Source organism: bacterium (assembly GCA_009926305.1).
GTDB lineage: Bacteria > Bdellovibrionota_C > UBA2361 > UBA2361 > RFPC01 > RFPC01.
Genome location: RFPC01000006.1, coordinates 1 through 57671, shown reverse-complemented (window position 1 = coordinate 57671; position 57671 = coordinate 1). Strand labels below are relative to the sequence as shown.

Annotated in this window: 53 protein-coding genes, 1 tRNA gene and 1 other RNA gene (1 of these 55 running past the window's edge); 36 read left to right on the top strand and 19 right to left on the bottom strand. The window is 45.2% G+C overall.

Going from position 1 to position 57671, the window contains the following annotated elements; genetic code table 11:
* The 3 genes in view from EBR25_02350 to EBR25_02340 are tightly spaced (each overlapping or abutting the next) and all read left to right on the top strand, a layout consistent with a single transcriptional unit that may run on beyond the window.
* On the top strand, nt 1–1597 hold the 3' portion of the coding sequence (locus EBR25_02350; GenBank protein NBW39823.1) for a VWA domain-containing protein. The gene continues 743 nt to the left of window position 1, outside the view; the window shows 1597 of its 2340 coding nt (coding positions 744–2340); its start codon lies off the left edge, out of view; it ends in the stop codon at nt 1595–1597.
* Complete coding sequence (locus EBR25_02345) at nt 1597–2271, top strand: hypothetical protein (GenBank protein NBW39822.1); 675 nt, start codon at nt 1597–1599, stop codon at nt 2269–2271. The genes EBR25_02350 and EBR25_02345 overlap by 1 nt, the downstream gene beginning before the upstream one ends.
* A complete protein-coding gene (locus tag EBR25_02340; GenBank protein NBW39821.1) occupies nt 2222–3799 on the top strand; it encodes a hypothetical protein in 1578 nt (525 codons plus the stop codon). The genes EBR25_02345 and EBR25_02340 overlap by 50 nt, the downstream gene beginning before the upstream one ends.
* Before the next feature lie 26 nt (nt 3800–3825).
* Here EBR25_02340 and priA read toward each other — a convergent pair whose 3' ends face one another.
* On the bottom strand, nt 3826–6087 hold the full coding sequence (priA, locus tag EBR25_02335) for a primosomal protein N' (protein ID NBW39820.1): 2262 nt from the start codon (nt 6085–6087) through the stop codon (nt 3826–3828).
* Between the two features lie 269 nt (nt 6088–6356).
* On the opposite strand from priA, the gene pilM reads away from it, so the two are divergent.
* The 11 genes from pilM (at nt 6357) to EBR25_02280 (ending at nt 19055) form a co-directional block, all read left to right on the top strand.
* Nucleotides 6357–7442: a type IV pilus assembly protein PilM gene (pilM, locus tag EBR25_02330; GenBank protein ID NBW39819.1), complete on the top strand. Its 1086-nt coding sequence runs from the start codon at nt 6357–6359 to the stop codon at nt 7440–7442.
* A gap of 49 nt (nt 7443–7491) precedes the next feature.
* Nucleotides 7492–8100 (top strand): hypothetical protein, encoded by a 609-nt coding sequence (locus EBR25_02325; GenBank protein NBW39818.1) that lies wholly within the window; start codon nt 7492–7494, stop codon nt 8098–8100.
* Nucleotides 8090–8782, top strand: a complete 693-nt coding sequence (locus tag EBR25_02320; protein NBW39817.1) for a hypothetical protein — start codon at nt 8090–8092, stop codon at nt 8780–8782. The genes EBR25_02325 and EBR25_02320 overlap by 11 nt, the downstream gene beginning before the upstream one ends.
* Before the next feature lie 362 nt (nt 8783–9144).
* Nucleotides 9145–11676, top strand: coding sequence for a type IV pilus secretin PilQ (gene pilQ, locus EBR25_02315; GenBank protein NBW39816.1), 2532 nt, complete (start codon nt 9145–9147; stop codon nt 11674–11676).
* Between the two features lie 42 nt (nt 11677–11718).
* The gene (locus EBR25_02310; protein ID NBW39815.1) at nt 11719–12420 is read left to right on the top strand and encodes a hypothetical protein; all 702 of its coding nucleotides are present in this window, start codon (nt 11719–11721) and stop codon (nt 12418–12420) included.
* A gap of 108 nt (nt 12421–12528) precedes the next feature.
* On the top strand, nt 12529–13608 hold the full coding sequence (locus tag EBR25_02305; GenBank protein ID NBW39814.1) for a hypothetical protein: 1080 nt from the start codon (nt 12529–12531) through the stop codon (nt 13606–13608).
* Nucleotides 13605–14000: a hypothetical protein gene (locus tag EBR25_02300; protein ID NBW39813.1), complete on the top strand. Its 396-nt coding sequence runs from the start codon at nt 13605–13607 to the stop codon at nt 13998–14000. The genes EBR25_02305 and EBR25_02300 overlap by 4 nt, the downstream gene beginning before the upstream one ends.
* A gap of 239 nt (nt 14001–14239) precedes the next feature.
* Complete coding sequence (accB, locus tag EBR25_02295) at nt 14240–14716, top strand: acetyl-CoA carboxylase biotin carboxyl carrier protein (protein NBW39812.1); 477 nt, start codon at nt 14240–14242, stop codon at nt 14714–14716.
* A gap of 46 nt (nt 14717–14762) precedes the next feature.
* Nucleotides 14763–16163 (top strand): acetyl-CoA carboxylase biotin carboxylase subunit, encoded by a 1401-nt coding sequence (gene accC / locus EBR25_02290; GenBank protein NBW39811.1) that lies wholly within the window; start codon nt 14763–14765, stop codon nt 16161–16163.
* The gene (locus EBR25_02285) at nt 16150–17241 is read left to right on the top strand and encodes a DUF1573 domain-containing protein (protein NBW39810.1); all 1092 of its coding nucleotides are present in this window, start codon (nt 16150–16152) and stop codon (nt 17239–17241) included. Before accC ends, EBR25_02285 begins: the two co-directional genes overlap by 14 nt.
* Before the next feature lie 98 nt (nt 17242–17339).
* A complete protein-coding gene (locus EBR25_02280) occupies nt 17340–19055 on the top strand; it encodes a hypothetical protein (protein NBW39809.1) in 1716 nt (571 codons plus the stop codon).
* Between the two features lie 9 nt (nt 19056–19064).
* Here EBR25_02280 and EBR25_02275 read toward each other — a convergent pair whose 3' ends face one another.
* On the bottom strand, nt 19065–19442 hold the full coding sequence (locus EBR25_02275) for a hypothetical protein (protein NBW39808.1): 378 nt from the start codon (nt 19440–19442) through the stop codon (nt 19065–19067).
* 213 nt (nt 19443–19655) lie between these two features.
* Here EBR25_02275 and ffs point away from each other — a divergent pair.
* From ffs to EBR25_02250, 5 genes are all read left to right on the top strand, one after another.
* An RNA gene (gene ffs / locus EBR25_02270) (signal recognition particle sRNA small type) lies at nt 19656–19746 on the top strand.
* A gap of 40 nt (nt 19747–19786) precedes the next feature.
* Nucleotides 19787–21562: a DNA polymerase III subunit gamma/tau gene (dnaX, locus tag EBR25_02265; GenBank protein ID NBW39807.1), complete on the top strand. Its 1776-nt coding sequence runs from the start codon at nt 19787–19789 to the stop codon at nt 21560–21562.
* Between the two features lie 38 nt (nt 21563–21600).
* Entirely contained in the window at nt 21601–21939 is a 339-nt protein-coding gene (locus tag EBR25_02260) for a YbaB/EbfC family nucleoid-associated protein (GenBank protein ID NBW39806.1), read from the top strand.
* A 24-nt stretch (nt 21940–21963) separates the two neighbouring features.
* Nucleotides 21964–22572: a recombination protein RecR gene (gene recR / locus EBR25_02255; GenBank protein ID NBW39805.1), complete on the top strand. Its 609-nt coding sequence runs from the start codon at nt 21964–21966 to the stop codon at nt 22570–22572.
* Between the two features lie 77 nt (nt 22573–22649).
* The gene (locus tag EBR25_02250; protein ID NBW39804.1) at nt 22650–23255 is read left to right on the top strand and encodes a nitroreductase family protein; all 606 of its coding nucleotides are present in this window, start codon (nt 22650–22652) and stop codon (nt 23253–23255) included.
* Nucleotides 23256–23275: 20 nt separating this feature from the next.
* Here the strand turns inward: EBR25_02250 and EBR25_02245 are convergent, their stop codons facing one another.
* Entirely contained in the window at nt 23276–24874 is a 1599-nt protein-coding gene (locus tag EBR25_02245; GenBank protein ID NBW39803.1) for an ATP-dependent DNA ligase, read from the bottom strand.
* Nucleotide 24875: 1 nt separating this feature from the next.
* Nucleotides 24876–25883: a ligase-associated DNA damage response exonuclease gene (locus EBR25_02240; protein NBW39802.1), complete on the bottom strand. Its 1008-nt coding sequence runs from the start codon at nt 25881–25883 to the stop codon at nt 24876–24878.
* Nucleotides 25884–26052: 169 nt separating this feature from the next.
* On the opposite strand from EBR25_02240, the gene EBR25_02235 reads away from it, so the two are divergent.
* The 3 genes from EBR25_02235 to EBR25_02225 all read left to right on the top strand — a co-directional run bounded on the left by EBR25_02235 (nt 26053) and on the right by EBR25_02225 (nt 27654).
* Complete coding sequence (locus tag EBR25_02235; protein NBW39801.1) at nt 26053–26397, top strand: tRNA-binding protein; 345 nt, start codon at nt 26053–26055, stop codon at nt 26395–26397.
* Nucleotides 26398–26477: 80 nt separating this feature from the next.
* Complete coding sequence (locus EBR25_02230) at nt 26478–26744, top strand: hypothetical protein (protein NBW39800.1); 267 nt, start codon at nt 26478–26480, stop codon at nt 26742–26744.
* Nucleotides 26745–27054: 310 nt separating this feature from the next.
* Nucleotides 27055–27654, top strand: coding sequence for a hypothetical protein (locus EBR25_02225; GenBank protein ID NBW39799.1), 600 nt, complete (start codon nt 27055–27057; stop codon nt 27652–27654).
* Nucleotides 27655–27785: 131 nt separating this feature from the next.
* Here the strand turns inward: EBR25_02225 and EBR25_02220 are convergent.
* Nucleotides 27786–27861 (bottom strand) — tRNA-Asn (locus tag EBR25_02220).
* A 335-nt stretch (nt 27862–28196) separates the two neighbouring features.
* Here EBR25_02220 and EBR25_02215 point away from each other — a divergent pair.
* The 3 genes from EBR25_02215 to EBR25_02205 all read left to right on the top strand — a co-directional run bounded on the left by EBR25_02215 (nt 28197) and on the right by EBR25_02205 (nt 32588).
* Nucleotides 28197–29012: a transporter gene (locus EBR25_02215; protein ID NBW39798.1), complete on the top strand. Its 816-nt coding sequence runs from the start codon at nt 28197–28199 to the stop codon at nt 29010–29012.
* 154 nt (nt 29013–29166) lie between these two features.
* The gene (locus tag EBR25_02210) at nt 29167–31233 is read left to right on the top strand and encodes a hypothetical protein (protein NBW39797.1); all 2067 of its coding nucleotides are present in this window, start codon (nt 29167–29169) and stop codon (nt 31231–31233) included.
* 314 nt (nt 31234–31547) lie between these two features.
* Complete coding sequence (locus tag EBR25_02205) at nt 31548–32588, top strand: hypothetical protein (protein NBW39796.1); 1041 nt, start codon at nt 31548–31550, stop codon at nt 32586–32588.
* Here the strand turns inward: EBR25_02205 and EBR25_02200 are convergent.
* Nucleotides 32553–33233, bottom strand: a complete 681-nt coding sequence (locus tag EBR25_02200) for a class I SAM-dependent methyltransferase (protein NBW39795.1) — start codon at nt 33231–33233, stop codon at nt 32553–32555. The genes EBR25_02205 and EBR25_02200 overlap by 36 nt on opposite strands.
* A gap of 219 nt (nt 33234–33452) precedes the next feature.
* A complete protein-coding gene (asnB, locus tag EBR25_02195) occupies nt 33453–35441 on the bottom strand; it encodes an asparagine synthase (glutamine-hydrolyzing) (protein ID NBW39794.1) in 1989 nt (662 codons plus the stop codon).
* A gap of 148 nt (nt 35442–35589) precedes the next feature.
* Between asnB and EBR25_02190 the strand changes: the two genes are divergently transcribed.
* A complete protein-coding gene (locus EBR25_02190; GenBank protein NBW39793.1) occupies nt 35590–36336 on the top strand; it encodes a hypothetical protein in 747 nt (248 codons plus the stop codon).
* Nucleotides 36337–36344: 8 nt separating this feature from the next.
* Here EBR25_02190 and rsmG read toward each other — a convergent pair whose 3' ends face one another.
* Entirely contained in the window at nt 36345–37112 is a 768-nt protein-coding gene (rsmG, locus tag EBR25_02185) for a 16S rRNA (guanine(527)-N(7))-methyltransferase RsmG (GenBank protein NBW39792.1), read from the bottom strand.
* Nucleotides 37113–37180: 68 nt separating this feature from the next.
* Nucleotides 37181–37423, bottom strand: a complete 243-nt coding sequence (locus EBR25_02180; protein ID NBW39791.1) for a hypothetical protein — start codon at nt 37421–37423, stop codon at nt 37181–37183.
* Between the two features lie 124 nt (nt 37424–37547).
* Between EBR25_02180 and EBR25_02175 the strand changes: the two genes are divergently transcribed.
* The 3 genes from EBR25_02175 (at nt 37548) to EBR25_02165 (ending at nt 40258) form a co-directional block, all read left to right on the top strand.
* Entirely contained in the window at nt 37548–38549 is a 1002-nt protein-coding gene (locus EBR25_02175) for a tRNA-dihydrouridine synthase (GenBank protein ID NBW39790.1), read from the top strand.
* 141 nt (nt 38550–38690) lie between these two features.
* A complete protein-coding gene (locus EBR25_02170) occupies nt 38691–38873 on the top strand; it encodes a flagellar biosynthesis anti-sigma factor FlgM (protein ID NBW39789.1) in 183 nt (60 codons plus the stop codon).
* Between the two features lie 32 nt (nt 38874–38905).
* Complete coding sequence (locus EBR25_02165) at nt 38906–40258, top strand: response regulator (protein NBW39788.1); 1353 nt, start codon at nt 38906–38908, stop codon at nt 40256–40258.
* Here the strand turns inward: EBR25_02165 and EBR25_02160 are convergent, their stop codons facing one another.
* The 8 genes from EBR25_02160 to EBR25_02125 form a co-directional block, all read right to left on the bottom strand.
* Nucleotides 40259–41113 (bottom strand): DMT family transporter, encoded by an 855-nt coding sequence (locus tag EBR25_02160; GenBank protein NBW39787.1) that lies wholly within the window; start codon nt 41111–41113, stop codon nt 40259–40261.
* A gap of 40 nt (nt 41114–41153) precedes the next feature.
* Nucleotides 41154–41471, bottom strand: a complete 318-nt coding sequence (locus EBR25_02155) for a hypothetical protein (GenBank protein ID NBW39786.1) — start codon at nt 41469–41471, stop codon at nt 41154–41156.
* A gap of 235 nt (nt 41472–41706) precedes the next feature.
* Nucleotides 41707–42021, bottom strand: a complete 315-nt coding sequence (locus tag EBR25_02150) for a hypothetical protein (GenBank protein ID NBW39785.1) — start codon at nt 42019–42021, stop codon at nt 41707–41709.
* 169 nt (nt 42022–42190) lie between these two features.
* Complete coding sequence (locus tag EBR25_02145; protein NBW39784.1) at nt 42191–42844, bottom strand: hypothetical protein; 654 nt, start codon at nt 42842–42844, stop codon at nt 42191–42193.
* Nucleotides 42845–42972: 128 nt separating this feature from the next.
* A complete protein-coding gene (locus EBR25_02140; protein NBW39783.1) occupies nt 42973–44172 on the bottom strand; it encodes an AAA family ATPase in 1200 nt (399 codons plus the stop codon).
* Between the two features lie 127 nt (nt 44173–44299).
* The gene (locus tag EBR25_02135) at nt 44300–45259 is read right to left on the bottom strand and encodes an acyl-CoA desaturase (protein NBW39782.1); all 960 of its coding nucleotides are present in this window, start codon (nt 45257–45259) and stop codon (nt 44300–44302) included.
* A gap of 266 nt (nt 45260–45525) precedes the next feature.
* Complete coding sequence (locus EBR25_02130; GenBank protein ID NBW39781.1) at nt 45526–47073, bottom strand: auxin-regulated protein; 1548 nt, start codon at nt 47071–47073, stop codon at nt 45526–45528.
* A gap of 23 nt (nt 47074–47096) precedes the next feature.
* Nucleotides 47097–47771, bottom strand: a complete 675-nt coding sequence (locus EBR25_02125) for a histidine phosphatase family protein (GenBank protein ID NBW39780.1) — start codon at nt 47769–47771, stop codon at nt 47097–47099.
* 77 nt (nt 47772–47848) lie between these two features.
* Between EBR25_02125 and EBR25_02120 the strand changes: the two genes are divergently transcribed.
* From EBR25_02120 to EBR25_02110, 3 genes are all read left to right on the top strand, one after another.
* A complete protein-coding gene (locus tag EBR25_02120; GenBank protein ID NBW39779.1) occupies nt 47849–49687 on the top strand; it encodes a hypothetical protein in 1839 nt (612 codons plus the stop codon).
* 61 nt (nt 49688–49748) lie between these two features.
* Nucleotides 49749–51062: a histidine--tRNA ligase gene (hisS, locus tag EBR25_02115; protein NBW39778.1), complete on the top strand. Its 1314-nt coding sequence runs from the start codon at nt 49749–49751 to the stop codon at nt 51060–51062.
* Between the two features lie 53 nt (nt 51063–51115).
* On the top strand, nt 51116–51535 hold the full coding sequence (locus EBR25_02110) for a YjbQ family protein (protein NBW39777.1): 420 nt from the start codon (nt 51116–51118) through the stop codon (nt 51533–51535).
* A gap of 19 nt (nt 51536–51554) precedes the next feature.
* On the opposite strand, the gene EBR25_02105 is transcribed toward EBR25_02110, so the two are convergent.
* Together EBR25_02105 and EBR25_02100 are read right to left on the bottom strand one after the other, a co-directional pair.
* The gene (locus tag EBR25_02105) at nt 51555–52607 is read right to left on the bottom strand and encodes a DNA photolyase (GenBank protein NBW39776.1); all 1053 of its coding nucleotides are present in this window, start codon (nt 52605–52607) and stop codon (nt 51555–51557) included.
* A complete protein-coding gene (locus tag EBR25_02100; GenBank protein NBW39775.1) occupies nt 52591–53469 on the bottom strand; it encodes a hypothetical protein in 879 nt (292 codons plus the stop codon). The genes EBR25_02105 and EBR25_02100 overlap by 17 nt, the downstream gene beginning before the upstream one ends.
* Before the next feature lie 55 nt (nt 53470–53524).
* Between EBR25_02100 and EBR25_02095 the strand changes: the two genes are divergently transcribed.
* From EBR25_02095 to EBR25_02080, 4 genes are all read left to right on the top strand, one after another.
* A complete protein-coding gene (locus EBR25_02095) occupies nt 53525–54400 on the top strand; it encodes a glycosyltransferase family 2 protein (GenBank protein NBW39774.1) in 876 nt (291 codons plus the stop codon).
* A gap of 94 nt (nt 54401–54494) precedes the next feature.
* Complete coding sequence (gene hslV, locus EBR25_02090; GenBank protein NBW39773.1) at nt 54495–55064, top strand: ATP-dependent protease subunit HslV; 570 nt, start codon at nt 54495–54497, stop codon at nt 55062–55064.
* Nucleotides 55057–56499: an ATP-dependent protease ATPase subunit HslU gene (gene hslU / locus EBR25_02085; protein NBW39772.1), complete on the top strand. Its 1443-nt coding sequence runs from the start codon at nt 55057–55059 to the stop codon at nt 56497–56499. Before hslV ends, hslU begins: the two co-directional genes overlap by 8 nt.
* Before the next feature lie 73 nt (nt 56500–56572).
* The gene (locus tag EBR25_02080; protein ID NBW39771.1) at nt 56573–57646 is read left to right on the top strand and encodes a PDZ domain-containing protein; all 1074 of its coding nucleotides are present in this window, start codon (nt 56573–56575) and stop codon (nt 57644–57646) included.
* Nucleotides 57647–57671: the final 25 nt, after the last annotated feature.

Here is a 57671-nt window from a genome sequence, read left to right as displayed (position 1 = left end):
CGAGGCATTTACCGAGCTTTTTCTCGTTGTCAAAAAGCCGCAGATTGTTCCCATGACGACAAAGGGTTTTGCGATTGATGCTGATGTTCAGCAAGCAACCTTTTATGTCAATTTAGAGCAGGGACACAATCCAGCAGAGGCACTCTCAGTTCGTACTCCATCGGGCTATGTCTATTCAGCAGAAAACCTGGGCTCTGGGATGAAGTGGTTTGCTACCAAGCAGTTTGAGGTGATTACGGTAGACAAGCCAGAGGTTGGAAAATGGCAGATTATCGGTCTTGAGGAAGATGAGGGATTTGCAACGGTATTAACAGACTTGAAGTTGATTACCGATTGGCCTTCTAGTCTCCTAGCTGGAACCAAGAGAGTGCTAAAAGCGCGCCTCTATGATCGTGATAAGCCTGTGGTACTGCCAGAGATGACCAGTGTCACTACATACGCTTTTCAGATTACTCCAACTGATAGAGTCTCCCAGCCAATTATTAGCGAACTTCTTAAGGATGATGGAGAGGGTGAAGATGAGCGGCCTGATGATGGTGTTTTTTCAGCACTTGTTGAGCTTGATACCCCTGGTGATTATCAACTGAAGCTTTTGGCAAAAAGTCCAACTTTTGAAAGGCAGCAAACCATACCGTTTCGTTTGAAGCCAAGGCTTATTAATCTCTCGGTAGTTCCGATTGAGCAAGTTGCTGACGTGTCAGTGGGAAGAGTTGGTGGGCTCATGATTGATCACTTCAGAGTCACCTTAAATCCTGAGGTTTCAGCTCTTAGTAATATAACCATTCGTTTAATAGCCGTTGATGAGCAACAAGAGCTTATTGAACTCCCCATTCAACGGCATCCAGATGGTGGATTGCGATATGAGGTATCTTCATCCGAGTTGCTTGTCCCAGGCACGTATCAGATCCAAGCAAGTATCACGGGAGAGACCCGTAAGGGCATAGTAAGAGGGACAAGCCAAGTTGTTCGGTATGAGCGAACACGCATCGATGTTGAGCGAGATAAACCACCTTTAGCAGAGTCAAAGGAAGATGCGGTTGAAGAATCGAGTGCTCCTTCGCTCTTACTCTCGCTCCTTGTTGGGCTTGTCTGCCTCGGAACTGCGGGAGGATGCTATTTCGTCTTAAAGAACAAAAAACAGCCAGAAGAAGATGATGTGCCGTCTTTTGAGGTTGACTCGGAGATCACGAAGGCCATGTTAGAGCTGCAAGCAGCAGCCGAGGTAAGCGAGCTGGATGCAAATGACCCTGCTCTCGAGGGAATGGAAAGCGAGCCAATAGAGGCAGAGACTTCCGTAAAAGAGGTAGCCGAAGAAGCTTCAGGAGAAGTAAGTCAAGAAACCTCTACCGAAGAGGATGCAGAATCTTCAGAAGCGGTTGAGGAGTCTTCAGCAGAAGAAGCTGAGAGCGAGGAAGAAACATCGGAGCAGGATATACCAGAGACCGCTCAGGATGAGCCAACTCAAGGGAGTGAGGAGAGTGATGGCGTGCAGTCTGATCAGTCTCCTGAATCATCGGAAGAGGATGATGTATCCCAAGAGGAAGAGATTGAAGAGGTTGCTGATAACCCGGAAGAAGAGAGCAAAGAAACCCCGTAATGGACTATGTAGTCGTCATTGTAGTTGGCATTATCTCGAGTGTCGTGGGCTCATTGTTTGTGTACCGCTTGAAAACTGGAGCATCCGCTAGTTCAGAGAATAAGTGGGAACGCCTTACCTCCCATATAGAGGTGCAAAAGCAGTTAATAGAAAAAATTGATGCCATGTATTCTACAATGGTTTCGATAGATGACCTGAGAAACAACGTACAAGAGTGGAAAAGGCTTCGAGAAGAGCTGCGGATGCTTCAGAGTAGACGGGCGGTATCGGATGCGGAATTAGAAACCGTAGAAGCGAGACTACGAGAGCTTGAGGAGATAGAGCGCGAATTAGAAGCAAGTAGTATAGAGACAAAAGAAGAGCTGCGGGTTCTTCAGCGAAAAGAAACGGAGCTTCGTGGGAAGAATGAAGAGCTCAAGGGAAAAATTGCAGAGACGACGGCAGACCTTGAGAAGCTCGTTCAGGAAGTAGAGATGACTTCTCAGTTACAGGACCAAATTTTTGGAATGAAGACAGAGCTGTATGAAATCGAAGAGAAGTCTGAAAAACTCATTTCACAGATCGAAGAAGGCAACGCTCGATACTTTACTCTGAAACAGCGCTATGATGCATTAGACATTGAGTATGCACAGCTATACGAAAGGCTTGGTGAGGCTGAGACCTCACAGCAATGAAGCCACTGCAGATGAGAATAAACTACAGCCAGAGGTCAGAATGAACGCATCACACCTGAATCTCTCGACTTGCGAAGATCTTTCCCAGGTAGCATCTGGTGGTCATATACACCTGATTGGAGTATGTGGAATTGCTATGGGAGCACTTGCCATTGCGCTTGCTGAAATGGGGTACGCCGTTTCAGGGAGTGATAAAGAATTCTATCCTCCAATGTCGAGTTTGCTCAATCAATCTCAGGTAAAGATCTTCAAGGGATTTAGTAAAGATAATATTCCAGATGATGTCGAGTTATGTATTATTGGTAATGCAGTTCCTGCAACGAACGAAGAAGTGCGAACAGTAGAAGAGAAAAAACTCCCGCACACATTTTTTGCAAAGATTGCAGGCGAGCTTATTCAAGGAGACAAAACCGGTATCGTTGTAGCGGGAACACACGGGAAGACGACAACGACGGCTCTCTTGGCATATGCCTTTACCCAATTACAGCGAGATCCCTCGTATTTTATCGGCGGAGATATTCCACAGCTCAGCTCTTCATTTGTCTATGGAAGAGGAGGAGAGGGAATTATTGAGGGTGATGAATATGACAGTGTGTTCTATGTAAAGAGACCAAAGTTTTTATTTTATAAGCCGGATATTTTAATTCTCAATTCGCTAGAGTTTGATCACGCTGATATATATGAGTCTTTAGATCAGATAGAAGAAGAGTTTATTGAACTCATAAGGCGAGTGCCCTTGAGTGGATATATAATTGCTTGCACCGATTACTCGCGAATAAAAGAGATCATTAAATCTGTTCCTCGTGAAAGGCTTATTACCTTCGGTCGATCCATCGGAGCGGATTACAGGCTCAGTAAATGTAGCTATGATGGGGATCTGCAAGTCGGTACGATTGAAGGCCCAGAATCATCTTTTGAACTGCGGACGCCGCTTGTCGGTCAGATGAACATGCTGAACTGCCTTGCTGGATTTTTAGCGACGAAGCCCCTCGGAATTACCTTGAAAGATTGGCAGGTATCGATAAAAGATTTCATTGGGGTGACTCGGCGCTTACAGCAACACTATTGTAGTTCTTCAGCTATTCTCCTAGAAGATTTTGCTCATCATCCAACCGCGGTGCGAGAGGTAATTCAAGCGGTAAAAGCGCGTTATCCCGATTCACCTCTATGGGTGGCCTTTGAGCCGAGATCGAATACGAGTCGTCGAGCTATCTTTCAGAAAGAGTATGAAGAGAGTTTTTCCGGCGTAGCAAGGCTTTTTCTCCGAGAAATTCAAAGTCGATATACAGATCAGAATGAGGCCATGCTTGACCTTTTAAAGGTCAAGTCCTCGATAGAACAGGAGGGAGGCATATGTGAAATGTATGCCGATGGTCACACAATTCAAGAGGCAATTTTACAACATCTACAAGTGTATCATCGTCAACATGCCGGTAATTCCGCTCCAGTAGTAATCGTGGTTATGTCCAATGGTTCTTTTGATGGATTGTCAGGTAATTTGACGCGATTATTGAAAGATTCAGAATAAGATTTTGATATTTCACGAGAGTTGCTCTAGAGCATATCTTGAGGATCCATGTCATAGGTCACGCGAATATTTACCGGGACTTTTATATGCTTTTTCATAATAGAAACGAGCTTTCTGAGTTCGCTCGACTTCTCGCTTCTCAAAAGTAAATGGGCACGAAAAAGAGCTTTGACTTTCTCAATCGGAGCAGGCGAGGGGCCGAGACATTCAATGGATATCGCATGAGCTTCGCACCACTGCTGGATCATTAAGCGCATAGTGCGCAGTTGTTCAATAGGAAGTTGTTCTTCTGCGGCCGAACACACTACACGGACGAGCTTACGAAATGGAGGATAGAGTAGCTTCTTTCTCAGGCTGAGTTCTCGTTTTGCAAAAGAGTGGTAGTCCTCTTCGGTAGTCAGCGCAATGCTGAAGTGATTTGGTAGCCGTGTTTGAAGAATGACTCGCCCGGGGATTTCACGTCTTCCGGCGCGCCCGCCTGCTTGGGTAAGAAGTTGGAAGACACGCTCTGCTGCTCTAAAATCGGGCATATGTAAGCCTACGTCACAGTCAATGACACCAACTAAAGTCACTCCAGGCAGATCGTGCCCTTTTGCAATCATTTGTGTGCCTGCGAGAATTTGGATACTGCCATCTCGTACTCCGTGTAAAATAGATTCAAGCTCCGAAAGTGAGTCGGCACTATCACGGTCGAGTCGTGCTATCGAGACATTTGGAAACAGCTCTTCGAGTTCTTCAAAAAGTTTTTGTGTTCCAGAACCGCGTAGTTCCAAAAGGGGAGTGCTCTCAAGGTCGGTTCTCTCCATACAACTTTTGCAGTCTTGGGGCGGTTCCATAGTAAAAGAGCAGTAGTGACAAAGAAGTTTTTGGCCATATTGGTGATAGGTAAGAGGCACAGAGCAGTTAGGACAGAATACGGACTCTCCACATGTATTACATTGCAGATAGCGAGCAAAACCTCTCCGATTATACAGGAGAAAAACTTGCTCCCCTCGAATCAGTGTTTCTTGAATTGCTGAAAATAGTTGTGGAGAGATGCTTTCTGATACCATTTCTCCCTTTTTTATCCGGCCAAGATTTACGATTTCATATGAATGTTGTTTGGTCTGGTAGGGACGCTCTTTTAATCTGAGATATCCAATTTTCTTTTGAGATGCATTATAGAACGATTCAACAGAAGGAGTTGCGCTTCCGAGAATAGTAGTAGCACCACAGAGTTTTGCGCGAACTAAGGCTAAGTCTCGCGCATTATATCTGAATCCGTCTCCTTGTTTGTAAGAAGAGTCATGTTCTTCGTCCACGATGATAAGTGAGAGATTATGGAGGGGAGCAAAAATGCTTGATCGGACACCCAGTGCAATCCGACATTGTCCCTCAGCGATTGCACGCCAGCATTCCCAACGCTTTCGTTTCGGCAGGCTGCTGTGCATTACTGCAAGGGGCAGCTCCAGGCGAGCACGAAAACGATCAACAAGCTGAGGAGTAAGTGCAATTTCAGGGACTAAAACCAGAATAGAGCCACCCTGTGCGAGGACGTGCTGAGCTGCTTCAATATATACCTCAGTTTTTCCGCTACCAGTTATCCCATGGAGCAAAAAGCCATTATATGACTTTTGGTTGAGAGATGCCGAGATGGCTCCTAGAGCAGATGCCTGCTGTTCATTGAGGGTAATAGAGGGCAAGCAATCTTCTGCGAGGTGGGGATGGGTAAGAAACGAAGATGCGTCTTCCTTTTTCTCTTCTCGGATGGCGAGTTCAAGTTCTTGAAGTCGATTTAAGATGGCTGAAGATTTCGGAAAGAGCTGTTGAAGCTCAAAATGAGAGATGCCAGCCACATCTCGCTCGCGAAGAATACGGAGAATCTCTTTCTGTTTAATTCCCCTAACCTCATCGCGCGAAGCAGTTGCAAACCAATGTTTTTGAATTTTAATCGGCAATGGATCTGGGACTGCGGTTTCAAGAACTTTACTGAGTGGTACGCAGTAGTAATGAGCAATCCATTTGTAGAATTCGAGAGCTTCAGGCGTGAAGCAGGGAGCGGGATGCACAATACGATGAATATTTTTTACTTGAAACTTTTCTTGTAGCTCTCTCTCGGATAGCACCCCCGTAATAAATCCCACCGCAATTCGTCGACCAAGAGGGACTTCTACCCGCACGCCAATTTCTATTTCCGATTGATGAGTCTCTGGCACGGAATATGTGTAAGCCTCTGAAAGAGGCGATAGGGTGACTTCTACAAGCAATTCTTCTCTCGATGCTGCCATTGGTCTCACAAATTTCCGCATGGATAGCGTTTTTCTAATCTCGCTAGTTTCGCATAGTCAGAATCTATCTCATACTAAGATCCTAGGATTTTAAAGTTTGATTTTGAAGTGGAGAGAGGCAGATTTTTGGTGCAAATGAATAGTCGCTGAGCCTATATTTCGCTCATGCGAGGAAACATCTGTCATTGAATGCAAAGTGAAGGGACATACGCCAGGCTGATGATGGTTTTGAGGGAATAAGAATAAGAGTTTTTTGATGAATTCGTGCTAGGAAAAACGGAGAATAATTAATGGTATTCAAGAGTTTTTTGAAAGGAGGGGAGGCTTTAATTAGCCTCGATATTGGAGCCCGAAGTGTTAAATGCATGCAGAGTGCCAAGCACGGTGGTCGTCTGACTATTGAAAAAACAGGCTTTGCCAGGCTACGTGAAAATCCATTCGCGAATCATGTTGTTACCAATACAGAACTTCTGGCAAATGCTATAGAGCAGTGTGTCATGCAGGATGTCTTGCAAGACTGGGAAGGCGAATTGCCGAGAGTAGTGCTCTCCGTTCCCGGACCTGCTGTCTTTACCAAAAAATTAAAAATGCAGCAGCTACCATATAAAGAGCTTGGAGAAAATGTGCGTATGGAAGCTGCTAACTTTATTCCCCATGATATTGAGGCAGTAAAGTTAGATTTTCATGTTCTTGGCGAAGCTGGGAAAAATCAATATGAGATTCTTGTTGTTGCGGTAAAAAATGAATTGATTGAAGCGCTTCTCACCACGCTTGAGAGGGTTGGGCTTCAACCTGCGATTATTGACGTTGATTATTTTGCTCTCCAGAATATCTTTGAGTATTCCTATCCTGAGCTCAGAGGATCAACAGTAGCTCTCGTTGATCTTGGTTCACGGTATTCAATTGTGAATATTGTGAGCGGCGGAAAGTCTTTGTTCGTTGGTGATATTGGCACTGGTTCAGAGACAATCGCAGATACTCTTGAGGAGCTTCATGGGACTACAATCTCGCGAGAAACCGACTGGCTTGATGATCTTGAGAAGACAGAGTCAGTCCAGAGTGCTCTGACGGATGAGTCAGAGAAGCTCGCTCGTGAATTCAATCGACAGCTCAGTTTTTTTTGGAGTGCTGCCGGAGCAGAGCAACGAATTGAGAAGATTGTTTTAAGTGGTGAAGCAGGAAGGTTGCCAGGCTTCTTGGCTGCGCTTGAAAAAATTACAGATATTTCATGTGAGGTTATTAATCCATTTCGAGAGATGGATTTTCATTCGGCTATCAATAGAGAGCAAATAGAGAAGATGGGTGCGCAGCTGAGTATTGCCTGTGGTCTTTCGTTGCGAGAGGTTGGAGATCGGATGCTTCCAGGAAGTTTGTAGTCAGTAACTCATTAAGAGCGGTAGCAGAGACGATATTAGGAGAGGGAAAATGATTAAAATTAACTTGCTCGGTGAAGATACGAGACATGATTCATCCGTCTTTGTTTGGCTGGCGGGAACTGGCATTTCTTGTCTCTTTGTCGCTGTGGTTGGAGTTTTTCTCTGTCTCGATGTGCACTCAGAAGTAGATAGCCGTACGATGGAATATGATCTGCTATCGCAGGAACTTGCCCTTTTAAAAGAGAGAACGAAGGAAGTTCAGCAGTTAGAAGAGAAGCGGGAGGAATTGGAGCAAAAATTGAATGTAATACAAGAGCTTCGCTTGAATAAGTTAGGTCCTGTAAAGGTGCTCGATCAATTGAACATTAGTGTTCCAGAGCGAGCGTGGTTAACCGAAGTATCTGAGCGTTCCTCGATGATAGAAATTACAGGATTCGCAATTGATGGCCAGACAGTCGCGAGCTTTATGAAGCAGCTTGAACGGTCTGATTATTTTGCCGACTTGAGCGTAGACACACGAGCAGAGATGCGTGATGGAGTGAAACTTCAGTTTTTTACTTTGCGCTCTCGACTCAGTTATTCGGGAGCTTTGAAAAGTGAGCCTGAATCTCTTCTGAGTGCAAGAGCGCAGGCAGATGACTTAACGGATGCTCAGTAGCAGTCTATCTGAGGAGAGAGGAAAAGAGCATTGGGCGAGGAGATTAAGAGTAATGAATAGATTTCTAGAGAGTTTCGGAGAGTGGTCGTTCTATCAAAAGTTGGGTCTTTGTGTCGGTAGTGTGCTCTTTTTGTCGTATGTCTTCTGGCAATACTGGTATAAGACTCCTGCCGAAGAGCTGAGACGACTGAACGAAAAGGTTGAGTCGATGGAGATTCAAGTTAGACGAGAACAGATGTTAGTTCGAAATCTACCTCATGTCCGAAGAGAGGTCGTTGAATTAGATCAGCAGCTCTTGACGGCCTTACGAGAGTTGCCAAACAAGCAAGAGACCTCGAGACTGCTCGATTCGATTTCAGATCTGGCTCGGGATGCTGGTTTAACTATCGAGGCATTCAAGGAAATGGGAAGCACGGCAAGGGAGTTCTACGGACAAAAGTCTGTTTCCTTGGTGGTAGGTGGCACCTTTCATCAGGTAGCGACTTTTTTCGATGAAGTGGGCGGACTTGCGAGAATTGTAAATATTAATGATGTCCAAATGACGAGTCCGACTTCTGGGGACGAAGGGATGAATCTTCAAACAGCGTGTACGGCGACAACCTTCTGGTATCTCTCCGAAGAAGAGCGAGCTGAACAGAAGCGAGCGGAGGAACAGGCGAAGAAGAGGAGCCGAAGAAGGTAGCAGATAAAACAGCGTTTGCGCACTTTGAGTATGATGTCCATCAGTGAGCATCTATCCTTTCGAGTAGTGGGATGGAGATAGATCGAGAATTTTGCAATATTTCTCTCTATCTCGATATTTCGCTGACGTGGTAAAACAGAGCGAGCAGCTTCGTGGATGACGAAGCAGTGTAGGGAGCTTTCCCCAAGAGGGCGAGCACCTTTGATTTCTTTGTTCTTGGCTCTACGGGTGTTTCGCGTGAAGTATCAATTGGCGATGCAAACCATTGGCGATGCAGACCATTGGCTTGGTAGAGAGTTAGGTGGTCGAGAAGTCGGTTAAGTTCGCATAGGGATAGTTTGTTTGTTTTTTGGAGAGTTATGATGAATGCGACTCCTGTAACGGAAAGGTCTTCGTATTTACTCCTTCTTCGGTTTGGTCTCGGAATTATAGCATTGTCCTTATTCAGTGCCTGTTCCACGGGCCTTCCATTTCTTAATGGTGATAGGACACCTGCTCTTAATGGTGATGGCACACCTGGTTCGCAAGATCTGCGGAGCTCCATAGCGACTCAAGGTCCGATTGTTATCTCTCGGGTAGAGGAAGACGGTCTCGGAATCGAACTCAGGGGACATCAGGCTCCCAAGCTGAGAGAGGCTGACCTGGTTATACGTTCTGTTGAAGAGAGTGTCAGTTATGCCATCGAACGCTTGTCAAACCCATCGCGGATTCAAATCACTCTTCCTGAGCTGTCACTTGCAAGCGAAAAGTATACCCGTCGAGTCTCACTAGATGAACTTGGGCTACTGAAAGAAATTGACTTGAAGGCCACAGATGAAGGTCTTCAGTTAGAGGTTGCTTTAAATGAGGGTGAATCGAGTTACGACGAGGATATTACCTACGAGTCAGAGCCTATTGCTGGTAATCTATACGTCCGTTTTAGTCAGACAATCGCAGATACTCCTCAAGTAACAGCAACAAAATCTGCACGGTTGGTTACAGAAGAAAAGAATCACGACCGAGATCCTGCCCAGCTTACGGATAATGGGCAGCCAACTGATGGCACTGTAATCTCAGAGTTGAAATCTGTTCGATTTGAACAAGCACCCGCTATTGGGCAGATTGTGGTTGCCGAAGTTGATGCTCCAGGCGTCTTTACCTTAGAGAAAACCGCCCCTTCAGAATTTGTACTTACCCTGGAAGGGGTATCTCACGATCCGAAGGCAATCCAAAACCTTATAACCGCTCCTTCTCGTACCTCGAAGATCCGTTCGGTGCGAGTAGTTCAGGATGGAGAGAACACACTGGTTCGAGTTTTTGCAGATCCATTACTTCAGCTTGAGGCAATTGCGCGTAGTGGAAGTATCGTGCTTCAGCCAGTTGACCGATATCTCGCTTCGCCTACACGCGATGTACGCGCTCAGGTGGAGTTAGAAGAGTTAGAGACAGAACAAGAGGTTGAAGAAGAAATAGAGGCAAGCAGACAAGAAGAGACTGATTCTGAGGAGGATGACGAGCAAGAGGAGGCGGCAGACGCTGAGGAGCTCCTCTCAGAAATGACCGATATAGAAAGTGAAATTTCAGCACTTCTCGATGAAGCTCCTCGATATACGGGAAGAAAAATTTCCCTGGATCTACAAGATACTGAAATTTCAAATGCCCTACGAATCATAGCAGAGGTTTCGAATCTTAATATTATAGCGAGCGATGATGTTGTCGGACAGGTAACACTGCGGCTTGTTGATGTTCCTTGGGATCAGGCGTTAGATGTTATTTTGAAGACAAATGCGCTCGACAAGGTCCTTGAGGGGAATGTTATGCGTATTGCTCCAATCGGAAAACTCCGTGACGAGCGAGAAGCTTTGAAGCTGGCACAGGAGGCAGAAGAAGGTCTTGAGCCACTTGTCGTGAAATATATTAGAGTTAGCTATGCAAAGGCTTCAGAGCTACAGCCACTCGTTGAGACAGTATTAACAGAACGAGGTACGGTTGCGTTCGATGAGCGCACAAACCAGCTGATCGTTAAAGATATTCGTCGTGGAGTGAAGAATGTTGCTGAGCTTGTGGGCCGGCTTGATTTAAGAACACCGCAGGTATTGCTGGAAACTCAGATTGTTGAAGCGAATCGAACCTTCTCGCGCTCACTGGGTTCTGAGCTTGGCTTTACCATGATCCAATCTCCAGCTACTGGAAATCCTACAGGCGATAACTTTCCGAATGCTATAAGTATTGGAGGTAGTGTTCTTCCAGGTCAAAGTACCGGTTCTTCTTTTCCAGCAAGCATTTCGTCAGCAAGTGGTTCAGCTGTTTCATTCCTTTTGGATAGTGCTGATGGAACTCGCTCGCTCGATTATCGATTAACTGCATTAGAGGATGAAGGTGCAATACGGATTGTGAGTCGACCCTCTGTGGCAACCACGAATAATCAGCAGGCGGTGATTAAGAGTGTTGAAAAGGTGAGAGTGAAGACGCCGAGCGGGGGGCTCTCCGTCGCAACTGGAGCGGGAGCAAACGCTTCTGGAAGTGGTGGTGTGGCCACTGAAACGATTGAAATCGGAATTATTCTTGAAGTTACACCTCAGGCGTCGCCAGACTACTTCGTTCTTCTTGATATCAATGCAAAGTCGAGCACCTTCGGAGCAGAACGTGTAGATGACATACCGACTGAGATTGAACGGAGCGCCACTTCTTCGGTGCTCGTATCAAGTGGTCAGACTTTTGCCATGGGAGGCATTTACAAGATTACTGATTCGGATAGTGTTTCTGGAGTGCCTTTTTTAAAGGATATTCCATTCTTCGGACACTTATTCCGTCGTCAGACGGTGAAGAATGCTGATGAAGAGCTGATATTTTTCATTACGCCAAGAATTATCGAGGGAAGTTTTGATGATGCGGCCATGAAAGTTGCATTTTAGAGTATTTACTTTTAGGGATGCATAGGGACAAGAGAGGTAAAAATGAATAGCACACTACGACGAGCACTCGAGATTACCATGATTCTTTTTCTGGGAGTTGCTGGTCTCGTTTCTTGCGGCGGAGGCGTCGGTTCGAGTGGAAATAACAATCAGGGAGTCGTCTTTACTCTGTTAGGTTTTTACTCTGGGGCTGCCTTAGGATGTTTGGATCTGCCAGAGGATGTGAGTGGAATAACTGCCATTTCTGTTCCAGTCTCCTCCTCGTCTTCTGATGGCCTCGCTTTCCCCGGTGAAGTAGTTGCAGCAGTTGGGTTACAAAACAATCTTGATAGTCAGGCGTTGAGTGTCGATAGGCTGAATCTTGAGTATTTTATCCCAGGATCTTCAGTGCAGCCTCCATCAACAATCCAACCGCTTCCTCTGATGTTGGGGCCCTCTATACTAGCAGGAGATACTTCAACAGGGAACGATTCTAACTCTTCGCTGCCGAATTCTGCTTTTTTGGGAATTGGTTCTTGTGCAATAGCGGAGTTTCGACTCATTCCCGCTCAAATACGAAGCTGGATAAGCCTTAACAGGAACTCTCTTCCAGAGGCACCATTTGATCTCTTTGTTACGGTAACGGCAGAAGGAGAGTCAACGAGCGGACAGCGCTACACCACAAATGACGAGACGATAGTAGTTGATATTACACCAGATGTATCGATTGCTTATGCTGGTGGTAACGCAACGAATGTAGTTTAGGGGGTTGAGAGGAGCGCCAGCACAATTGAGTGGCACTTTTTTATTGGACTTAAGGTTGAAGATACGTTTTAGAGGAAAAAGGGGAAGGCGGATATGAACAGGTTCATGATGTCAAAGGCAAGAGGCGCATTTATAGCTCTCGCCATGTTCGTTTCACTTGGCGCTATTGCATTGGTCATTTCTGGATGTAATAGCGGGAGCACTGATAGTGATAATGCACCTTTTAGTGGAGGATTCGTCGCATCGGAGGATAATATTGGGACATTAAGTCTCTCTGTTACTTCAACGAGGCTTGCAGTCTCTCAAACGACTGGTTTTGAGGTCAGCGTAACCGATCAAAATAGCTCGCCAGTTCCTAATATCTCGGTCTTTTGCGATTCAGAACTTGGCATAGGAATCATTGAACCATCAAGTGGACAAGAGATAACGAACAGCTCTGGCCGGATGAGCGGTCGAATCGGTTGTGCTGCACCAGGAAGCTTTCAGTTTGGTTGCCGACTCCCTGTTGGAACGAACATCAGGGAGTTCGTTCAGGTGGTTTGTGAGGGACCAATTCCAGCTGGGTTCTCTGGGTTTGAAAACGCCGGCGGTGGAGGACTTGGCAATGGTTCTGGCGGAGGTGGGGTTGCTGCTCCAGATGATGGTGCTCCAGGCGGAACAGGAACCGAAGGTATTCGGCTTCTTCAGATCATCATGAGTGATACAGGGGAATCTGATGGGAATACGTTCGGTATTGATGTGTCGCGAGTGAACTGTGAGCCAGATCCATTAGAGGATCCGATCTGTGAGCCTTTCTTTAACACTCGTGCAACATTTCGAATTATTAATAATTCAAACCAAGCACTTCAAATTACTGGATATTCATACGTTGTTCCGCAAGCGACAGGAGATGGTACGGCTTCTTACTCATCGCCGACTATTGCAGTAAGTCCTATAGACGGAGGACCTGCGGTTCCTCCTTTTGGAGGAGAGCTTTCAATAACAGGACTCTTCACGGAGTTCGGTAGTGGAAACGGGGGAGTCTGTTCAAGTGGAAAGACATTCATCGGTTCCGGTAGTAGTGTTTCCGCATCTCTTGGCTTCAGGAACGTCTCCTTCTCAGTTTTTGGACAGAATGAGAATGGAGATTCTTTTACTCTTTCTGGTCAGTTAGGACTTAATTTTCACAACTTTGATCGTTGTCCATGACGGACTCTGGTTCATCTGAAACATTGCACCAAGACCTGAAAAAGGCAGAGGCTGCAAAAGATAAGGGAAGCATAGGAGAAGCTTTTGAACTCGTGGTTCAGTATCTGGGAGATAACCCGATACAACCACGAGCGCGACTTCTTCTCGCTGAATTATTCTACCGAGGTGGATGTCCAGAGATTGCGGTGGAGGAGGTCAGGAAGCTCAGGGCTCGATTTCCGAATCGAGAGTCACTCGGTCGCTTGTTAGAGGCGCTCGACCCGTTGAGTCCTTCAAATACAAGCGACAAGCCGATTCCTGGCTCTGCTGAGCCTCACTCCACCGTGGCAGAGGGCTCTGTTATTGCCCAAGTAGAGTTTGAGCTCGATGATATCGAACTCTTAGATGAGTAGTGCCAAAATCAAGTAAAATTAGGTGATTAGCGGATTTTAATTCTTTATCATTGGGTTCCTCGCGAGGATTCGTTCCCCTGACCTTTTACCTTTTCATTGGAATTCGGTAAATTTGGGGTCTTTGGATAAAAACGAAGAATATTTTATCAGACCTCAATACGAGGACTTCTGGAGGGATGCTGGCTGATTGAGGTGGTTGCCCGTGGCACGCATAGCGAGAAAGAAAGGTGAAGTTTATCATGGATATTAAAGAGTTAGAGAAGATAGTTAAAATCCTAAAAGAAAGTGGTGTTACTGATTTTGAGCTTACCCAAGATGGAACGACCATTAAGTTATCGCGCGCTCAGCTAGTGCAAGCAGCACCACAGGTTGCTCTTGCGCCAGCTGCTGTTACGAGTGCCAGTGCGGAAGTATTACCAGTTACCATTCCCCAACCAGAAGCTGCATCCGCAGGAGGGGACGAATTTGCGGGACTTCATAAAGTAGAATCTCCAATTGTTGGTACGTTTTACAGAAAGCCGTCTCCAGATGCAGATTCCTTTGTTCAAGAGGGAGACACCGTAAAGAAGGGAGATACCCTCTGTATCGTTGAAGCAATGAAGTTAATGAACGAAATTGAAGCACCAGTAAGTGGTAAGGTAGTAAGAGTCCTTCCGGGGGATGCTCAGGTAGTTGAGTTTGGCGAATTACTCGTTGTAATCGATCCGAATGCATAGCTCTCGTTTTTCTTGAGAGCCATTTAATTTCTTTTAAGGTATCCGCATGTCTTCGAACCCACCGTTTAAAAAAATTCTTATTGCCAATCGTGGTGAAATAGCACTTCGTATCATTCGTGCTTGTCATGAGTTGGGCATTAGGACGGTTGCAATTCACTCAACAGCTGATGAGGAGGCTCTTCATGTAAAGCTTGCTTCTGAGAGTGTCTGCATCGGACCTCCCGCCCCAAAGGAGAGTTACCTGAATATCGCGTCTATTATGGCGGCTGCGGTGGCAACCCAAGCTGATGCTATTCACCCTGGGTACGGTTTCCTCAGTGAGAACCCGGCATTTGCTGAGATCTGCGGTAGTTGTGGGATTACCTTTATCGGCCCTTCGGTAAGAAACATGAGGGTCATGGGGGATAAGGCGAGAGCTCGCCGCGCAGCTGATAAAGCTGGTGTACCGACCATTCCCGGTGACAGCCAAGGGTATTTAAGTGCAGATCAAGCGTTACCAGTTGCTCGTAAGAGTGGATTTCCCGTTTTGTTAAAGTCGTGTGCTGGTGGCGGTGGACGAGGAATGAAAATTGTCGAGTCGGAAGAGACGTTTCACTCTCTCTTCGATACTGCACAGCGAGAAGTGGAGGCTGCGTTCGGAGATGGGCATCTTTTGATTGAGAAGTATCTTCCAGCGGTTCGGCATGTCGAGGTTCAGATTGCAGGGGATCGTTTTCGAAATGTGATACATCTTGGAGTTAGAGATTGCTCTATTCAGCGCCGTTATCAGAAAGTTATTGAGGAGGCGCTTTCTCCGGGGCTACCCGATGAGCTTCGGGAGAAGATTCAAAATTCTGCGGTGGAGTTGGCGCGTTCTGTTGGCTACTCAAGTGTTGGAACAGTGGAGTATCTTGTTAATCTGAAGGCCAATGAATTCTACTTTATTGAGATGAATACTCGTCTGCAGGTTGAGCATCCGGTCACAGAGATGATTACAGAGACGGATATCGTGAAAGAGCAGATTCGAATTGCAGCCGGTGAGCCGCTTTCGCTTCAGCAGTCAGATGTTCAGTTTCATGGACATGTGATGGAGGCTCGAATTAATGCTGAGAATCCACGCACCTTAGTTCCCTCGCCTGGTAAAGTGCTTAGTTATCATACCCCTGGTGGTAATGGAGTTCGTGTGGATTCTGCTGTCTATGCTGGTTATACCATTCAGCCGTATTACGACTCCATGATTGCAAAGCTGATAGTGAAAGCTCACGATAGGGAGGCTTGCATTGAAAAGCTGCTTGTTGCACTTGATGAGTTTCTAATAGAGGGTATTCATACGAATATCGAGCTTCATAGACGCATATTGAATCATCCGAAGTTTCGTTCTGGGGATTTTTCAACGAAGTTCTTGGACTTACACGATGTTTTCGAAGAGGAAACTCCGGAGGAGGAGGTAGTTGATGAGGTTGCATAGAAGAGATAATGTGCTCCGCTCCGTCCAAGTATCATCATTTGATCCTCGAAAGACTGGCCTCTGCATGCTCCCTCTTCGTGCCCTTTTTTTTCTTACGCTCTGCATCAGCATAAACCTTTCTCCTGCACTAGCAGCCCCAAGCCTTGATATCCTTAACCCGGTGTTTGATTTCGATTCAATTCCTCAGGGGAAAATTCTTGAGCACCAGTACATTTTACGAAATTCAGGGGATGAGGAACTCGAAATACAGCGAATTGTGCCTGCCTGTGGGTGTACAGTGCCTGAGCTGAAGAATAAGGTGATTGCGCCAGGTGAAGAAACGGTCTTATCCGTACAATTTAATACGTATGGAATGTACGGGAGAAAGGAAAAGACGGTTAGGCTGTATACAAACGATCCAGAACGGCCAGCCGCCCTACTCACATTGAAAGGTGAAATAGAGCCAGAAGTGCTCGTAGAGCCATATCGAATCGACTTTGGAAAAGTGACCCACTCTCCTGATACTACGGCTGGAGTGGTGCGGCGGGTGAATATTCAGATTCGTGATGGATTACGAGCACGTATTGGCGAACTTTCAACTCGTTCGAAATGGATTGAGATTAAAGAGATAGAGCGAGTGAAGCATAAACGAGTGATTGCAGAGATCCGTTTGAAAGGGGGCGCTCCTATAGGTGAATTTCGCGATCGGGTGGTCATTCGTGTTAGCGGTGCACAGCAACGGACGGTGAATCTTCCAATTTACGCATCTGTTCGAAAACAGATTGAGCTTGAGCCTCCTGTAGTAGCGCTTGGAATGTTGACGCCAGGTAGTATGGTTGAGCGTGAAGTTCGTATTTTCAATAATGGGCAGGTTCCGTTACAGATATTGTCGCTTACTTCAAAAAATTCTGATATTAACACCACTTCAGAAGAAGTTAAGCTCGGAAAGGAATTTCGACTTACGGTACGCTACTCTTCAACGTCTCGGGTATCTGAGATTAAGGATACAGTAACCGTAATCATGGGGGACGCTTCTGGTAAGCCAGTGGAGGAGGTCGTCATAAGTGTTACCGGCTTGGCTACTCCTCAGAAGGGCTAATACGCAAGAATCACAGGGTGTGAATACTCCTAATGGTATGTGGACTTACGTACCTGGATAGGGAAGAGAAAGTTATCTTGACTCCGTTGAGGTAGTAGATGGTGGCGAGAGCGAATGTAGTCAGAATTTCTTTGAAGCTGGTTGTTCTATTCGTGCTTCATATCTTTTTTCATTCGAGCAATAGCCTTCGTGCTGAAGAATACGTCGTTTATGGATTGTCAATTCCTGTCAAAAAGGTCTTGCGAATTGACGACAGTCGAACCACTGTTGCTCTTCTTGGAAAAGAGCGCATCGTGCCTCCTGAAAAAGTAAATGCTACTCTCCTCCGTTTCTATTTGAAGACGGAGGGTGTTCTTACTGCATTTCAACAAGGAGAGATCCTCTCTGCCATTCAAATGGCAATTAAAGAGAATGATGTCGAATCGAGTGTGACTCTACTAGAATTCTATCTCGCTTCCTCGCTCTACTCTTTTGAGGAAAAACGAGAGAATTTGCTCGGTCTGCATCTCACTGCTTCCTCAACGCCAGTGTTTCAAGCTCTGGTCAAGGGGAATAGGAAGAAGATTCCTCAAGATGTCCGTGCGCTTCTTTTCGCATTTCTGAGCCTTGATGAACAGGGATGGATGAGGAGAAATGGAATAAATGAGCTTCAGAAGGTGAAAGATGCGTATTTCGATGCTATTGAATTTCTCGTTAATAGAAAGCTGAAGGAAGAAGGAGATTCGACAAATCTTAGGTCGTTATCCGACTTTCTTGCGAGAACCTTTACCCTGAGCAATCCGAAGGTGCAACAGCTTACTCTTCTCTTCGATCAACTCCACTCACTAAGAACGCTTGAACCTTCGCTCGATCGTTCATTAATTTACCCTTTTCTTGAAGTTTCAAGTCATATATCGCCGCTTTCGTTCCTCCGTATTTTGGTAGTAGAGAAAGTCCATGAATTCTCAGAATATGCAGTTGCAAAGGGGATATCTCTTTCTCCTCTTCTCTTACTAGCGGAGTTAAAAGCTGAAGAACGCTCTGAGCGTACGCAGAGCATCATGGTATTGGCCTTGAATTCACTGGAAATAAATAGCATAGAGGCTCGAGCAAACGAGTCTTTTATGAAGGTTATAAGCGAGGAGAGTGAGAATTCCTCATTAGTCAGAGATGCATGGAATAATTTTCTGCAGCGATCCATTCAGGTGTCTTTGGCGCATGATGATATTGAAGGAGTTCGGTTTTTTCGTGAGTACTTCAGTGCCAAGACAAACCAAGAGAAACAGCGATATGCTGAGCTTTTGGTGAGTGAGGCTATCGGGCTAGTCCGCGTTGGTGATAGGGACGGTGCTCGAAAAGTGTTGGAAGGTATAGAACGAATCCCTATTCTGACTCAATTGCGGCTCTATCTTGTAGGATATTACGGCTCAGTTGCTCGTCTTTTTGGACTAGCGTGTGGCCTCTTTCTACTCTTGTTAGCAGTAAGATTCCTGTACTTGAAGAAGCCGATTTTCGGTTTTAAGGGACAGAAGTGGCAGGCAGAACATCTTCGGATTAGGGAAGATATTGCGAAAGGCATAGAGCCTCAAGGTGTTAATGGGCCTTCTATTCAGCCACTTGAGCATGAGTATCAACAGCTCCTTAAAACCTTTGGACTCAAGGAAAACGCAACTGACAACGAACTTAAATCTGCCTATCGTCAATTGATTAAGAGAGTTCATCCTGATGTTCAGTCAAGTGCATCTGAGAGCTTTGATACAAATGCTGATTTTTTAAAACTCTCAGCTGCCTATGAGCGGATCATTGAGCTGAAGAGTGTTTTGAAAAAGCCATAAGCGCGTAGATTATATCCGAGAAAACGTCTTTCTTGCTCGTCGTACCGTTCGAATCTCGCTCCAGTTTCTGAGACATTCTCTTCTGCGTGGTAAGGGAATCGATTTTTGCTTATGTTGTAGAGAAGTTGGAGTACTTTTGAGCTGTAGCTGTGCTTTCTCCGAGAGTTCGCTATATCGAGTGCCAGAGAGAGCTGCATCAAGCAGGCTGGGATGGGGAGCACGTTGAGGTGAATTTTTGATAAGAAGGCTTAGGGCTTTTCTCAGGGGATGCTGTTTGTCGAGGTATTCGTTGATAATAAGAAGTTTCCACGTTGGGTCGCCCGAGGTGAGATCTCGTGAGATGGAGAAGAAAAGAGAGCGTGGAAGAACGGTGCGAGATGCAGACATAAGAGACTCCTGTAAAAATATGATTGCCAACGCAGAGCAGAGAATCGCAAGGCGTATGCCATCGTTAAGTCCCTGAAAAGACGAGTAATGCTCGGTTAAATGAGTTGATATTGAGGTGTTGGTACCACAAGGGGTGATGCGTAAATGCCTCACGGGGCCGAATTCTCAGCAACAGGTTTGGCGTTTTTTCTTAAGGCACGCTACGCTAACGAATAGCGGGGCACGCGAGAAAGAAAGCTAACCCGGTCAGGCCTGGAAGGGAGCAGCCGTACGCTTCTCCTTTCTGTGTTGGGCCCCGCGATTTTCCCTTTACGAAAACAGAATAGAATTGTACTCAGTTAGTTGTGTCATACCTTGTTTTAGCCCGAAAATATCGTCCTGAGCACTTTCAGAGTGTTAGTGGACAAGAGCACGTAACCAGAACTCTTGGAAATGCAATTACGAGAGATCAGGTTGGTCATGCGTATGTTTTTACGGGTCCTAGGGGAGTTGGAAAAACTTCGATAGCGAGGATTTTTGCAAAGTGCTTAAACTGTTCTGAAGGTCCAACTCTGACTCCGTGCCTGGAGTGTTCTAATTGTCGTGAGATTGCAGCAGGAACAAGTCTTGCCGTTCGGGAAATTGATGGAGCCTCGAATAACAGTGTTGATAATGTTCGAGAGCTTATAGAGTCTTTTCGGACTCTTCCTGCTCCTGGTTCTAAGTATAAAGTTTATATTATTGACGAAGTTCACATGCTCAGTATTTCGGCGTTTAATGCGTTGTTAAAGAGCCTAGAGGAACCACCTCCGAACACGGTCTTTGTTCTTGCCACAACGGAGCCGCATAAGATTCCGGACACGGTCTTATCTCGTTGTCAGCGGCATGATTTAAGAGCTTTGCCAGTTGCAACTATTAGTGAATGTCTTGCTGAAATAGCAAACCGTGAAAGCTTTATTATTGACTCCTCCGCTCTAAAGATTATTGCAAAGTTGGCAGAGGGCTCGATGCGCGATGCTCAAACGCTACTTGAGCGAGTGCGAGCATATGGAGGGGAATCGATCACGGCGCAAGAAGTGAGCGTTATTCTTGGTGCGGTTGATATACAACTCCTCTATGCGCTTGGAGAGAAAGTGATCGCTCAAGATGTTGAGGGAGCTCTTTCTCTTGTTCACGATGCTTTTGAAACGGGTGGAGATGAATCGATCTTTCTTAGAGAGTTTGTTGGCTTTTTTCGAGATCTTCACGTGGCGGCTCTTGCCGATACGCAAAATGGCAGGGTCGTTGGTTTAACAAAAGATGAACAGGCAGAGCTTGTTGCCCTCACTGAAAATAATATTGATCGAGAAGATCTGGCAGATCTCGCCGATATGGCCCGAGAAGGGGCGGATAAAGCTCTGCGAAGTAGCTTTCCTCGTTATGCGCTTGAATCTCTAGTGATTCGGATGGCAGCTAGGCCACGAGTGAAGGATTTAGGAAAAATGGTTGGCCGTCTTCGTGAGATGGTTACCGCCGAAAAAAAAAAGCCTAAAGAACAGCCGATAGGTCACAGTAAGCCAACGGAAGCAACTATTGTCAGTAGTGCCGCACTGACTCCAAAAATAACTCACGCTCCAAAAATAATTCAGGGAAAAACAGATTCTTCACCAAAAAAGAAAGTAAGGAAACCCGAAGCGATACCGTCAAGATCGGAGGCTCTTCAATCAGCGGATACAGGACAGTTGTCGGAGCAGCAATACAATATGGCTGACTTTGTGAGCTTTGCTCATCAGCAGGGCGGTGAAATTATAGGCGAGATGCTGCGTTGTGTGACAACCGTCGCTTTTCAAGATGGAGTCCTAAAAATTGAAGGACCAGAATTCCAAATCGGGAGCTTACAGCAAGAGGATACACGGGCGAGATTGCTGGTGCTCCTTGAGGAGTTTAGTAAGTGTTCGAGCTGGAGAATCGAGACCAAAGTTGTGTCAGATGGAGGTTTGAGAACTGATAAGAGTCTGAAGGCGGTAGAAAGAAAAGAAGTTGAGAGTAAGCTGCTTGAGCAGAGAGAAAAAATGTTACGTGATAACACGGTAAAGAGAGTTATTAAAACATTTCCGGGGAGTAAGATTGAGCGGATTCGCTTGAAGCGTAATGCGGTATAACAGTAAGATAAGGAAAGTTTTAAAAGGAGAGAGCTGATATGGGAAAAGGATTTGGCGGTGGTTTGCCAGGTAATATGCAGGAGATGATGAAGCAGGCTCAAAAGATGCAGAGCCAACTTGCAGAGCTTCAAGAGCAAGCCAAGGAAGAGGAGGCTGAGGGTTCCGCTGGAGGCGGAATGGTAAAAGTTGTTGCGCTTGGTACACAGCAGGTAAAGTCAGTTTCTATTGAGAAGGATGTTGTTAATCCAGATGACATTGAGATGTTACAAGATTTGGTAGTTGCAGCAACAAATGAAGCCCTTAAGAATGTGCAGGAAAAAGTGCAGGGAAAGATGGCTAAGATAACAGGTGGATTAAATATTCCAGGTCTCGGATAATAACGTTTCGTTATTATAGCGTTTATGCAGGCATTTCCTCCTTCATTTCAAAAATTGGTGCACGAGTTGTCACGGCTTCCATCTATCGGAGAAAAGTCGGCTACTCGACTGGCATACTATATTCTCAAAGAAGAGGGGGATCTGGGGAAAAAGTTGAGTAGTGCTATCTCGGAGGCTTGCTCAAAGATAGGACTTTGTAAGACCTGCTTTTTCTTATCAGAGGAAGAGCAATGTCGCTTCTGTGTCGATCCTGGACGTGATTCGCATGTGCTTTGCGTTGTTGAAAAACCGATGGATATTATTTCCTTTGAGCGAATGGGTGAATTTCGAGGGCTGTATCATGTCCTTCACGGACTGTGGGCACCACTTCGTGGGCAAGGACCTGAGTCGATGAAGTTAGCAGAGTTGCTTCGTCGAGCAGAGAGCGCTGAGATAGAAGAGGTTATTATAGCGACTGGTTCAACAGTTGAGGGGGATGCTACAGCATTGTATGTGGCAAGACTTCTCAGTGAACGGGGTATTCCCTCTTCGCGACTGGCTCAGGGGATGCCAAAGGGCGGTGAGCTTGAGTATTCAGATGAAGTAACGTTAGCGAGGGCTCTAGCAGGAAGAAGCCGCATCGAAGCCTTATAGGAGAAGCTCCCATGCGCTCTCCTCTCGGGGGGGGGTACACGGATAATCAAAAAGACATCTGTTAAAAAGGAAGACGTATGGAAGTTTTAGAGGCAATTAGAAGTCGACGAGCTGTTAAGCACTTCGATCCGAATCATGTCATAACAAAAGAGGAGCGACGGATATTGCTTGAATCTGCGCTCCAAGCTCCTACATCCTTTAATATCCAGCATTGGAGAGTAGTTGAGGTCTCTGAAGAGAAGTTACGTGAGCAAATCTATGCAGCAGCATGGAATCAAGCGCAGGTGAAAGAGGCCTCTCTGCTTTTTGTGATCTGCGCCGATCTCAAGGCCTATGCAAAAGAGCCAGCGCGATATTGGCAAAATGCACCGAGTGAGGTCCAAGAGATGCTCGTTCCTATGATTGAGCCGTTTTACGATAGTAATGAGAGACTTCAAAGAGATGAGGCAATGCGTTCAGTGGGAATTTTTGCCCAAACTCTTATGCTGGCAGCGAAGGGTCTAGGTTATGACTCATGTCCTATGATTGGATTTGATGCGGAATCAGTCGCAAAGTGTATTCAGCTTCCCGATGATCATGCAATCGGAATGATGCTAACAGTCGGGAAGGCGCTAAAGCCGGCATGGCCAAAACCTGGGCAGTTACCGCTTGAAGATATTTTTATTGAGAATATGTTCAGCTGATGCTCTATAACCCTTTGAGCTTACTCTAAGAGCATTCTTACAGATTCTATGGTATCGGCCTCATATGCTGCTTTGTCTTTTCGAATACGAACAATTCGTGGAAATCGAAGTGCCACGCCAGCTTTATGTCGTTTTGAAAGTTGAATGCTATCAAAGGCAATTTCAAACACGAGACTGGGGGTAACAGCTTGAACGGGACCGAATTTCTGCAGCTGATTTTTGCGAATAAACGCATCTACTTCTCGTATCTCAGAATTCGTGAGCCCAGAGTATGCTTTGGTAATAGTTACAAGTTCGCCATTTTTCCAGACTCCAAACGTATAGCTTGTATAGAGGTCTGCCCGTCTTCCATGGCCTTTCTGTGCATAGAGTAATACGACATCAAGTCTGAGGGGGTCTACTTTCCATTTCCACCACTGGCTTCCCCGTCGTCCTGTGCCATATGACGATGCTCGATGTTTGATCATAAGCCCTTCGGATTGTCTTGATCGTGCTTTGGCGCGAAGCTCAGACATTTGCGAAGGACGTGTCACTTTATGTAATGGAGAGAGAAGCAAGAAACGTTCTTCATGCTCTTTAAAGAACGTTTCTAAGTGCTGGCGACGAATCGACAGAGGCTCTCCACGGAGATCTTTACCGGCTAGTTCTAGTAAGTCATATGCTATGAAACGAACGGGAAGAGTCTTCAAGAGTTGAGACGAAATTTTTTTTCTATTGAGCCGTTTTTGTAGCTCGGCAAATGACTGTGGTTGACCATCTCTCCAGACGATGATCTCTCCATCGAGTACAATATTATCATGCTCTACTCTTTCCATTGTAGATATGAGTTCAGGGAATGTTTCAGTAATTACTTCCTCACCACGTGACCAGATGATGACATGACCGGAACGCTTGAGAAGCTGAGCTCGAATTCCATCCCATTTCCATTCGATAATCCATTCAGGAAGAGAGGAAGAGATAACTGATTCTTGAGTGCTATCGAGCGGAGAGGCTAAGAGAAAGGGGTATGGATTTCCCAAAGATTCGTTGCAGCTCGTTCTTTTCATGAGCGTTTGATAGCGTTCCTCGGTGGGTTGCCATTCTCCAACAAGCCGATGTGCCATTTCGGCAATATCAAACTCATATAATTCAGCGAGTACTTGTGTTACGAGTCCTTTCGAAACGCCGATACGAAGTCCTCCAATCATGAGCTTGAATAAGATAAGGCGTTCTTTATCGGGTGTGCTTTCAATGAGTTTCCAGAGGCGCTCTTCGCGTTGATTGATATCACTGATGGTGAGAAGATCTTGGAGACTCTCTGCCAGTTCGTGAAGGACGCGAGATGAGCTGGTCTGATTCTTTATGGGTAAGGTAAGGAGAGCGAGGGTCTCAGCAAGATCACCTACGGTATCGTAAGAATCCTCCACGAGCCACAGTGGAAGATTCATACGGCGGGAGATTATCTTTCGCATTTCTGTAGTAGTAAAGAGGCGAGTAATTTTCCCACCCAAGAGAAAATACAGAGCCCATGTTGCCTCTTTAACTGGGGCTACTCCGAAGTATTCTTTTAAAAGAAGGCACTTTTCTGAAGTTTTCGAAGTTCGATCAAGGGCATAAAAGAGAGAAGCAAAAAGCGACATCTTACCGATCTTCTCCACTCATTTGATTCTTGAAGCGTTCAGGAAGAGAACAGGCGTCTTTCCCTGACTCCTTAAGATAGCGAAGGAGGGCACTTGCTTCTCCGTGCATTGTCGTTATGGTCTCAGCGCGAGAATTTTTAATGGCTGTAAGGAGTCCATTCCAATCTGCATGATCAGATAATACGAAGCCAAATTCAATGCCCCGACGTTGTCGTTTCTTTCCTCGAATTTGCATCCAACCTGAGGCAAATCCTTGCGAAAAGGGTGCAAACTTTCTTGTCCAAGGCGAGTTGCAAGCGGAAGGCGGAGCAATGATCAGCCCTTCTCCCCTGAGGAGTGACGCATTTTCAGCGTTTGCCTTTACTATCTCTGGAAAGGTAACCCCTGCATTTCTATATCCTGTCAAATATGGCAAGACGGCTCCATGGAGAGCAATAGGGGCATCTTCCCCGAGAAGCCCAGCGAGTATCCGTTGAGCCTTACCGAGCGCATAAGCATAAAGGAGCGAAGTTTTCTTTTTGAGACGATTATCTCGCCACCAGGTACGAATCTGATCGAAAATGACTTCATCTGGTTGCCAGTGGTAGATGGGAAGAGCAAAGGTTGCTTCAGTGATGAAGTGATTACATTCTATCTGCTCAAATGGGACGCACGTTCGGTCAGGTGTCGTTTTATAGTCTCCAGTGACGACGGTTACATATCCTCTTTGCTCAATTCGAATTTGTGCTGAGCCGAGAATATGGCCTGCAGGATGAAGCGAGATAAGAACTCCATTTCTCTCAACACGCTCTCCGTATTCGAGTGGAATGATTGGTGTGTGTGTTCCGAGTCGATGGGAGAGAAAGGGAAGAGAATCTTTGTGTGCATAGTAAAGGGAAGCTCCGTTTCGTGCATGGTCAGCATGTGCATGGGTAATAAAAGCGACGCCTCGTGGGCGGTGTGGATCTATAAAAAAGTCACCACGGGGACAGTAGAGACCATAGGGAGATAGAGTGAGGAGTGTGCTCATGAGATGCAATCCAAGTAGATATTGAATATTGTATCAGACGGAGTAAATTGGAAAAGTTTACAGGGCGCTTGAGAGTGAAAGAGTTCGCTCGTCGCCGCCTATAGTTTTTACCTCTGATTTTTCTGAGAGAGAGAAGAATTTTCGTTCACTCATAATAAGGTCTTACATGATGACAGAGCAGCAAACAGTCACAATAACAGAGTTTCAAGGTATTGATATGCGAATCGGTACAATCACCGCTGTTGAGCTCAATTCAAAGGCGAGAAAGCCTGCCTATGTACTTGAGATTGACTTTGGCTCTTTAGGTTTCAAGAAGAGTTCAGCTCAGCTTACCGAGGGGTATGAGGCTGAACAGCTTGTTGGAAAACAGGTGATCGGCGTCGTAAATTTGCCTCCGAGACGAGTAGCAGGTATCAGATCAGAGGTTCTAGTGCTCGCATCTGTCAGTCATGAAACTGGAACAATACTGCTTACTTCTGACAAGCAGGCAGAAAATGGTGCTCGAGTATCTTAGGGAAGATCTTTTGGTAACTCTGGATATAAAAATTGAGGAGAGGATAATAAATCTTTCGCGTAAAGTTACTCAGAGGCTATTTGCTTCCATATCAAGATCGAACAGCGACAAGACAGGTATCAATGAGTAGAAATGTACCAAAAGACAGCAATACCCATCAGAAAAATCAGCCACTGAAGGATCTTTCTACAGCAGAGTTTGCTCAGAAAATACGACAATTTAAAAGCCTTGTGGAGGGAGAGGAGGATCTCAATGCGCAAGGAATAGAGCTTTATGTGAATGCTCATGCTCTTCTTCTTGAGGAGCTTGAGAGAAGATGTGCTGAGCTCAGTCAAAAGTGCTCTTAGCTCCTGCGGAGTGATGACTCTCTGGATTCGACGCGAAACTACTTGAGGGATTTTTAACTCTCCTTGCAAAAAAAATTGTGTTCTAAGCCTAAATTCGTGCTGGGTAAAACCACCATTTTTATTTGAGACTAGACTGATACACGAGTAATGTCAGCTGGTTATGGCAGGTTTCTCGAATGGAAGCGCTCTCTCAGCAATAGTGCTTAAGCGCTATAATAAAAATTCCGATGTTTTCTATGGGGGAGATTAGTAGTTCAGGAGCAGTAGAGATGTATCACTTTAGAGAGCACCCATTAAGCACGGAAGCACGATGGAAGCCAAATGGAAATGTTACATACTTTTGCCGTTTGTACTGCTTTTTAGTAGTTCCCTATTTGCTGCCACAAACCCAACCAACCCTTCTGAGAGCTCTTCAGAAGGATCTTCTGATATCTCATTAACTATTCCAGATTTATATCGAGTTTCAGGTATCGACGATATGTCGATTACCTACGATGGCGGTTCCTTTGCTGATCTCTATGATGACCTTTGCATTTATACCAATAATGCAACTTCAGAATACAACGTAAGGATACAGGGCTCTTCAACCTGTACTGGGGGGGGAGATTGCACGAGCACTCCCTCTGATTCGTTTGCGGTTTCAAATGACTCACTTTCTTACTCAATTGGCTACCTTGTTTACTGGAATGATCAAGCGAGTGCAGCCGGACTGACCTATCTTGGAGCCAAGAAGGCGTCAGCTGTTACTACCTCGACTAATCAAACCGGAGCATCAACGCATACTTCCTGCACACCAGAGGGTGGTACGAATGCACGCCTACGACTCCTCTTTTTCCAGATTGATTTGGCCGCTGCCCCAAGTGGCACCTATACCGGATCGGTGACTCTTACTCTTCTTCCGCCAAGCTGATAACATTTACGTTTCTGTCGAGAAGTAGGTTGCGTTGATGAACGCCGCATGGACAACTTTTAAAGTGGGGGTGAACGCCCGATGAGGGCGAGAGGGGCGCAGCCCCTGGGCGCGAATGCCGAATGGAAAAATGGCTCCCCGGACTGGACTCGAACCAGTGACAAGCTGATTAACAGTCAGCTGCTCTACCAACTGAGCTACCGGGGAGCATGCAAATTTTTTTCGTGCGAACGATACTACTTCGACCCCTAGAGTTCACAGAGCAGCTATGCTGCCTAGAGTTCACCGAGCAGCTATGCTGCCTATTCCTCAAGTGCTTTCGCATTTGTCACCTTGGTGAACGGGTGAACCAAGAGTCGAGTCCCTCCCTTGTTCGCTTTGCTCACATTGGCACGACCAAATGAGCTACTCGCGGGGGACCCTAGTATGTTGTGCAGTCGAAGGGATAAAATCAAGACTTTTAGCGGGATTTATTCATAAATTTGAAGAGTTATGTGCCCAGATAATTGAGATTTTACCCCTCCAGTGGCACCCTAGCCAGTATGAAATCGTATCGGAACCTCATTTTCTCCTTCATGTTCTTGCTCACCCTTATCGTCTTTGTCATTACAAGGGAAGGCTTTGCTGAAGTGGGCCCACTTGGCTTTGGCTATGCTGAGCTTCATGAGCCGATGAGTACTGACCGACCTGATTTTACCGAAAGCACAAAAACTATTCAGCGGGGCCACCTACAAGGCGAGTTTGGATATCGGTATACCCGGGATAATAAGAGAGACTTCAAACAGGAGGCGATACCAGAAGGTCTTCTTCGAATTGGTGTCACGGATCTACTCGAGTTGCGTTTATCAGCTCAGGGATTGAAAGGAACAGATTCGGACTTTGCCCTCGGTGACCTGACTATCGGTACTAAGATCAAGCTATATGAAGCATGTGACTGTAACTTTGATCTGAGCACTATAATCGACGTGACTCTGGCGACCGGTGCCAAACGATACTCTCAAGAGAAGACATCTTCGCAACTCAGTTTCTTGTGGTCATATCATGAGGATACGGACTGGGCTCTTGCTGGACAAGTGAATCTGAACGCTGCAGTTGAGAGGAGAGAACACTATTTTCAACCATCTTCCTCAATCGCGCTTTCATATGAGCTCACAGATCGTCTTGGAGTATATACCGAGTACTATGGGTTTTACCCGCGGGGTAGTCATGCTCCGAGTACTGCTCCCGAACATTACGTTAATGGTGGAGTTACCTATTTACTTCATCCGAATTTGCAATTGGATCTCCTCGTGGGTGTAGGATTGAATGGTCGAGCGGATGATTCCTTTATTGGAAGCGGAATCACGTTTCGATTGTAGTAATGTGTACTGATTACGTTGTTATTTCTCATTTGTCTGCTATTTGAGTAGCAGGCACACATACGCGCGCTTTCTCTCCTTCAAGAAACATCGAGCATAAATCTGTCGAATATAAATTTGACATCATTCAAAACTAATAAGAGGAGAGCATGAGATGGGATTACATATTTCACCTGAGCGCCAACATATTGATAAAGCCTATCAAAATGACTTTAGAGATTTCGAAAACCTGCTAAGGCCTGAAATGAGCCGTCCGATTATATCGATGCCCTTTATTCAGAAAAACCTCATCACTGGAAATGGTGATGACATGAGTGCGAATAAAAGGAGTTCTGCAGATAGTCCTCTCAATAGCTGGCTCGATAAACTTCTAGATACGGCCGAGAAATTACTCCCGAGGATATTTCAAAAGCTTCCACAAGAATTAGAGTCAATAATTACTATGATAGATAGTAAACGGGGAGACGAATTAAGAGAGGCATTAGAGCAATTATACAGGGTCATCAAGAGAGAAAAGGCTCCTCTTCAGTCAAATCGATTAGAAAAAATTGCAGACAAGATTGGTGTACAAGCTAGTACTCTAAAAGAGGGTATTCGGATTGCAGGATATTGGTCGGCGCTTACTTCGGAAGAAAAGTTCCATCAAGGAGCTCTTTTGAGCACGAGTATCCTTGAAGATCTCAATATTATTGGAAGGCCAGAGAGTGAAAAATTTCGTGTGGTAACGGATGCTCTGATGTCTACCTTCCACAGCAATGCCTCAAGAACCGAGAAAGCACTGGCGATTGCCGAGGCTCTTGCTCAGCTGAGCGTAACATCTTTCACGGGAAGCCCTCAGTCCCCAACGCAAGTAATGGATGTCGGGGTTGTCGGGAGTGCAATGCTGCCTGATGGAAAACGGGGATTTTTATTGGAGAGTGGAGAGGTTATCCCTGAAAAAGTCCTTATCGAGGCTCATAATGTCAGTTCAGCATTAAAGGTTGTTTCTACCTTAGTTGGAGATGAAAAGTTAAAAGATAAGCTGCTTTCACTTGCAGAGACTGGCCTCTCTTCAGCTCAGACTAACGGATGGATTACCGATATTCAGGCATCAAAAGCGACGAGTGCTCTTACATTGGCAAACATTGTAAATAAATGGAGCGACATGGATGACACACAGCGATTTATTGCGTCGATTCAAGGGAGTGAGATTGTCCTGGATGCTTTAGGAAAACAAGCTGGTAAATCGATGCTGGGGCGAGTTGCTTCGGGAGCGAGTGCTATCGTAGGTATTTTTACCGGTGGAAAACAAGCAGTAGACGTCATCGATCTGTTAGGTGATGTTCCAAGAAGTCAGGGAGTAAAGATTGGGGCTATTGGGCTTGGCAGTGCTGGAGCTGCTATTGGAGCTGGGGTAGCGACAATCTCTTCGTTGGCGGCTGGTGCTTCACTTGGTGCCACCATTGGGTCTAGCGTGCCAATTGTAGGAACGATCGTCGGTGGTCTGATTGGAGCAGGAGTGGGCGCTCTTATAGGAGCATTTGGAAGCAAGAAGAATAAGGGACAGATAGCACGAGATAGTTGGCGTGATGCTATGGAGCAAGCTGGTTTTGCCCGTAAAATAGATGGCTCTCATCATGTGCCACTCGCTGATGGGAGTACGTATAATATCGGACGGGATGGAAAGTCTAAGTTAAGAAGCCTTGATGGTTCTGAGCGTTTGACGCATGTCTTAGATTGGAACGATCCTTTAGCCTCTCAGAATGTTCCGCTTGGTCATCTTTATGCTATTGCTACAGGGCTTAACCCAACGACACATAAAAAGAATAGTTTATTCGATGCTGCAGCTGCGCAAAGCCTGAACGCCGCTACATCCAATGCGCAATCCGACGCGGATGTCCGTGAAAACTTTAAGGCAATGTTGAAAGCTGGTGGTGTTACATTTGCTTCACTGCGCCAGCAAATTGAGCTCCTGCGAGTTACGAATCGAGTATCTGAGCACGAATATCAAGTATATCTGCAACATCTTTCAAAGCTCTCTGGAGAGCCGATGACACCTATTGATCGTGCTCAGGTGCATCAAGAAGTGGTCAGGCAAATTCGGGGCATGGCGAATGAGGATGGTCAGATAGGAGAACTTCTCGAACTTCTTACGAACAGCAAGCAGTATGAAGACTCAGTGATTGAACTTCAAAAGAGGCTCGACGAGCAAAAAGAGGCTGAATTCAAGTTAGCAGCTTAGTCATGACGGAAAGACCATCGGTAGGAAGTAGTTTTTTACCGATGGTTTCAATGTAGTGCTATCAAGTGCAAGAGAAAGAACTTCCGGCTAACATGCGAGGGCAAGATATAAACGAAAGCAATAACGAAATAGAAGAAATATTTCTATGAAAATGTTCTTTTCTATTCCTCTGGAGGGCAAAACCGTTTAGTTATAGTTTCAGAGTATCCTTTGTCGAGAGGGAAGTTTCGGCTGCTATTTCTGGAAATGCGAAGAGAAACATATTGAATTAGCATTAGTGCTCGGCTTAAAAAAACCTTTGATATAAAAAGTCTATGAAAGATTTGCAAGTTGATCATCATAGTACCGTATCACGGCTGGCGACCACCGACACTCTTTATGTCCACCGAGCTTGGAAGCCTCCTGTTATTGGTTGGCCACAAATAGTACTGCTCATTGCGGGAATATATAATATTTGTTTTGGTGCATGGGCAGTATTTTTCCCAGAGCACTACTTTATTCTTTCTGGAATCGCGCTGCCAGAATATCCGGCACTTTGGCAGTGTATTGGAATGATTGTGGGGCTCTATGGGCTTGCTTATCTGATTGCCAGTACCGATATTCTTCGATATTGGCCGATTGTATTCATTGGTTTTATGGGGAAAATTTTAGGGCCCCTAGGATACTTCTTTAATGTTACTCCACATTCCATGCCAGAGGCGGGAGCCTGGCTTCTTATTACGAATGATCTGGTCTGGTGGATTCCTTTTTTCTTAATTCTTTTGAAAGTATGGCAATCTCATAGGAATGGAAACAAAAATATTGGAAGAGAAAAAGAGCTGCTCGCTCAGTTTGAGAGTCTCAGAAGCTCTTCGTTTGAGAGGCCTACTCTTCTTTTCTTTGTTCGTCACTTAGGATGTACGTTTTGTCGGCAAGTCTTTAAGGATATTTCCGCAGAACGAGAGAGGCTTCGTGGGGCTGGCATTCAGGTAGTAATCGTACATATGGGTCCCACGGAGCGTGCCTTGAAAATGATCAAAAGTTTTAATCTTGATCAGGTCGAGCTTATTGAAGACCCGAGATGTTTTCTTTATGAGCTCTGCGGTTTTTCCAAGGCATCTCTTTGGAGGGCCTTTGGAGTTAGAGTCTTAAGGAAAGCTGTTCCTGCGCTCTGTGTTGAAAGGTGTGGAGTCGGATATCTTTCTGGTGATGGATTTCAGCTTGGTGGCGTAATTCATTTTACGAATGGTAGACCGAATATTATTCATGAGCAGAGTGACGTTAGCGATCGGTTTGATATTAAGAGCTTTCTAGGGCGAGAGGAGGGGGAGGCTCGTTCCTCAATCTCGACAGAGCTCAAAGATCCCAACGGATAGGATGCCATCCCCACTCCCCACCTGCTTAAGCCAGGGTTTACTCTGAAGGTGAAACGAGCAAATTCCTTGAGAGATTATTTTTAGAGACGAGTCTGAATCCTGTTCTTTCTTTTCGAGATAATATGTATGAATTCGTGTTAAGAGGTTCTCCATGAGAGCACCTCGAAATGGATTAATCAGACAGATAATATTTTCATCTTGAAACTCAACTTTCGTTGCATCTCCTGTTTCAAAAGAGATACCAGAAAAATTATGCGTTCTCTCACGTGCATACGTCACATATGAAGGCTCAATCTCAATGCCTCGTACTTGAGCTCCAGTCAGTGTATGAAGCATGACAGCAAGTCGGCCCTTACCAGAGCCGATATCAAGAATGCGATCATGTGAACTCATTGAAGCCTCAACAGATATATGCTTTACAACACGAAGTGGAAGTGAAAGTTCGGGAAACTGATCTCGACTTCGACGAGGGAGTCGTTCGAGTGGGATGGAGAAGTTATGAGCTGTGTCAAACTCAACATCGTCACGGTTATAGTTATAAAGACCTCCTCCCTGTAGCGAAAAGTCTTGAAACGAGTATTCAGGGCCTTCCCCTAGCATGTCCTCGAGACTATCAGGCGTATATGGAGTTGAAAAATCACTCATAACTCTATGCCGCTATACTCACTTTACTTGTTAAAATGCGTTTCCCATTGACGGGTAAGAGGCGTTAGTAAATTCCATAGGTTTTAGAATTTATCAAGCCCGATCTGTCATAGAATCAGCATGAGAAGAAAACAGTAGCAGATATAAAATACCTATGCTTATCGGCTCGCTGTTGGAACAGAGAACTAAAAGGTGGCATGAGGATTTGAAGAGAAATGCCTAGTGATCTAGGATATTTGCGCTCCAGGTCCGCTTCCATTGTTGAAAAATCAAGACATTCCAAAGTTTTGAATGCAAATCAAGCTCTTCGAGTTGGTGCCGTTTCCAGGTCTTTAGGATTAAGGATCTATTGAGGAGACCATCTGGTGGAAGTTCGGTTGGTGTTAGGAGTGATTCAGCCCAGGAACGGAGCTCTGTTCGCAGCCATTTTGCAAGCGGAATGGAAAATCCTGCCTTTGGACGTTCAAAAAGTGTCTCAGGGAGATACCTATTCAGTATTTTTTTTAAGATATATTTTTGTGAGCCATGAGCAATGCACCAGTTCATAGGCAATGTCCGAGCAAATTCAATAATCCGATGGTCTAAAAGGGGCACACGTGCCTCCAATCCATATGCCATAGAGGCTCGGTCAACTTTCGTAAGGATATCGTCAGGTAGGTAGGTATGAAAATCGATAAAACTCAAGTAGTCGTGTCGTGATGCTAATGTTTTAGAAGCGATATCAGTATGAAAGAGCGTTTGCGACGGAACATAGCGATGAACCGGAGTTTCATAAGGTGGCCAATGAAGATTCGCCTGAAGATAAACCTCTCTAAGGTTTGAAGCACAAAGAAGCTCTGCAAATCGATGTACTTTCATTCCAGGAGTTCGAATTCCTCGAAGCGCTTCGGGTAATAGCCACTGGAAAATTGAATAGACACTACTCCAGCCGCTTGAAGGAACAGCTTGAATTCCATCCTTGAGCCGAGTTCGTAGTGGATATGGTGCATTTTTCAGTATGCTCCAGACTCGTTTTGCTAAGAGATAGCGAGGATATCCAAGGAACAGCTCATCACCCCCATCTCCTGAAAGAGATACGGTTACTTGTTCTCGTGTGAGCTGAGAGAGTAAAAGTGTTGGAATCTGTGATGAATCTGCAAATGGCTCATCATAGATTGTAGAAAGGTTCGGGATAACGTTGAGTGCATCGGAGGTACTCACATAGTGCTCGGTATGCTTTGTACCTAAATGGGAAGCAATTGCACTCGCATAGGGCGCTTCGTTAAACTGACTTTCTTGAAAGCCGATTGAAAATGTCCGCACATTTCGGGGATCCAAGCTGTTCATACAGCTCACAATGGTGGATGAATCGATACCCCCTGAGAGAAAAGCCCCTACTGGAACATCCGCCAGTGAGCGGATGCGGACCGAATCTCTAATGAGCTCGTGGAGATCGACAATGGCATCCTGTAGCGAACCAGAATATGGAGGCGAAATGTCCGGTACTTGCCAGAATGACTTGGGGGAGAGATGACTACGGTCTGTATATGGAGAAAATCCTTTAGGTGCTGACTCAAGCTCGCTTTGGCTGAGCGACAGGCTCGTGCCAGGAATCATCTTCCAGATTCCCTGAAAGATTGTATATGGTGCCGAAATATAGCCATGTTCGAAAAAGAGTGATAGCCCAGTAGAAGAAAGGGGAAGGCAAAATTCTTTCAGGCCATAGAGAGCTTTAAGTTCAGAGGTCACAACAAAGCCGCTTTTAAGCCATCCGTAGTAAAGTGGTTTTATTCCTATTCTATCTCGTGCGATGTGAAGAATTCGCTCATTTTCGTTCCAAAGGCAAATTGCAAACATTCCATTACACTTAGTCAGAGTCTTTTCTAGGCCCCAGTGATCTATAGCTGCTAATAGGACTTCAGTATCTCCACTTCCGTGAAACGATAAGCCACTCCATTCTAATTCTTTCCGAATTGAGCGATAGTTATAGATCTCTCCGTTATAAACCAGCACTGTCCCAGTGCGAGGAGATACCATTGGCTGTTTTGCATGCGGAGAGAGATCGAGAATGGCCAGTCGACGATGAGCAAAGGTAAGGCCCCCTTCATTGCTCCACGTTGAAGAATCATCGGGCCCACGGTGTCGTAGTGAATCGGCAAGATGAGTTGCCATCCTATTTCTTTCATTTTGATCAAGATAAGGATTATAGAATCCAACCAAACCACACATATTTTGCTGGTATTCCTGCAACTGGCTATAAATAGAGCGATAATAGGGTATGCTGTACTAAGAGTTGGATATCGCTGTATGGTGATAGTCATAACTTGAATACTTTTTTCATTCGCTGAGGTAAAAAGAATCAGGAGAGTAATTAACGATGAGTATTGGAGAGTCTTCTTTGTATAGGATTCGGCGAGTAGCATCTCCGTATCCGTATCTACCAGAGGGATACTGGTATAAAGGAGGTGTGCCAAGAGAAACTCTGCGAAGACTCCTGCATCCTCTCTCAAACACTCTTGAGGTGAGAGATTTTGATATTTTTCGAACAAAAGAAACGGATGATGATTATGATCATTCACTTTCTTTACAGTATTTAAGTGATGATTATGAATTTGGACATGGAATAGAGGTTGTAGAGGATCTTCCTGTCTATTTCCAGTCTCGAGATCTGACAGTCAATGAAGTAGCACTGCATTGCGAGCGGCTTGGATATACATCTCAGGCGGAGCAGGATTTGCGGACTCTTTCGCTGAGACCTACACGAAGTATATGTAATGCCCAGGGAGAGCCTCCCAGTAATACGTGGTGTAAGGCGGTACGGTTAGCAGTAGAAGGAAGAGCAAATGGTGTGCCCTGGGAATTGTGTTTTGATGCAATGCCCAAACATACGGCTCTTTTTGACGTTGCACTTCAGCTAGATAGAAGTTTTTTATCTGGTCTTGATGTTGGCTTAGATTTTCTCAATACGCTCAAGGAATATGGCTTCTTACACCACCTACCCGATAGTTCTGCGGGCGTTGTCGCAATTATAGAAGAATCAGCAAAGCAGCTTCGACAAGGCATTCGATTTTTTCGAAATATTCCTCGAGAAATTCTTGGAGAGCTGACCGCACGAGTCATATGATGCTCTCGTCATGAATACGATTTCGGAGAAAATGTAAGCACAGCAGAGTGCTCTCTTCCAGGGATATTGGAGAATTCAACGGTAGAATTATGTTGAACCCCAAGCTCCGTCATAATACCAGAGGCCGCAGCAACTTCACTCTTCCAATGAGTTCCTTTCAGAAAGATAAGCCGCGAAGAAGTATTATTTTTTAGAAATGGAGTAGCGAGCGATAGTAGGGAGTGAAGAGGAGCAAGAGCCCGTGCGGTTACGCCATCGAATTGAGCATGAAGATGTGCAGACTCCTCAATGGAGGAGTGAAGAATCTGTACGTTAGAAAGTGAAAGTTTAACTTTGCACATCTCAAGAAAGTCAGTTTTTCTCTGTGCTGAGTCGATACCCGTAAACGAGATATCTGGACATACAATAGCTAAGGGTATGAGTGGAAAGCCTCCTCCTGAACCAAGATCTATAATAGAATTCATGTCATGAATCTCTTCAGCGAGTAGCAGAGAGTCGAGAATATGGGAGGAAATATGCGAGATCTCCTCACGACTCATGAGATTAACACGCTTATTTGCAGAGCTAAGAAGTCGAGAGAAAATATCCAGTTTTTCTCTATGTTGTTCATAGAGTTGTTCAACATCCATCAGATCGCCATGAGGTATTTGCCTGCATGAGATAATACGGGGCGATGATGGGGTATTCAAGCTTCTCATCATGTGCTTCTTAAGGGTTCGCTGAGCTTCCATTGAGCAGAAGAGTGGGCTTGGTTCGGTGAGCTGCAAGAGGAACAAGATGGAAGACGTTCTTCGTATTGGCTTAGATATAAGGGATGAGGACCCTCAGCCAAGAGAGAGAACGTTTACCAAGGCAGTCCAAGAATTCGTATTGTAAAATCAAGAACTTGAAGAAGGCTTTCGTCTATAATTGATAACTCAACGACTGGCATAGCGTGGTAGAGCATTAGGATTCTTGCCCCAAGAAGACCGAGGAGAATTGGGAGATAGCTGAAAAAAAACAGGGAGATAGCTCCCCAGCGGACTTGATCACGCTCTGCCGGATTTGGATGAGAATCTATCTCTTTTCGTACTCGATATTCTCGCATTTCTCTCTATTATGCGAAAAATAACCAGGAAAGATTCATAAGAGAAAGAAAAAGAGTTGGAACATTTTTTATTATTCGGCTCAGACTTGTTATTCTGTGAGCGGAGAGCTAATAGTGATTTTTTATGTTCCAGTGGTCTAAACTTAAAAAGCCGTACTACGTCTTAGCGCCTATGGAGGACGTAACCGATACTGTCTTTCGACGGCTTGTAGGCTTATGTGCCGCTCCCGATGTGTTCTTTAGTGAGTTTACAAGCACTGACGGGATGTTCTCGCCGGGATGGAGCAATGTTGTTCATCGCTTACGCTTTACAAGCGATGAGGCTCCTCTCATTGCTCAAATCTGGGGGAATAACCCCCAGAACTATTTTCGAGCGGCTTGTCAAATTCGTGAACTAGGATTTCACGGCATAGACATTAATATGGGCTGTCCCGTTGAGAAGATAGTGAAAAGTGGTTGTTGTTCAGCTTTAATTGAGAACCCAACTCTTGCTGCTGAGCTTTATAGTGCAGCAAAAGAGGGTGCTGGAGAGCTTCCCGTTAGTATCAAGACGCGGATTGGCTTTAAAATAAGGGCTACTGAGGAGTGGTGCCAGTTTCTACTTGAGCTGAGGCCTGCGGCACTTACTGTTCATGGAAGAACTGCGAAGCAACTCTCGAAAGGAAATGCGGACTGGGGTGAAATTGCAAAAGTAGTTAGCATGCGAGATGCCCTTCAGGGAGAAACTCAGATTATTGGTAATGGCGATGTAAGAAGTCTTGAAGAGGCGGATCAGAGAGTTGCTGAAACTGGTGTAGATGGAATCATGATTGGAAGAGGAATCTTTGATAATCTTTATCTTTTCGATCGCTCATTGCCGCCGCTAGCAGAAAGAACACCGGCGGAGAAGTTGGGGCTTTTATTGCAGCACGTTCACCTTTTCGAGGAAGAGTGGCAGGGAGAGAAACCTTTTCGAATTTTGAAGAAATACTTTAAAATTTATGCGTCACACTTCGATGGTGCTTCTCAGTTACGGATGCAGCTTGTCGAGACAGAATCAGCAGAGGAAGTCGAAGAGCTTGTTCATAATTTCTTGGCAAGTCACTCTTCCTGTCATGAAACACAACAAGAAGCTATTTCGCCTTAGTGCAGAATAAGCACTATACTAGCAACTTCTCATCCCTGAGTTCGCATTCAAGCTTTTGGCTCTCAATCGTTAAGTCTTTGTCACTCAAGGTCGTTCTCTTGTATAAGCCGTAAGTGCTTCGTTTTGTAGTAACGAGTTGATATGGAAGAAAAAAAGACAGATATTCCAAAACTGAAGAGAAAAAGATCTTTAACTTCACTCACTCTCAGTTGGTTGAGTGAGCGATTAAAACGGTCAGAAGCATTAAAAGAACAGATTCAGAACGGGACATATCAGGTTGACTCTGAGAAACTTGCGAAATCACTAGTAAATCGTGAGCGCTAGTAGAAATACGAATCTTTCGTATACGTGTTTTCATGACATTCCTCCTCATGAGGTTCTCTATTCCTTCCGATAGGTTATATGAAAATGTAGTCCGTCGGAGTTCAATGGAGTTGATAGCTGGAAAATATATCCCTTTAAGAGAGCTTGGAGAAGGAGGCTCGGGGAAGGTGCTGCTTGTTCGGCATGTTGATCTCGGTGTCCAGTATGCTCTTAAGATTCTAAAAAGTGATGCGATCTCTCAACCCATGGGAGTAGAGCGTTTTAAGAAAGAAGCCGCTCTTTTGCTCAGTTTCAATCATCCACGGGTTGCACAAGTCCGTGATTTCGGTAAGACGCTCGATGGCAGCTACTATATGGCGATGGATTATTGTCAGGGTGAATCAATAAGACATCGGATAGATGCGGGCCACTATTTTTCATTTGGGGATACTCTGAGGATAGCAATGCAGGTCTTGGGTGTGCTTGATGTAGCGCATAGTGCTGGAATTATTCACGGAGATATTAAACCAGAGAATCTTTTTCTCGAATCTACCGAAGAAGGCGAGTTATGCGTCAAAGTTTTAGACTTCGGCACTGCATTTTTACGTCAGCAACTAGGCGATGACCAAATTGTTTTCGGAACGCCGTGCTATATGTCTCCAGAGCAAGCAGCAGGAGAGGAAGAAATTGATCACAGAGTAGATTTCTACTCTCTGGGTATTGTGCTCTTTGAGCTTATCGCAGGGAAAGTGCCTTTTGAGGGAGACAATGTTGTTCAAACACTCATTCTTCATCTAACACAACCCCTTCCCTCTCTGGCGGAAGAGTTCGGAGTATCTGATACAATTGAAAAAGTGGTACGCAAAGCTCTGGCAAAATCCCCAGCGGAACGATTTCCCAATGCAGGTGAATTTCAGCGGCAATGTGAGGAAGCACTGACGGTTCATGAGGGAGAGGTTCTTGCTGCAGCTGGTCCGAATTGTTCGCTTCCAAAGACTCAGAGTGCCGTCAACGTACTTACCAAGCCGACTGAAGGAGTGAATCATCCAACTCGCATTCTCTGTCTCGATGATGATGAGATGATCCTGAATATCCTTCAACATGTGCTTGAGAGAGAGGGCTACGAGGTGATAACAGCTCAGCATAGCTCAGAAATTCATGAATATCTTTTTAATTCCGACATAGATCTTTTAGTGAGTGATGTACAGATGCCGGGTATTCCTGGCACTAAAGTATGCCGCCTCTTAAAAAAATCAATGAGCGATCTAAAAGTGATCCTCTTTTCGAATGTGCCAGAGATCGATCTTGAGCGGTATTCGGCTGAGAATAATGCGGATGGATGGATTAGCAAACAGCGCCTTCCGAAAGAATGGCTCGGCGAAATAAAAAGGGTGCTTTTTCAGTAGTTAGCCTTGAAAGATGATCGTAATACTCCCAAGGATGATTATCAGTCCACCGAGGAGCCTTCTCTTAATATGTTGCTCTCTAAAAAAGATTCCTCCTCCTAATATGACAAGTATTAAAGATACTTTTGTTAGTGCGACAACATAGGGAGCTTGAAAAAACTGTAGAGCCCATAGCTTCGAGCTCATAAAAAGAAACTCAAAAATGCCGCGACTAAACAGAAGAACAAGAGGGAGTCGCGGAGAAAATACAGACCGGGTGCCTGTTCGACTTATGCCGATAAGGATTATACCTGCAGCAAGAGTCATCCAGAATCCTGAGACAAAAGGATGGGCGTGAACTGTAGCTAATCGGTCGAAGCAAGCATTGAGACTAAAGAAAAAAGCAGCAGCTAATCCAAACAGAATTCCCTTTTTATGCGTAGTAAAGGTCAGTTTGTTTCCGGCGAGAATGAAGACGCCGAGAGTGATTATGGCAACACCAAGGGCTCCTTCTAGGGTTGGTAGATCTCCTGTTATGAGAGGTGAAAGGAAGAGAAGAAAGAGGGGAGTCAGTGATATAAAGGCAATTACAAGTGAAACGTCTCCGAACTGTACTGCAAACATGCGGCACCACTCTGCAGCCATATCCGATAGAGCTCTGAGGAGTACATAAAAATAAAATTCACGGTTAAGATCGAAAATGGAGATATTAAAAAAGCTAAGCACAAGAAGTGCAAATAAGTAGAACGGAAGCGCAAATAGAAAAGAATAGATTGCTGAAAGGGTTGGCGTTATCCTTGAGGTAAGTGCTTTGCTACAGAGATCTTTTGAGGCAGCAAATATTGCTGCACTCACCACGGCAAATAATCCTGACATGATTATTATGCTAAGGGCTTATGAGGTCAGAGAATAGAGATTAAATCTCTTCAATCTCTAGTTTTCCGATAAGACCTTCAGCTTTTTTGAGTATCTCTTCTTGTACCTGTCCCTCGATGGTCTTGATCAGCTGAGAACGGAATATTCTCATCAGTTGAGTGCGCTTTCGATGATACGCTTGGAAACTGAGATTACTTTCTTTGGCCCGTATTCTCTTATCAACTTCACCTATGAGTCTAAGCTCGTGCTCTGCATCTGAAGCATTATCTGAAACGAGATGGGCGTAAAATTTAGCATAGTGAGTGAGTGCAGTTCGAATTTGGAGCCGTAAATGCTCCGGAAGCTCTTGTTGAGACATAGTTATCCTAAATAGTAAGTACTACGCACTTTCGACTTATTAAGATGCAGAGGGAAAAAGAGCAGATTCAATGCTCATTTACCACTCTAACCTACTGATTTTATACGAGGAACCGTCGTGCTATTTTTAAAAAAGCAAGAATGAAGCACCCGCTCTCCTGATGAGAGTTTCGTGTCATTGAAAGATGAAACGGATAATCACGTGTACTGAGGGAAGGTCCTTAATCTCATCTGTATTAATTCGCTCTTTGCTGACTCCTCCGTAGAGCCTGTTCATTCATACTCTCATTGAGCGAATATTTAGCCAGAGCAATCTGATAATTGATTTCATGCCTTACCTCTTGAAGCTCCTGTGTAGCAGGAGAATCTACATAGGATAATAGGAATAGTGCGACGCTGAGGTAGGTACAGCCAATTAGCGAATATCCCAGGATAGACGAAATGCATGCCAAGAGGCCCTTTCGCTTTGTCTCGAGTGTTCTCATTTCGTGCCGCACTCTTTTCCCTTTCGTTGGTAAATGGCTCGTATGATATCGAAGATGCGTGCGCATATATCCCCCTCTCGCATTTGTAAGAAGCGACCCCAGATCCCTCTTTTACGATCCTGTTATGGAAGGACTATTTGGTAATGTGCTCTAAAATTGAGGACGGCGCACTTAATTATCTGAAATTGTTAGTTGAAATACTGGAGAGATTTGGTGGGCATAGTCGTACGGAAGACTACTTGCGGACACCTGTTTCTTGATAAATATCAGAGATTTTCTTATGAAGCTCTGTGATATAGAGTTTTAGGTTTGTTGGCAGCTCTTTTTTCTTTCCATAACGCTCAGAGAGGTATCCTTTCACATCTTTTTGAGTCTCTAGCATGGAAGCTATGGTTTTGCTGCACCGAAGAAGTTGAGAGCGTTTGGTTCGCTTATACTCCGAGCGTTTATCGTAGTGCACAACTCCAAGATCCATATCTACTCGTTTTTCCATATCTGCTGAGAGCCATTGTTTCCAAAAAAAGAGGAGGTTTGGACAAGTAGCCTTTTCCTCTCTTGCTGAGGCTATTAGGTCAGATTCGAAAATCGTAAAAGGAATTAAGGTGCATACTCCTTCTTTAAGAGTGCAATAGAGATGAAGGGATGCCAGCATGAGAAGCTCTTCTGATGAAAATCGAGGAGGTGCTTCTAGAGGATTGAAGGGGTCTTCCATTACCCTCTCTAACGTCGAGAGTTTTTGTAAGATTGAGTCTTTTGTTGTTTGGTACGTATCTACTGATTCTTCCTCTAGCTGAGTGGGCACTTCACCAGAAAGGAGCTCACGCGATTGGGCTATCAGTGAGTCAGTGAAGATAATGGACGCGAGAAGAAGAAAAAGAGTCGCTTGCAATGGTATTCTCCTTTTCTTGCTCTGATTGTCGGCGATAGCGTACTTCATAAAATAATCGAACCTCAGATCGTCAGATTATCGTTGTTTCGAGTGCTCGACAATGGGGTGAAGATATATGATCTCCCTTGTCATTTAGGCAATCGGGCTTCATATCCAGAATCCTCGGGACAGTAAAAAGTTTGTGAATTCAGAGTAGCAGCAGCTTTTTCTATGCGGGCCTTATCTTCTGGGCTCTCACGAATGGGGGAATTTGTGAGCTCGCTCATTATTGGAATATTTGGATGGCTCTTTATGAATTTTTCAGCATTTCGTAATGCATTATAGCTTGCTCGAGATTTAGGAGCAGTGGAGAGAAAGCAAATTGCCTGGGTGATAGCAATTTTGCCCTCTGGAAGACCAAGGAATTTATACGCCTCAAGAGCCTGATTGGCGATCATCAGTGCTTGTGGCTGAGCATTTCCGATATCTTCGCTAGCAAAGATGATCATTCGCCGAAGTACATAGAGAGGATCTTCTCCAGCTTCAATCATTCGCAATCCATAGTACAGCGCTTGAGTAGTATCTCCTGATCGCATGCTTTTTATGAAGGCAGATATGGAGTCAAAGTGATGATCTCCTGAACGATCATAGTGAATGTGTGATTGCTCGGAGAGTAATTCAGCAGATGATGGTATGTTCTCATCCTCCATAGAGAGATATCGCTCTAGGGTGCGAAGAAGAAGGCGAGCATCTCCCTGAGCTGAGTGTATAAGTGCTGCTTGCAGATTTTCAGGGATGGTTTTTTCTAGAGAGCAAAGGACACTGGAAAGAATGTGTGTGAGCGCCTCATCATCAAAACCTGCTAATCGAATGAGCCCACACCGTGAAAGGAGAGCCGGGGACAGTGCAAATGAAGGATTTTCGGTAGTCGCTCCAATAAATATGATGCGGCCCTCTTCAATGAGTGGCAGCAGGATATCTTGCTGCGTCCGATTAAATCTATGAACCTCATCAAGGAAGAGTAGGAGAGGTGGCGTGCCTTGTCTGGTCTCTTTCACGAGGTCGCGAACTTCTCGAACTCCTGCATTCACTGCGGAGAGTTCTTTAAACAAAACGTCTCTCGTTTTTCCAATGGCACGTGCTAGAGTCGTCTTTCCTGATCCTGGGGGTCCCCAGAAAATCATGCTTTGAAGCGCTATTTTTGGATTACAAATGTTTTTCCATAAGTGAGGGCTGATTCCACAAGGGGGGAGCATCTCGTCTAGCGAATGAGGACGAACCTGTTCAGCAAGAGGCAGCTTAGGGTTTGATGGAGTATCAAAAAGAGTCTGTGTCACGCTACGCTTCATAATTTGAATTCACAGAGGTCAAGCGTTCCACGAGTTTAGGGTGTCAGTCATTCTGGACTAGCGCGAAGAAGTTCCGTTTCTAATTTACGGTTCACTTCTCGCTGCCTCCAGACCTGAAAACACAGCGCTAGGCAGCTTTAGTCTGTGCTGGGGCTTCCTGAACCTTTTGCTCTACCGCTCTTATTTTATTCGCTTCCTCTTTTGAGGTGTTTTTCGCTTCATCATAGATTCTTTGCGGTGGAACACGGAGGTCCCAAACAATTCCAAACCACGATAAGCACTTCAATATGTAGTGAGTGATGTCTATCTCCCACCAGTAAAAGCCTTGCTTCTCTGAACCAGGATAACGATGGTGATTGTTGTGCCAGCCCTCTCCGAGGGTAATCAAAGATAGGAGCAGATTGTTTCTGCTATCATCAGTGGTTTGAAACCTTCGTGAGCCGAATAGGTGAGTAAAAGAGTTGATACAAAAGGTTCCATGGTATAGGAGAACGGTGCTCACAAAGAAGCCCCACATAAGCATCTGAAAGCCCGAAGTCCCCAATGCTGGGAAGAAATGGTCAAGAGCAACTCCTAGGTAGAAACAGAAGAATCCAAGTGCCGTTGGCGGGATCCAATTGTATGCATCGAGCAACTTGAGTTCCGGGAACTTCGTCAAATCTTTTACAAGCTCGTGCCGGGTATGGATGAACTGTCGGCTCAAGATCCATCCGATATGTGCATAGTAGATTCCAGATACTACTGGAGAGTGAACATCATCTGGCTGATCTGAGTGTTGATGGTGATGTCGGTGATGAGAAGACCACCAAATTGGCCCTTTCTGACCAGAGGTGGCGCCAAGAAATCCTAAAAGGAACTGAAATACCCGAGACGTCTTGAACGTTCTATGTGAAAAGTACCTGTGATAACCACCAGTAATTGCAAACATCCGAATGAAGTAAAGGAAGGCACATACTGCCAGCGCTATCCAGCTGACATCTGTAAAGAGTGCAAAGATACACACGAGATGAACTCCCCAAAAGAGATAGTGACGGACCGCATAGTTCATTCCCTTTGTGTCATCCCCAACAATATCGCCTTGAAACATGAGCTTCCTTTTTCGTTGTCTCTATAGGTGGCAATCCGGCGCCACAATATTCTCTAAACAAATAACGATTCTCGATATAACGCTATTCCACTTCGGAGTTCATCGAGAGAACGATGGCGCAATCTGAGAGCGCTCCAGAAGTCTTAGGAGTGTAACGTAATGTAGTGTATGAAACCACTACGCGGCGTAAAAGGGCGCTAACGCAGCTAAAAATTAGTATTTTCAGTCGGTTAGCTAGATGCTTCCTTTTGTTCTCTGAGCTCTGTTTAGTGCTTGGAGGATGCGTATTCTGTTTTAAGGAAAGTACAAAGGTCTTCGAAAAGCTCAGGTTTGCTCACGAGTCGAGGAACTTTATTCTGCCCCCCTAATTTGCCGCGAGATTTCATCCAAGCAGCAAAGAAGCCGTGTGGTACAAACTCAACTCTTGGAGCTTTGAGTCCAAATCCCTCGGCACGGTGTGCTTCGTAGTCTTCATTCCGTTCGCAGAGGCGCTGATCAATCAGTAAACTTGCTTTGTCGGCTTCCTGTGCTGAATGTCCTTCATCGGTAAGCTCCATGATATACAGGTGTCCCCCTAGCTCTCCTGTGTCTTGTGGGAAAACAGCACCGACGCAGTAGTCTGTAACACGTAGTCCAAGCGAGGTCAGAGCGGTATGAACGGCGTCTTCGACTTCTTCCGCAATCAAGTGTTCTCCGAATGCCGAGAGAGAGTACGAGGTTCTTCCAGTTATAAGAAGTCGGGGTATTTCTGTGTCTATGAATCGTACGGTATCACCAATGACATAGGACCAGAGACCAGCACACGTAGTAAGTGCAATCGCATAATTGATCCCTTCTTCAATGTTTCCAACCCAGTGACGCGTTGGAGTAGCGTGATCAAGTTCGTCAACTGGAATGAACTCAAAGAAGATATCTGTATCTAGCAGGAGCCGGAGTCCTTCGCCATAGCCGCGGTCTCCAATGGCAATGAATCCTTCGCTGGCTGGGTAGACTTCGCGAAGCTCGGCATGGCTTCCATCGAGGAGTTCCTGGAACTGATCGTAATAGGGAGTGAAGTTAACACCACCATGAATAACGAGTTCAAGATTCGGAAAGTATGAAGAGAGCTTCCTTGGTAGGTGCGGCTTCAGCTCAGCCAATTTATCGATAAAGATAAGCATCCATGAGGGGACACCACTGAGCGTTCTAATATCCTTGGTCAAGCTTTCCTCTGCCAGCCGTTGAATTTTTTCTTCCCAATTACTTAAAAGAGCAAGGTCTTCGTTTGGAAAATAGCGAGGACGAATCCACCATGGAAGATTCTTTACAGAAATTCCACTTAGGTCTCCACTATAAATTCCAGGCGCTTCTTCTTTAAGAACAGTGCTACCCCCAAGCATAAAGTTGAGGCCCCCGAGAAGTTTCGTCTGAGGTCGGTTTGAAACATGATGAACGAGAACATCCAGCCCTGCTTTTGCATTTGATGCGTTCATTTCTTTTGTATAAGGAATAAATTTCGTTGTGCCTGAGCTTGTTCCCGAGCTTACTGGAAAGCAAGTAATAGTCCCCGGCCACGTGCAGTCTTTTACATGAGGAAAGCAGGGCTCCCAAAATTCTTTCCAGAAGTCCTCATATGTGCGAAGTGGCACAGTTTCTTGATATGTTTCTACAGATGTAACTTTCCGAAAATTATACTGCTGTCCAAATTGAGTATCTTTCGCTTTTTGTACCAGTTTATTGAGAATCTGGCGCTGGCATTCAACCGGGTTTTGTTTGGAAAGCTGATGCCCTCGATATAAAGAGTAGGCTTTTAAAAACGGGGTAAGATTAAGCATTTATAACTCCCATGGGGAAAAGTTTAGTCCTTTACAGGAAGAGCTCCAAAAAAGGCATCAACACCATTTGTATGTTCTCCTGAATCATCAAGCTCACTTAGATGCGTGTAATCATTCATAGAGAAAGACTGCACACCTTTTTCATCACGAGTATGAGGATGAAAGCAGACTGTACTGATGGACGTATTTCGTATTTCTGTTTGTAAGAGTTCTTCTAGGGGCATGCCAAGTAGTAGATTGAGAAGAACTCGCACTACTCCACCATGTGTCATAAGAAGAATGGATTCTCCTGAATGATTAGCATGAAGAGCCTCAACGAAAGGAGTCAGTCTGTCTGTAAGGTCAATAAAGCTCTCGCCCTTATTGGGGCGAAAGTCGATGCGAGTCTTTCCAGAAGCTTGTAGTTTTCTTCGGTAGATTTCTCCCGAGTAGCCCTCGAGATCGCCAAAAGATTTCTCTCGGAGGACTTCGGTGTATCGCACAGGAAGAGGAGTGGTGCTAGCAAAAGGTGCCAGCGTCTCCCGTGTGCGTTCAAGATCGCTCGAGTAAATTGCATCGAAGGAGAAATCTTGCAAACGACGGGCAAGCTTCTCCCGTTGTAGTATGCCGAGATCGGAGAGTTGGCCATGTTGCTGACCTTGGATGATGTTACTTCGGTTCTCAATGGTCTCGCCATGGCGGACGATGTATAGCTTCATAGACTAGAACGCTATAGGATGGTGTTAAAGTTTTCAATGGGTGGTTATTACGTCTGTTGCACTTTACGGTATTATGTATGGACCGATTGCAAGAGGGGATCAGCCTACTCGTCATTTCAGCCTCGCTATTTATCCTTCATATCGTATTGCTTCGAGCGCTCGGTCGTAGCGTATGGGTTTGCTGCAAGAGATGGTTTAGCCACAATAATGCCTGTCACGCTGAAGAAGAGAGTCGCTTTCCTGGCTTTCCCCCAGAATTTGCTCTAGGTCTCACAACGTTTCTTGTTGCTTTTTTGGTGCTGAAGTCCTTCGGTGGTTCTTGGGGAATTTCTTGTTGCCTACCCTTCCTGTTCCTTATCTCTCGACGCTGGAGGAACTTTTTTGCTTTTTTGAAGCAACCGCTTCCTCGATTATCGCTAGGGCATCTCGTTTGGTTGATAGTCCACATCGTATTGGGAACAACGCTTATTGAGTTCTATGAGGAGCGAATTATAAGTGCTTGGAGAAATGCCTATGGAGATTATCCGTTTCACCTCGGGATGATTACGTCGTTTGTTCGGGCTGATAACTTTCCCCCTGAACAGATCATTTATGCTGATGGATTTTTACAATATCCTTTCTTGATCAATCTCTGGTCGGCGGTAATTTGGAAGTGGAATCTCTCTTATTCGCACTTGGCACTTATTTTTTTGTTTCAATGGCTCCTGCTCTGGGAAGTGGTGTATCAAGTACTCTCTTCGAAATCTCAGAATCTTTTACCATGGTTTATACTCCTTGCTGGGGGTGGATACGCGAGTTTAGGTCAGAACTCTGGACAAATGATTCCCCGCGGAATGAGTTGGACATCATTTCTGACCACTATATGGATTCCGCAACGTAGCGCTCTTTTCGGAGCAATGCTCATGTTGATTACGGTACAACTCTTTTTTCATTGGCGAGATTCGCCAAAGGACAGAAGAGTATATGGGGGCGTATCTGGCATTTTGCTGGGTTTCATGCCCTTAGCCCATACGCATTTCTTTCTGTTGACTGCGTTATTTATTGGGATGCAGCTCGCTATTCTCTTATATAAAAGCGATCAAAAAACAGCCTTCCTTTGCTTCCTATTCCAATTATTCTCTCCTGGGGTGCTTCTTTCTTTTCACGCGCTTCCATTTTTATACGGGAAAGAATCTCTCTTTATACTGCGGTACTCAGGGTTTCTTTCTCAGAGCATGGTGAGAGAAGAAGGTGGATTGCTGAATGTTTTTCAGAATGTATGGCCAATAAGTCTGGTTTTCCTGATAACGTTCGTCTTCTATAAGCAGAAGAAAGACACAATCTCACTAATAATCTTAGCGATCATCTTTTGGTTCGTGGGGCTATCAGTATGGGAGTGGGATCAAATAAAGCTTTATGTCGGGCTTGTAGTGCTCCTTGCTTTAATAATGAAACAGGAGGCTGTTCAACCTAGGCGCATCCTTCATTCAATGGTTTTCCTGTTCATTATTCCCACAACGTTCGAATTGTGGACGATTTTTCAAAGGGGAGAGATGTATGAAATGTTTGACAGAAAGAAAATATATCTCGCTGAGAAATGGCATAGAGCTCTTCCAGCTCGTGCTGTAGTTTTGTCTGCCCCAGATCACAATGGGGCAGTCGTGCTGACAGGCCGTAAGCTTTTTGCAGGCTATGAAGGGTGGCTCTGGTCGCACGGTATCGACTATCAGGGGCGGATGGAGGCCCAGCGAGAACTCATTCCAGCTCTCGATTGCGAGGGGGGGCAGTGGAGATGTCCTTCGCACTTTGTTTGGTCAGAGGCCGAAGAACGATATTGGGGGCAAGATTCGGCACCTCAACACGACAATCTGACACCAATATCAGATGATCTTTTTAAGATTCAGCTCAAGTCAGCAGCGACTTCGATAGTAAGGTAGGAATAGCCTCTCAGTCGTTTTTCTCTTATACTTTGGCTTTCAGGAATTAGAGGACGACGATATGGCAAAAAATAAGGGAATATCTGGATTTCCAGAGTGGTTACCAGCAGAGAAAAAGTTAGAAGATGCAGTCATTGCAAAAATCAAAAGAATTTATGAAAGCCATGGATTTACTCCTATTGAAACTCCAGCAGTAGAACTTCTTGAGACTCTCTCATCAAAGGGGGAGATTAACAAAGAAATCTACGCTGTGCAGCGTCTGGCAGCACAGAGCGACTCGGAACCAGAGCTCGGGCTCCACTTTGATCTTACCGTACCGTTTGCCCGTTATGTGGCGATGCATTTCAATGAGCTTGTTTTTCCGTTTAAGCGATATCAACTTCAGAAATCATGGCGTGGTGAGAGGCCTCAAAAGGGTAGGTTTCGGGAATTTTATCAATTTGATGTTGATATCGTTTCAAGGGATGAGTTGCCGCTTTGCTGTGATGCCGAGGTAGTAACAGTATTAGCAAAGGGTCTATTGGCGTTAAATATTGGGACTCCATGCCTTGAGCTCAATAATAGAAAACTTCTATTAGGATACTTTTCGGGTCTTGGTTTATCAGACGATATTGCAAGGCAAGCCATATCTGTCATTGATAAGCTTGATAAGATTGGAGAATCAGAAGCTGCGCAACAGATCGAAGCTCTTTCGGTATCTTCAAGTGCAAGAGACAGAATACTGGAGTTTGTTGCACCCACAGTCCCGTTGGATCAACTGGCCTCTGTTCTTTCACAAGTATCCCTCAATTCTGCTATGGCGGAGGAAGGAGCAGAGGAGCTGCTTACCGTGGCTTCTTTGATACCGAAGAGTGTTCGAGATCATATTGTTGTTCGATTTCAAATAGCTCGTGGTCTTGACTATTACACTGGAACAATTGTCGAGAGTAAGATAACAGAGTTTCCCGAGTTCGGTTCTGTCGGTAGCGGGGGAAGATATGAAGATTTAGTCAGCAAGTACTTGTCGAAGAATGTGCCCGGTGTAGGAATTTCAATTGGTCTGACTCGTTTAATGGACTTAATTATTCGAGAGAAACTTCTACCGCTTCCTCAGCTGTCTTCTGCTCGTGTTTTAGTAACAGTACTGAACGAGGAGGTAAGGAAAGAAGCGGAAGAATTTGCAGAAGCGTTACGTGTTGATGGAGTGTCGTGCGAAGTGTTTTTTCGCTCCCCAAAACTCGGAAAACAGATTGATTACGCCGATAAAAAGGGTATTCCTTTCGTAGTTTTTTTAGATGCTGAAAATTCAGTCAAGAATATTCAAACAGGAGAGCAGGTGTCGTTTACTGACCTGGCTTCATTAAAGCGTATCGTTTGTACTGAGGATCTCCAGTAGATTCTTAAGGCTGATACCTGAAAAGGGATGAGCTTTTGTGAGGGCAAGCCGCGATGGAGATAGCGAACCAAATAGTAACAGTTCATACGAAGAGGCAGGGTCTAATAGAGATTACGCCTCAGATATTAGAGATAGTGAGGAGTTCACAGGTTAAGGATGGACTCTGTACCGTCTTTATTCGACATACCTCAGCAAGCTTAATAATTCAGGAAAATGCCGATCCATCAGCAAGAACGGATCTTGAATATTTTCTGAATAAGCTTATTCCTGAGAATGATACTGGTTTCACGCACACTGCAGAAGGCTCTGATGATATGCCATCACATATTAAATCAGCAATTACTCAAACGGCCTTATCAATACCAGTAGTAAGTGGAGAGCTCGCTCTTGGTACATGGCAGGGCATCTATCTCTGGGAGCATCGTGTCAATCCACATCTTCGTAAGCTTGTCGTGAATCTTGTAGGGCGCTAGGTCTTCTTTGGGTGAGGTATTATGGCGCTTCGTGAGAAGAAGGGGCGTGATGCAAGTAAATTTTTTCGCGTGGAAAGAGCTCTTCCGCCAGTGCTTTGATTTCTGATAGCACTTCTTGCTCTTGGTCGACAGGGAGCGATACAACGCCATTTTTATCTTCATATCGTTGATGAAGCAGGCTTGAGCTCTGTCGATGTTTTTTCATTTGTTTAAAGTACCCAGAGCTGATTCGAAATGTCCCAAGGCTAATTTCACTAATACTCTCTGGGGCTATTACTGAAGCTACGCTCCTTAACAAGTCTTTGTATTCATTTCTCCAGTTTGTAACGGGAAGAATCGGGTCAAGACAGAGACGTACTGGCCATCCATGGTCGGCAACACGTTGTATCGCCTTGATGCGCGCCTCCGTCGATGGAGTTCCAGTTTCGTACTGTCTCGCTATTGAGTGTGGTGAGAGGGTCCAAGCAAGTATTATCCGAGGATTTGGCGGAACGTGAAGCAGTGTCTGTACCGCAACACTCTTGGTTCGGACCTCCAGTGTGAGTCCAGGATGAAAGTTCGCAAATTGTATCCATTCGGCTACATATCCAAAGAGATCTTCTAGAGCTAAAAGGTCTGTATCGTATGATAGACAGAGATAGAGTGATTTTTCATTTGCTATTCTCTCTTCAATCGCTCTGAGAAAGCCCTCATTATTTACAAAAGCAACGAGGTGTGCAGAAGGGAACATTCCTTGTAGATAGCAGTACTCACAATCATACAGACAGTTAAGTGCAAGCGTATTATAATAGAAATTCTTGTGCTCAAAGTCTGGAGCGAAGCCTGATCCACGATAAAGAAACTCATCTGTTCTATTTGCAAGTATGAGCTTCCTGCTCTGTTTTTGAAACTGAAAGTTTTGATTGTAACGATTGAAGACCTCTTTGTAGCTCGTGATCGGTATGATTCGTGCTTTTGGAAAGCGAGTTAGAATTCGCTTTGTTCTTGGGTGATCATGGGCAGTCTCTTCGACATAGATATGAGAGAAAAGTTTCGTATAACTCGTATGAGGAGCCTCACTCTGCAAGGACATTGAGCACCTCTTGAAGTATCTTTTTTTGTTCTACTTTTGTTTCGGGATGAGCGCTTCTGAGGAGCGAGCTGAGGGGAAGGGGAGCCTGTGTCCGAGCTCTAAATTGCTTGGCATGATTTCGCAGTGTCGTTCGTTGAAATGAGGTTAACGAGAGACGTGTCTCGCAGTCTGCCAGAAGCTGTTCATCGCTCTCGGTGAGAAGCGATACGACAATCTTCTGTGTTACTTGCTCAAGTGTCAGAATTGTTTCAATGATTTGTGATGTATGGACGCGAATGTGCTCTTCGATACGATCTCTCGTGATGGTCTCTGGTTTGAAGAAGTCCGATATAATTTTCAGAAGAAGAATATTCTCAATTGGCAAGAAAGATTTACTGGCTTCAAAAAATGCAGATCCTTCCATGTCCGCAATCGTATCTGTTGGCCAATGATCTGGTGATGCTATCGGAGTAGGCGACGAGTGAAGAATACCGTCTTGAGCCTTTATATCAACGGTTATATCAGGATAGAAGGTTTCCAGCGTAGCAAGGTTCTGGATTTTTACAGGACGGACTATCGATCCGAGAGAAAAGTCGCCGTTAGAGCCTGCTATTCCAACATTCGTAATTGTATTGATGTTTATTCCTTGATTACTGAAAAATTGCAGGGCCAGCGTTGTTCCAATGGCCGCCTGTGTAAGTCCGATACCCGTTATGATGAGCGAGAAAGAGTCGTGTCGATACAGCTCATGAGATCGTATGGAGAGTACTCGCTTGAGCTTCAGGCGCTGAATGAAGGGTAGGGCTTCTGGTCTGAGTGCGGTGACAATAAGATTCATTCGCTTTATTGTAAGGGTGGAGAGGAGAAAATCCAGTATTACCACTTCTTTTTAACAAGAAATAAGCCATTGTGGTTCCCGCTATGAAAAGCAACGTATCATGAAGAGTATTTCTGTTATTATTCCAGTGAGAAATCGACCGGATATGCTGCAACGAGCGGTACGGTCAGTGCTTGCCCAGACCTGTAAAGACTACATATTGACCGTAGTTGATGATGGTTCAGATGCAGACATGCGTGAGGCACGGCAGCTAGTTGAAGAGAGTGGCAACTACTGGATACAGCAAAATAATCGAGGAGTTTCAGCGGCAAGGAATGTTGGCATTCAACACGCGCCGTCCAAATGGTATGCATTTCTTGACTCAGATGATGAGTGGCTCCCTGAGAAACTGGCCGCACATGTTGAATTTCATGAGACCTCAAACCAATATCTGTTCTCACAATCCCTGGAAACATGGTTTAGACGAGGAGTTCGAGTTAATCAGAAAAAGATACATGCGATGCCTGAGGGTGACGCATTTATTCCATCTCTCAAGAGATGTTGTATAAGTCCGTCTTCAGTCTTTATGCATCACACCCTCTTTGAGCGCTTCGGGCTCTTCGATGAGCAGCTTCCAGTTTGTGAAGACTACGATCTCTGGCTGAGAATTACCGCTTTCAACCAGATAGGGTTGGTAAGACGTGCTCTTGTCCTCAAATATGGGGGACATTCAGACCAGCTTTCTCGGAGTCGCAAAGCGCTTGACCGATATCGGGTTTTAGCTCTGTTGAAGCTGCTATCGGGACCCGATTTTCAGTTCAAATTAAGACAAGAGGCAATCAGAGAAGTAAGTGAAAAGCTCGAGATTCTTCGTTTAGGAGCGGGCAAACACACGCCACGTGATGTCGCTCTCTATGAGGAAGTTCTTGAAAAGATTAGAGGAGAGGACTTTCAGGAGGCTCAGCGGTGTATGCAGAGTCTAACCAACCTCTCGTGACGTTCCTAAGATCAAGCGCATAGACACAAAAAAAGAAAAAGAATAATAACAGCCGTCGTTGACCTTTTTCCCTTCGGGCGCGAGACTAAATTGTATGGAAAACATATTTCACAGCACTACCATTCTTGCGATTCGTCGCGGCGGAAACCTCGTCATGATTGGAGATGGTCAAGTCACTCTTCAGAATACGGTCTTCAAACAGGGGGCCAGAAAAGTCAGAACTCTTCATCATGGAGCTATGTTAGCGGGCTTTGCTGGCTCTGCAGCTGATTCCTTTACACTCTTTGAGCGATTCGAAGTGAAGTTATCCGAGTTCGGTGGTCAACTCAGTAGAGCTGCCGTAGAACTCGCAAAAGATTGGAGAATGGACCGAGCATTAAGGAAACTTGAGGCGATGATGATTGTAGGAGATGCGGAGCACCTCTATCTCTTATCTGGTATGGGGGATGTTATTGAGCCAGACGATGGGATCTTAGCAATTGGTTCAGGAGGAAATTTTGCTCTTGCTGCTGCTCGGGCTGCACTGCGACTCCCCAATGAGAATCTTTCCACACGAGAAATAGCAGAGCTTGCAATGAATGTTGCAGCAGAAATTTGTCCATTTACAAATACGCACTTTTGTATCGAAGAAGTAGTCGCGAGTGGGGTGAAATCTAATGGCTGAAGCAGTGGATTCGGAAGGAAGCGAACCGAAACCTGAAGGGACTTTCGGAAGTATCGTTAAAGAAGACGAAGCACAGTTGGAATCAAGAGCGGTGGTGCAACTGACTCCGAAGGAGATCGTTGCCAAACTCGATAGGTATATCGTTGCGCAAGAAGGTGCAAAAAAGTCGGTAGCGCTTGCATTGAGAAATCGATGGAGACGACTGCAGGTCCCCGATGATTTTAGAGATGAGATAACTCCGAAAAATATCTTAATGATTGGTCCAACAGGAGTGGGAAAAACTGAGATTTCAAGAAGATTGGCAAAGCTCGCTCGAGCCCCTTTTGTGAAGGTGGAAGCATCAAAGTTTACAGAGGTAGGATACGTTGGAAGAGATGTAGAGTCTATTATTCGAGACTTGGTCGAGGCTTCAGTCACTCTTGTTCGAGAGGAAGAGCAGGAGCGCATGAGAATAAGAGCGCTTCGAGCTACTCAAGAGGACATTCTCGATCTTCTTCTTCCAGGTTCACGAACCGATAAGACTGAGAACGAAGACGGTGTACATAAAGAGGATGCGAGTACACGCGAGCGACTCAGGCGGCTCCTTGAGGACGGAAAGTTCGAAGAACGCGAAGTTGAGATAGAGATTACGAAAACAGCTGGTACGCAAATGCAAGTACTCGGTCCTCAGGGCTTTGCTGAGATTGAGGGGCAAATTAAAGATCTTTTTAGTAACATGATTCCACCGCAGCGAGAGAAGCGACGGGTCAAGGTTCGTGAAGCGAGAGAAATTTTATTACAGCAACAACTTGATTCCCTGATCGATCACGAGAGAGTGGCAGAGCTGGGGCTACAGAGAGCAGAGGAAGGCGGTATCGTATTTCTCGATGAAATAGACAAAGTATGTGGTAAAGAGGGGGGCGGAAAAGGTCCTGATGTCTCTCGAGAAGGGGTTCAAAGAGACTTGCTTCCGCTCGTTGAGGGCTCAATAGTCTCAACGAAGTATGGCTCGCTCAAGACTGACCATGTGCTCTTCATTGCGTCGGGTGCCTTTCATATCGCTAAGCCAAGTGATTTGATGCCGGAATTTCAGGGTCGTTTCCCAATTCGAGTTGAACTGGAAAGTCTTTCAGCTGAGCATTTTTATCGGATTCTCTGTGAGCCTCAGAATGCACTCACTCGCCAGTATCAGGCGCTGCTGAATACCGAGGGAGTGCGAGTTGAATTTTCAGATGATGCGCTGAGAGAGATTGCTCGACTGACTGAGGAGGTAAATCGAACCTCCGAGAATATAGGAGCACGTCGCCTTCATACAATTCTTGAGAAGGTGCTTGAAGATATCTCTTTTCATGCAGATGAGCATTCTAGTGAAACCATTCATATTACTGTTGAGATGGTGCGCGAGCGATTAGAGAGCATCGTGGGGAATGTAGATCTCTCAAAATATATCTTGTGATGAGTGAAGATAGCTAAAAGAAAGAAGAGGAGTCATGAATCTATTTCAAGGGAGATATCTACTGGCTTGTACCATGGGTATTATTGCAATACTGCTTCTCTTTTTTTCAGCACAAGAAATTTCTATCTCAGTTGGTCCGCGCCAAGTAGCAGCAAGCGATGGTTTAACAGCTGAAGAGCAAAGTACTATATCGTTGTTTGAAGATGCTTCTCCGAGTGTCGTATACATCACTACTATTGATATCGCACTGAAAAGAGACCTCTTCTCCTTGACTCCGTTAGAAATTCCCCGAGGTACAGGCTCTGGTTTTATATGGGATGAGAGAGGATACATCGTAACGAATTATCATGTAGTTCAGGGCGGACGGAAGCTAAAGGTGCATCTTGCAGATCAGACTGATTGGGATGCTCGCTTCGTTGGTGCAGAACCAGACAAAGATATTGCGGTACTCAAGATTGAAGCGCCGAGCGGATACCTTCGACCAATTAAAGTTGGGTCATCCCGAGGACTACGGGTTGGACAGAATGTTTATGCGATAGGAAACCCTTTCGGACTTGATCAGACGCTGACAACTGGCGTGATTAGCGGTATCGGAAGAGAAATTGCTTCAGCTACGGGTAGACCAATACAGGGCGTAATACAGACCGATGCAGCAATCAATCCTGGGAACTCTGGTGGTCCTTTACTTGACAGCTCTAGCCGCCTCATTGGAGTGAATACAGCGATTTATAGTACCTCAGGAGAAAGCGCCGGAATTGGATTTGCGGTTCCTGTTGATACCGTGAATCGGATTGTACCGCAGTTGATTCAGTTCGGGAAAGTAAAGAGAGCCGGACTTGGAATAGAAATTGTCGATGATTGGATCGCACGTCGATTACGAGTTCGAGCTGGAGTCTTAATTGCCAATATCCCAAGGGGCTCGCCGGCGGAAAAAAGTGGGTTACAGGGGACACGAGTAGATGGACGGGGAAGAGTCAATCGACTTGGAGATATTATTCTAGCAGTTGATGGAGTCAAAATTAATGATAGTGATGACCTCTATCGGGCACTTGATGCTCAGACGATTGGAAAACAAGTGGAAGTAGAAGTTCTTCGAGAGAAAAAACGGAGGAAGCTCCTACTGACCTTGAGCGATATTTCCTCTTAGTCTCTCCTGACTATCACTTCGTCGA

Bases quoted from the DNA above. Each gene is read 5' to 3' on its own strand.
- EBR25_02345 (NBW39822.1), top strand. From the start codon at position 1,597: ATGGACTATGTAGTCGTCATTGTAGTTGGCATTATCTCGAGTGTCGTG.
- EBR25_02340 (NBW39821.1), top strand. From the start codon at position 2,222: ATGCACAGCTATACGAAAGGCTTGGTGAGGCTGAGACCTCACAGCAAT.
- priA (NBW39820.1), bottom strand. From the start codon at position 6,087: ATGCGGAAATTTGTGAGACCAATGGCAGCATCGAGAGAAGAATTGCTT.
- pilM (NBW39819.1), top strand. From the start codon at position 6,357: ATGGTATTCAAGAGTTTTTTGAAAGGAGGGGAGGCTTTAATTAGCCTC.
- EBR25_02325 (NBW39818.1), top strand. From the start codon at position 7,492: ATGATTAAAATTAACTTGCTCGGTGAAGATACGAGACATGATTCATCC.
- EBR25_02320 (NBW39817.1), top strand. From the start codon at position 8,090: ATGCTCAGTAGCAGTCTATCTGAGGAGAGAGGAAAAGAGCATTGGGCG.
- pilQ (NBW39816.1), top strand. From the start codon at position 9,145: ATGAATGCGACTCCTGTAACGGAAAGGTCTTCGTATTTACTCCTTCTT.
- EBR25_02310 (NBW39815.1), top strand. From the start codon at position 11,719: ATGAATAGCACACTACGACGAGCACTCGAGATTACCATGATTCTTTTT.
- EBR25_02305 (NBW39814.1), top strand. From the start codon at position 12,529: ATGTCAAAGGCAAGAGGCGCATTTATAGCTCTCGCCATGTTCGTTTCA.
- EBR25_02300 (NBW39813.1), top strand. From the start codon at position 13,605: ATGACGGACTCTGGTTCATCTGAAACATTGCACCAAGACCTGAAAAAG.
- accB (NBW39812.1), top strand. From the start codon at position 14,240: ATGGATATTAAAGAGTTAGAGAAGATAGTTAAAATCCTAAAAGAAAGT.
- accC (NBW39811.1), top strand. From the start codon at position 14,763: ATGTCTTCGAACCCACCGTTTAAAAAAATTCTTATTGCCAATCGTGGT.
- EBR25_02285 (NBW39810.1), top strand. From the start codon at position 16,150: ATGAGGTTGCATAGAAGAGATAATGTGCTCCGCTCCGTCCAAGTATCA.
- EBR25_02280 (NBW39809.1), top strand. From the start codon at position 17,340: ATGGTGGCGAGAGCGAATGTAGTCAGAATTTCTTTGAAGCTGGTTGTT.
- EBR25_02275 (NBW39808.1), bottom strand. From the start codon at position 19,442: ATGTCTGCATCTCGCACCGTTCTTCCACGCTCTCTTTTCTTCTCCATC.
- EBR25_02260 (NBW39806.1), top strand. From the start codon at position 21,601: ATGGGAAAAGGATTTGGCGGTGGTTTGCCAGGTAATATGCAGGAGATG.
- recR (NBW39805.1), top strand. From the start codon at position 21,964: ATGCAGGCATTTCCTCCTTCATTTCAAAAATTGGTGCACGAGTTGTCA.
- EBR25_02250 (NBW39804.1), top strand. From the start codon at position 22,650: ATGGAAGTTTTAGAGGCAATTAGAAGTCGACGAGCTGTTAAGCACTTC.
- EBR25_02245 (NBW39803.1), bottom strand. From the start codon at position 24,874: ATGTCGCTTTTTGCTTCTCTCTTTTATGCCCTTGATCGAACTTCGAAA.
- EBR25_02240 (NBW39802.1), bottom strand. From the start codon at position 25,883: ATGAGCACACTCCTCACTCTATCTCCCTATGGTCTCTACTGTCCCCGT.
- EBR25_02235 (NBW39801.1), top strand. From the start codon at position 26,053: ATGACAGAGCAGCAAACAGTCACAATAACAGAGTTTCAAGGTATTGAT.
- EBR25_02225 (NBW39799.1), top strand. From the start codon at position 27,055: ATGGAAGCCAAATGGAAATGTTACATACTTTTGCCGTTTGTACTGCTT.
- EBR25_02215 (NBW39798.1), top strand. From the start codon at position 28,197: ATGAAATCGTATCGGAACCTCATTTTCTCCTTCATGTTCTTGCTCACC.
- EBR25_02210 (NBW39797.1), top strand. From the start codon at position 29,167: ATGGGATTACATATTTCACCTGAGCGCCAACATATTGATAAAGCCTAT.
- EBR25_02205 (NBW39796.1), top strand. From the start codon at position 31,548: ATGAAAGATTTGCAAGTTGATCATCATAGTACCGTATCACGGCTGGCG.
- EBR25_02200 (NBW39795.1), bottom strand. From the start codon at position 33,233: ATGAGTGATTTTTCAACTCCATATACGCCTGATAGTCTCGAGGACATG.
- asnB (NBW39794.1), bottom strand. From the start codon at position 35,441: ATGTGTGGTTTGGTTGGATTCTATAATCCTTATCTTGATCAAAATGAA.
- EBR25_02190 (NBW39793.1), top strand. From the start codon at position 35,590: ATGAGTATTGGAGAGTCTTCTTTGTATAGGATTCGGCGAGTAGCATCT.
- EBR25_02180 (NBW39791.1), bottom strand. From the start codon at position 37,423: ATGCGAGAATATCGAGTACGAAAAGAGATAGATTCTCATCCAAATCCG.
- EBR25_02175 (NBW39790.1), top strand. From the start codon at position 37,548: ATGTTCCAGTGGTCTAAACTTAAAAAGCCGTACTACGTCTTAGCGCCT.
- EBR25_02170 (NBW39789.1), top strand. From the start codon at position 38,691: ATGGAAGAAAAAAAGACAGATATTCCAAAACTGAAGAGAAAAAGATCT.
- EBR25_02165 (NBW39788.1), top strand. From the start codon at position 38,906: ATGACATTCCTCCTCATGAGGTTCTCTATTCCTTCCGATAGGTTATAT.
- EBR25_02160 (NBW39787.1), bottom strand. From the start codon at position 41,113: ATGTCAGGATTATTTGCCGTGGTGAGTGCAGCAATATTTGCTGCCTCA.
- EBR25_02155 (NBW39786.1), bottom strand. From the start codon at position 41,471: ATGTCTCAACAAGAGCTTCCGGAGCATTTACGGCTCCAAATTCGAACT.
- EBR25_02150 (NBW39785.1), bottom strand. From the start codon at position 42,021: ATGCGCACGCATCTTCGATATCATACGAGCCATTTACCAACGAAAGGG.
- EBR25_02140 (NBW39783.1), bottom strand. From the start codon at position 44,172: ATGAAGCGTAGCGTGACACAGACTCTTTTTGATACTCCATCAAACCCT.
- EBR25_02135 (NBW39782.1), bottom strand. From the start codon at position 45,259: ATGTTTCAAGGCGATATTGTTGGGGATGACACAAAGGGAATGAACTAT.
- EBR25_02130 (NBW39781.1), bottom strand. From the start codon at position 47,073: ATGCTTAATCTTACCCCGTTTTTAAAAGCCTACTCTTTATATCGAGGG.
- EBR25_02125 (NBW39780.1), bottom strand. From the start codon at position 47,771: ATGAAGCTATACATCGTCCGCCATGGCGAGACCATTGAGAACCGAAGT.
- EBR25_02120 (NBW39779.1), top strand. From the start codon at position 47,849: ATGGACCGATTGCAAGAGGGGATCAGCCTACTCGTCATTTCAGCCTCG.
- hisS (NBW39778.1), top strand. From the start codon at position 49,749: ATGGCAAAAAATAAGGGAATATCTGGATTTCCAGAGTGGTTACCAGCA.
- EBR25_02110 (NBW39777.1), top strand. From the start codon at position 51,116: ATGGAGATAGCGAACCAAATAGTAACAGTTCATACGAAGAGGCAGGGT.
- EBR25_02105 (NBW39776.1), bottom strand. From the start codon at position 52,607: ATGTCCTTGCAGAGTGAGGCTCCTCATACGAGTTATACGAAACTTTTC.
- EBR25_02095 (NBW39774.1), top strand. From the start codon at position 53,525: ATGAAGAGTATTTCTGTTATTATTCCAGTGAGAAATCGACCGGATATG.
- hslV (NBW39773.1), top strand. From the start codon at position 54,495: ATGGAAAACATATTTCACAGCACTACCATTCTTGCGATTCGTCGCGGC.
- hslU (NBW39772.1), top strand. From the start codon at position 55,057: ATGGCTGAAGCAGTGGATTCGGAAGGAAGCGAACCGAAACCTGAAGGG.
- EBR25_02080 (NBW39771.1), top strand. From the start codon at position 56,573: ATGGGTATTATTGCAATACTGCTTCTCTTTTTTTCAGCACAAGAAATT.